This is a genomic window from Mycetohabitans rhizoxinica HKI 454, assembly GCF_000198775.1.
Classification (GTDB): Bacteria; Pseudomonadota; Gammaproteobacteria; order Burkholderiales; family Burkholderiaceae; genus Mycetohabitans; species Mycetohabitans rhizoxinica.
Map to the genome: position 1 here is coordinate 1487311 of NC_014722.1, position 57671 is coordinate 1544981.

The window sequence follows — 57671 nt, forward strand, 5'->3', positions numbered from 1 at the left end:
TCCTTGCCGATAAACTCCGCATAGCGCGATGCTAGCAGTTCCTTGACGAACGATAAGTACTTTTGTTCGACTTCCGGTGGGAATTGCTCACGTTCAATCTGCTGCTCGAGCACGTACATCAGGTGCACCGGGTTGGCGGCAACCTCGGCCGTGTCGAAATTGAACACCCGCGACAGGATCTTGAACGCGAAGCGCGTCGAGATGCCTGTCATGCCTTCGTCAACGCCAGCGTAGTCGCGATACTCTTGGTACGACTTCGCCTTCGGGTCGGTGTCCTTCAGGTTTTCGCCATCATAGACCAGCATTTTCGAAAACAGGCTCGAGTTTTCCGGCTCGTGCAAGCGCGTCAGCACGGCAAACTGCGCCATCATCTTCAGCGTGCCCGGTGCGCAAACGGCAGAACCGAGCGACGAGTTCCGGATCAGCTTGTCGTAAATCTTGATCTCTTCCGAGTAGCGTAGGCAGTATGGCACCTTGATCATGAAAATTCGGTCAAGCAGTGCCTCGTTATTCTTGTTATTCCGAAATGCTTTCCATTCCGATTCGTTCGAGTGCGCAAGAATAATACCGTCAAACGGAATCGCGCCGAAGCCCTCCGTACCCTTGAAGTTACCTTCCTGCGTAGCAGTCAGCAACGGATGCAGCACCTTAATCGGCGCCTTGAACATTTCGACGAACTCGAGCAGGCCCTGGTTTGCCAGACACAGTCCTCCCGAGTAGCTGTACGCGTCGGCGTCGTCCTGCGCATACTGCTCCAGCTTGCGGATGTCAACTTTGCCAACCAGCGACGAGATATCCTGGTTGTTCTCGTCACCCGGCTCGGTTTTGGCAATGCCAATCTGACGCAGCACCGATGGGTAGCGCTTGACCACGCGGAACCGACGGATGTCACCATTGTACTCGTGCAGGCGCTTGACAGCCCATGGGGACAGGATGCTCTTCAGGTAGCGGCGAGGTATTCCATACTGCTCTTCGAGGATCGGGCCATCCTCGTCGTAGTCGAACAAGCCGAGCGGTGATTCGTTGACCGGCGAGCCTTTGATCGCGTAGAACGGCACCCGCTCCATCAACTGCTTCAGACGCTCCGCGATCGACGATTTGCCACCGCCGACCGGCCCGAGCAGGTACAAGATTTGTTTCTTTTCCTCGAGCCCCTGTGCAGAATGGCGGAAATAGGCGACGACCTGCTCGATGACCTCTTCCATGCCATAGAACTCGCGGAATGCCGGATAGATCTTGATGACCTTGTTGGCAAAAATACGCGACAGCCTCGGATCATTGCGGGTGTCCACGTGCTCCGGCTCCCCGATCGCCATCAACATGCGTTCGCCAGCCGTGGCGTACGCGGCAGGATTGTTCTTGCACAGTTCGAGATACTCTTCCAACGAGAACTCTTCTTCTCTCGTCTTTTCGAAGCGGGTCGCGAAACTGTTGTAAATATCCATACCACCTCCTCGCCGATATTCAACGAGGGCTGCCGGTCAACCACCGCGGTGCACACGCCGTGGCACGCGCTCGGGCGAGTCGATCGGCATGCCCTTAGACTCATGCTAATCCTATTTTGGGAGAATTTCACTAACCGCGCGTAGGTGCTTATTGAAACAATTTAACCGCTGGCGCGCCCTACATCGAAACCCTACAATATTGCTCCCGCACCATTCGCTGACCAACGTCGTCATGACATTGGTATCGGCCTGCTTTCAGCCCTGGCTTGCGCCTGTTTCCGGTGGCGCCGTGCGAGCGCCAACTCGCGCCGTGCATCGATGACGCCACGGCGCGACACTGCCTGCAGGTTGCCCAACGCCAGATTGGCCGAGACCGACTGCGTTAGCAGCAGCCCCTCTTCCTTGCGGTCTTCGGTAACCAGCGCGATGCCATGCTGCACCGCATCAAGCTAAGACGCAATCGACACAGCGCGCGGCGGCGTGCCCAGCGCGATCGTGCCGCGCTCGCGCGATCGACGCCGAAAACCAGGCGCAGCAGCACGGTACGGCCGGGCCCAATCAAGCCGCTGATGCCAAAGATCTCGCCTTCGCGCACGTCGAACGACACGTCGCGCACGGCGGTGCCACGCTTCAGGCCTGTCGCGGTTAGCCGGGGCGCACCGATGCGGCGCGGGCCCAAGTCGACCTCGCGCGAGGTTAGCATCGCAGTGGGCTCGTTTAGGATCAGCACACGGCAGTCGCCGATCAGATTGTGCGCGATCTCGATCATTTGCTGGCAGCTGATGCCCAGCGCACCGATCGGCGTATCCGGATCGATGGCATCGAGCCCCACATGCGTCATTGCGGCACGCGCCTGCTCGCGCAGCCGCCCTTTGGCAATCCATCCCACTGGGTTGCGCGGCAGCCGTTTCAGAAACAGGTTTTCGGCCACGCTCAAGCTTGGCAGCCAGGTTGAGTTCCTGCATCACCATGCGCATGCCCTAATCTCGGCGTCACTGCGACTGCTCGGGGCATACGGTCGTCCGAGCAGCCTCAGCGTGCCGGCGCACGGCATGATCAATCCGCCGATTCTCGACAGCTCGCCTTGCTTCTGGTGTCCGGCAAGCGCCTTGAGCGCGACATCGACGCCGAACAAGGATTCATCCCGTCCCCTTTTTACTTTTTGGCGTCAATTGCATCGAGCGGCACGGATCTGCCAGCGTCCAGCGTCGCGGTGAGCCGCATGGCGGGTGCATTGTCCGTGTGCAAGCCCTCGCCTAGTGTCGGAGCCGCGGGCCGATGTGTCAGCGCCGGCGTGTCATTGCCGCCGAAACGCTGTTACGCAATGCGACGTTACTTCGGGCAGTGATGGTATGGAAGGGAGCCGGCGCGTTGCTCGGGCATATTCCTCCTGGCTCGGCTCCGCCGCCGTTCATTGACAACCGGAGTGCTGTGGCGCGTGGGTGGTAAAGTGGCGATCGATCAGCGACAGCAGCGTATCAACGTCCACCGGCTTGACCTGATGGTGGTCAAAACCGGCAGCGCGGCTGCGGGCGATGTCGTCGAACTCGCTCAACCCCGTCAATGCGATGATCAGCGCGTCACGTGTGGACGGATGCCCGCGCAGACGGCGCGCGACGTCGTAGCCGCTCATGCGCGGCATCGCCAAGTCGAGCAGCACGATATGTGGGGCGAAATGCGTGGCGCATTCCACTGCGGTGGGACCATCGAGCGTTGCCTCGACCTGGAACCCCTCGATCTGTAGCAGCAATGCCAGCCCCTCGCAAGCGTCTTCAGCGTCGTCGACTACGAGCACGCGCAAACCACGTCGGGCAAGGGCCCCACCGGCCGCGGCCGTGGCGGATGACACGGAACTGGAGGGCTGGACAGGCTGCGATGCCATTGCGAAATCGGACGTTGGACAAGTGAACAGTAGGGAAGCTGCACCACAGAGTGCCGTGCAGCACGGCGGTCGTTAAGTAAGCAAACCCTGTTCCAACACGAAGGCAATCACCGCAATCTGTGCTGGGGCATACGCCTGCCATTGCGCCACCTGTGCCAACCACACCCTGCGCACCACGCCAGAATGCCGCCGTGGCCGTCGGCCGGGGCGCCCGATAGGACACCTTTACACCGGCTTTGCAGAACTTACCGGTCGGATTTTTGCAATATTGGCCGGCACACCCTGGTATGGACCGGCACACAACCGGTAGGTGCTTGACCGGCACAAACTGGTACGGCGCGTCATTGGCACGCATCAGCATGTCATGCACTGCCAACTCGCCATGCAAGGCCTTCATGAAAGGTTGCCTGAGCGCCAAGCCGGCAGGCTGACGCATGCCGCATCAGGCTCGCATCGCGGTCGATGCGGCCGCTCATGGTGCGGTGCACCGTGTGCAGCGCCGTCGAATTCTCTATGATCGGGATACGGTGGCCTATTCAAGCCGAATGGCCGGCTAATCGCTGTAGACCGCCGCCGTTGTTTCGTGACCGCGCACCCAATGCGCACGGAGGCGCGTGATGGCATGGAAACCGAACCGCTGGATCAGGCGCTGGCTGATCGCCACATTTGCATGGGCAGTGCCCGTCGCGCTGATCACGATTCACGAGATCCAGGTCGAGATGGCCTATAACCGCACCGCTCTGCAACGCGCACTCGACGATTGGAAACTCAGCGCGCCCGAGCGTGCCGTGGACACAGCCGGCCGTTGTGCCGGGACCGCGGAGCAGGCCCGAGCAGCCGGATGCCCGGCCGCGATTGTATCGGCGCATGCACCGGCGTTGCAAGCAGCTCAGGATGAGTATGCGAGACGCCGGCGCACGCTGCTGTCGTACCTGAGCCAAGCCATTTTCGGCTACTGGGTCGTGCCTTCGTCGTTTATCTTCGCTGTCGGCCTGGTTGTCTTATTCGTGCGATTGGCATTGCGACGCCCGTCGCCCAAGCGGCCGACGCGCACAACGACTGCCTCGTCCGCGTCGTCTGGTCCATCGGCGCCCGCCCACCCTACCGTGTCAGAATCGGCCCCCATACCAGGCCCCGTGGAATCGACAGTTAAGGCGCAAGCCCGTTGAGGGTCCCGTATTGCGCTCCGGGTGGTTTTGGGGAACCATTACGCAGTTGGCCCGCTCCATGCTTCAATGTCATGGTAGTCCCCCGAAAGCAACCTAGGAGAATGAGATGGAAAGAAGAAAGTTCATAGTGACGACCTCCGCCCTGCTCGCATCAAGCGGCCTCGCGCTCACCGGTTGCACGACGACCACCCAGACTTCTGCGTCGACGGCAGCCGGCAACGCCAGCAAGCGCCAGAGCATCAATACTTCGGTCAATGAAACGTTGGCGCGCCTCTATACTACCGCCAACGGTTCGCGGGAGCTGGTCGCGAAGGCCCGTGGCGTGCTGGTGTTCCCGTCCGTCGTGTCCGCAGCCTTCATCGTCGGGGGACAGTATGGCGAAGGCGCGCTGCGTATCGGTAGCCAGACGGCTGGCTACTACAGTACCGCAACGGGCTCGTTCGGCTTGCAGGCTGGTGCCCAATCCAAGGCGCTGATTTTCCTGTTCATGACGCAGGACTCGCTGGACAAGTTCCGCAACAGCGAAGGCTGGGCTGTGGGCGCCGATGCAACCGTCGCGGTGCTAAAGGTCGGCGTGAACGGCAACATCGATACCACCACGGCCACCGCGCCGGTGCAGGCGTTCGTGCTGACGAACGCGGGCCTGATGGCTGGCGTATCGCTGGCAGGCACGAAGGTGACGAAACTGAAGCTTTGAGCCGCACGCGCTCATGAGCTTGACCGTGACAGCAGGCCCGGTAGCGGCGCTAAGCGCTGGCATCTTGATCCTGTTGATACCGCGACTGTTGAATATCATTGTCGCGTTGTATCTGATCATCATCGGCCTGCTTGGCTTGTTCGGCGACAAGCTGCATTGACGTGTGGTGGTTCAACGCACGGCCCGTGGCCCAGTCAGGCCGCCCGGCGGGTCGGCGACGGCGACACGTCTTGCTAGGCGGCGCCGCAGCGTTGTTAGCTTGCCGCGTCCGCCGCGTGGTGTTGTTTGGGCGGCGCCGCGCCGCTATCGATGACTTTGAAGCGCGCGCGCCGCTGCGCGCGCGCGACCGCATGGTAGGCTTCTACGTACTGCTGCGCCATGCGGCGCGACGTGAAGCGTCGCTCGAAGCACGCTCGCACGCGTTCACGCGACAACGTGCCAAGGCGGTTGACTGCCGCGACCGCACTGATTTCGTCTTCTACGATAAAGCCAGACTGCGCCTCATCGATCACCTCGGATACCGAACCGCGGTTGAACGCGATGACCGGCGTGCCGCAAGCCATCGCCTCGATCATCACCAGGCCGAACGGCTCGGGCCAGTCGATCGGAAACAGTAGCGCATGTGCACCGGACAGGAAGTGCGCTTTTTGCTCGTCAGCGATCTCGCCAATGAACTCGACGTGCGGCAGCGCCAGCAATGGCCGTATGTCGCGCTCGAAATACTGTTGGTCGGCCGCGTCGACTTTGGCGGCGATGCGAATCTTCATGCCGCAGAGCCCGGCGATCCGGATCGCGATATCAACACGTTTTTCCGGCGATATCCGGCCAAGGAACGCCAGGTACTGCGGTTGCACGGGCTGCGGCGTGTACAGCCTCTCGGGCAGACCATGGTAGACGGTCGTCAGCCACCTCGCCTGCGGCAGCGGCTCGCGCTGCGCGTCCGAAATCGAGACGACCGCCGCGCTCGAAAAGGTGTCAAAGATCGGCTGTTGCTCTGGCAGGTCCAGCCGCCCGTGCAGTGTAGTGATAAAGGGCGTGTCCTGGCGGCCGAACAGCGAGAACGAGTAGTAGTCCATGTGAAAATGCAGCACGTCGAATTCTCTCGCTTGCTGCCGCACCCGTTCCATCAACAGCATATGTGGAGCGATCCGGTCGCGAATGGCAGGATCGAGCCGCAGCGCCCGCGGCCAGACCGGTACGAGCTTGGCCCGGGTATTCGAGTCTGCGCTGGCGAACAGCGTCACATCGTGGCCGAGATCGACCAACGCTTCGGTGATATACGAAACGACACGCTCCGTGCCGCCATACAGCTTGGGCGGCACAGACTCGGTAAGTGGCGCGATCTGGGCAATCCTCATGCTTGTCTCCGATCTGAAAATCCCTGCGGTGATGCGGTTATTGGGCCTGCAACCGAGCGCGCCAGTATGACACACTGCAAGCCACACTTTTGACTGCACGCGCACTTTTGCGCGATGTTTCACCACGCAGCCACCGCAGTACAGGCGCCTGCCGTGCTCGGCCCGGTGTCGTTGACAATCGAGCGCGACGCCCGCCCACGCCGCCGGATATTGCAAATTTTAGCGTTGGATATTGAGACTTCAGATCGCCGTTACACTCGCGAAACATCCGCGCGGTGGCCGGTCAATGCTGCCCCGGCACCGCGCGTGCGTGTCCGCGCAAATCGGCGATGAAGGTGTCGCGCCAGACGCCCAGGTCATTATCGCGCAGGTTCTGCATGTTGGTCTGGTAGCGCTCCTGTCGCTCCACCAGTGGCATCGCCAACGCGTGCTCAAGGGCTTCGGACATGCCGACGATATCGTGCGGGTTGATGATCAGCGCGCCGGGCAACTCCAGCGCTGCGCCAGCAAAGCGCGACAGGACCAGCACGCCAGGATCGTCCGGATTTTGGGCGGCAACATACTCCTTGGCCACCAGATTCATTCCGTCACGCAGTGGCGTGACCAAGCCGATTTGTGACTCGCGAAATAGCGACATCAGCTTCCAACGGTCATAGCGCTGGTTCAAATATCGGATCGGCGTGTAGTCTAAGCCGGAAAACCGGCCGTTGATCCGGCCGGCCTCGTATTCGAGGTTCTGCCTAATTTCTTGATACGACTGGACGTCCGAGCGCGTGGGCGGCGCCACCTGAACGAGTGTAACGTTGCCGCGCCAGTGCGGCGCACGCTCCAGCAGTTGCTCAAATGCCCGGAAACGCTCGACGAGCCCCTTCGAGTAATCGAGCCGGTCCACGCTCATGATCAGCTTGCGCCCTTCCAAACTCTGCTTCAGTTCCAGCACGTGTTGCCGACTCTCGTGGCGACGCGCTTGCTCAGCGATGTCATCGGGGAAAACCCCAATTGGGTAGGCAGCGCCGTGCAATACGCGCCCGTATGCCTCGATTCGACCGTTGTCCCACACTTTGCCATGCGCGTGCCGCTCGACATAATCGGCGAAAGCACGCAGATCGACCGCGGTTTGGAAACCCACCACGTCATAGCTACACAATGCGCGCACCAGTTCGTCGTGCGGCGGGATGTTCAGCATAATCTGCGGCGATGGAAACGGGATATGCAGAAAAAAACCGATCCGGTTCTGCACACCCAGCTGGCGCAGCGCGTCGCCGAATGGGATCAAGTGATAATCGTGGACCCAGATCACATCGTCAGGCCGCAGCAGAGGCAGTAGCTTTTGCGCAAGCCACCGGTTCACGCGCAGGTATCCTGCATAGTCCGTGCGGTCGTAGACGGCCAGGTCATTGCGATAGTGGAAAACCGGCCACAGCGTCGCATTCGAGAAACCGCGATAATACTGGTCATAGTCCTTGCGCGTCAGCCCGACGGTCGCGAACGTGACCTTGCCATCCTCCACGAGCGTGGGCACGGCGTTTGCCCCCGTTTCGCCGACTATGTCGCCACTCCAACCGAACCAGACCCCTCCCGCATCCTTTAGCGCGCCGAACACGCCAACGGCGAGTCCACCAGCGGATCCCTTGCTCTCAGTGGGGGTTGCGACGCGGTTCGACACTACGACCAGCCGGCTCATTCGCTTGTTCTCCGTCAGGTTCTGAATGGGACATGTCGGTTATGACCAACGACGCGCCGCTGCGGTTCACTGAATGCGCGTCAACCGTCGCGACGCATCGCCACCGGGTCAGCCTCCGTATGGGCGACGGTCTTGGACGCCTCCGGTGGCGTGGCCTCGCGCATCGGCTGCGGCTCGGCCTGCAGTGCACGTTCACGCTCAGTGGACAGGTCCGCCCGCATCTTCGGCAGGCATTCCGGATAGTAGCGCTGGATAAACGCAATCAATCCTTCTCGCACGCGACAACGCAAATCCCAATTCAAGCCCGAATCACTCGAGCTGACCAGTACCCGCAATTGCATCGCGTGATCGGTTGCGTCGGTGACTTGCAATACTTGGACGCGCCCATCCCATTCCGGCGCATTGTTGACGATACGTGACAGTTCCTCGCGCAACGGCGGCAATGGCATCTTATAGTCGACAAACAAGAATACCGTGCCGATGATTTGCGAACTGTTGCGAGTCCAGTTTGTGAACGGATTTTCGATCAACCACTGCAGCGGCACGATCAGCCGCCGCTGATCCCAGATTCGAATGGCAACGTAGGTGCCGGTGATCTCCTCGATCCGCCCCCACTCGCCTTGGATCACCACTACGTCGTCGAGCCGAATCGGCTGGGACAGGGCAATCTGCAACCCAGCGATCATATTAGCCAGCACCGGGCGCGCCGCGATACCGGCAACCAGACCGGCGACGCCCGCCGACGCGAGCAGGCTCGTGCCGACCTGCCGGACATTGGGAAACATCATCAGCATCGACGCGATGCCGAGCATCACGATCAACGTCATCACTGACCGGGCGAGCACGCGCGTCTGCGTGTGGATGCGTCGCGCATGCAAGTTGTCGGCCGTGTCCAGCGGGTTCGCGGCGACGATTGCATCGCCCACGCCGGCAACCGAACGTACGGCCAACAGCGTCAGCATGCCGATCAACGTCAGGCCACCAACGTCGCGCGCAACGCGGATCAACGCCAACTCGTCCGGCGCCTCGTGCAGCACCAGTTCAATAGCCAGCATCGCCAGCGCGTAAAGCGATGGCCACTCGATCGCCCCTATCACGACAGCCAGGATCGGATACGGGCGCGTCACGCGGCGCATGATCCGGGCGCCGACCCAGTGCACCGCGCGCACGCACGCCACCGTGATTGCGGCAACGACGATCAGGCCGGTCCACGAATGCAGCGGCGCAGCAGCAATGTTGCTGATCAGTTCAATCCAGTTCACCAACGCTCCATCACTTGTCTGTCGAGCATGGATAGCTCTTGCCCAGCCCCAGTGCGACGACTGTACTGGCGTTGTAGTCCTTTGCGTTTGGCGTATTTGCCAAATACTTGCGTACCGCGTCGGTCAACTCCGCCGCTTTCACGTTGTCGGGTAAGCAAAAGTACTGCCCCACACGCGGCCCTGTCGTGCCGCCGATGGCTTCGATCGTGTTGAACACACCATCCGCCGCACCTTCGATGTAGGCTTCGCACGACACGCGCGATTTCACATCGGTGCGCTGGCACAGACGGTCCAGGTCCGCGCCGGTGAACGCGTAAGCACTCATCGGCACACTGATCGCCAACATTGCGATGGCGCGGAGCAATGTCCTTAGCATGGTGTTCCTTATGTTGTGGTCGACAAGATCCGGCCCGGCACACCGCCGTGCCGGGCCGGGTTATTTTGCACTGCCTGCGCTACCTGCATTGCTGCCGGCCGTGGCAGGCGGGCGTGAATCCTTTTGCCTTTGTTGCGCCTGTATCTTCTCCAGTCGCGCGGCCAGACCATCCGCGATGTCTTTCTGATTGTATTGTTTCGCGAAATCGATCGCGGTCAATCCCAACTGGTTCTTCAGTGTCAGGTCGGCGCCATCGTCGAGCAGCAGCTTCACGGTCGTGATATGGCCGCCGCGCGCGGCCATCATCAGCGGCGTGGTGCCATTCGGCGACGCGGCATCGATGTACGCAAAATGATCAATCAGCAGCTTGACGACCTCATCCTGGCCAGTCGTCGCCGCGTAATGCAGCGGTGTCCAGCCGGATTTGTTGACTTCGGCCCCCTTCTCGATCAGATGCTTGACCAGCCCGGTCTCGCCGTTGAGTGCGGCCAACATCATCGCGTTCTCACCGGCACGATCCAGTTTCTCCAGGTCGGTCTTCGGTTGGTCCGCCAACAGCGCGGCGACCTTTCCGGACTTTTCCCGCGCGGCGAGCACCAACATCGGCATGCCGCCGGCATCGACCAAGTTCGGATCGACTCCGGCGGCGAGCAGCTTGCGCACCGCCTCAACATCGTCGAACTTCACCGCCTTGATCATCGTATCGGCCGGGCCTGCTTGCGCCGTTGACGAGATCGTGGCCCCTATCACCATTGTCAACACGCACGCGAGCCATGCTCCGGCCAGCCGGCGCGATGAACGATAGCGCGATACCCGAGCGGCAGCAAACGACGAGCGAATAACATCGGAGAACCCAGCGAAATTATTCATACATGACACTAGTTTATTTGCTTAATCTGTTGATTATAAATAATTTATACCTCAAGATTCTGCGCCGCGAAACAGACGAAAGAAGTTGGTCGACGTCGCCGCACCAAGTTGCTCTGCGTCGATGCCGCGGAGCTGCGCGATGAAACGTCCGACATGGCTGACGTACGCAGGTTCATTTGGCTTGCCCCGGTACGGCACAGGCGCTAGGTAAGGTGAGTCTGTTTCGATCAGCAAGCGTTCGAGCGGCAGTTTGCGAGCAACTTCCTGGATTTGCGTTGCGTTCTTGAATGTCACAATGCCCGACAGCGAAATGAAAAAATTCTGCTCGAGCGCCGCCTGCGCAATATCCCACGTTTCGGTGAAGCAATGCATCACGCCGCCGACAGCAGCAGCGCCCTCTTCCTGCATGATCCGCAGCGTATCCTGTGCGGCGGCGCGCGTGTGGACGATCAATGGCTTACCGGCAGCGCGCGCGGCCTGGATGTGCGTGCGAAACCGTTGCCGCTGCCATGCCATGTCGTCCAGCGTGCGGCCTTCGAGCCGGTAGTAATCCAACCCGGTTTCGCCAATCGCGACAACCTTCGGATCCTGCGCGAGCGAGACTAATTCGGTAACGTCCGGCTCGCGCGCGTGCTCGTGATCCGGATGCACGCCCACTGACGCGAAGATATGCGGATGCGCATGGGCGATCGCCAGCACGGACGGAAACGTCTCGAGATCGACGCTGACACACAGTGCATGGGTCACCGCATTGACGCGCATCTTTTCAAGCACGTCCGGCAGGCGCTGGGCCATTTCGTCGAAGTTGATGTGGCAATGTGAATCGATAAACATCGGTACCCCGCGTCGCCGCCGCGCGGCGCGCTATTGAAACTGACTGTACGCGCCAGCGGTAAGCCGGCGCCCGACGATGACGCCGTCGCGCTCCAAGACCCACAGCGGGCGCCAGTCCGAAGCATGTACGTCGAACCAGTCGTGCCGGCTGTCGATACTGACGGGCTCTAGGTCAGCAGTCACCTGCCTAAATGAAATCGCCGAATTATAAATCGCGACGATCGCCGGCAGATCGGCGCGTGTCGCGACGTGATAGGGCGCTTGCGTCATGAGTTGCTCCCGAACAGGCTTCGATAATGGATAAACAGCTCCTCGAAAACCAATCGGCCATTCAGCGGATGCTGCTCTACGGCCCGTTGTTGCGTAATCCGCTTCAGACACTGGGCGACCTGCAAAGGCGTGGCACCTCGTGCCACATGCTCGAGCGCGTTACGGTGCGCTGGGAAGTAGCGTGGCTCGCCGCTCGTTTGCATGGTCAGCACGTCATAGAGCCAGCGTTGCAGCCAGCCGAGCACTGACGGCACCGGCACCTTTTGCAGGGCTTCGCCGCAGGCGAATGCGTCGCACGCCGGGCCGGCCGCAAGTTGCTCGAGCGTGAAGCGCTTGAGCGGTGCATGCTCGTCGCGGGCAACGGCCAGCGCGGCCAATGGTGCGCCGCCGGCTTCCGCGAGCGCCCCCACCGGATCGTCAATGGACTGGCCACGGAGCCAGTCCGAGGCACTCGCCGCGTCGGGCGTCGCCAGCGGCCATTGCCTGCAGCGGCTCACGATGGTCGGCAGTAAACGCTCCACGTTCGCGCTCACAAGCAGGAACACCACGCCGGACGGCGGCTCCTCCAGCGTCTTGAGCAGTGCGTTGGCTGCCGCCACGTTCAGTGCCTCGGCTGGGAACAGTACCACCACGCGCCGGCCACCGCGGTGTGAGCCAATACTGCAGAAATCGAGTAGCGCCCTGACCTGCTCGATCCTAATCTCCTTGCTTGGCGCCTTAGATTTCTTGCCGCTCGCGCTTGCGCCACCGTCGTCGCCTGTGCGCTCACCGTTGGCATTCTTGCCGGTATCGCTGTCCGCTTGCAGCGGCGTGGCCTCGGCGGCGAGAGCCTCGGGGCAGACGAGCCTGAAATCCGGGTGGTTGCGTTGCAGGAACCAGGTGCATGCGGCGCACTGCCCGCACGCGCTGGCGTCATCACGAGGCTGTTCGCACAATAAGCTCTGCGCGAGTTCTCGAGCGAAGTCCACCTTGCCGATGCCGGCCTGCCCGTACAGCAATAGCGCGTGAGGCCAATGTTCGCGCAGGGCCTGGATCCGCGTCCAGTCGTCGTATTGCCATGGATACGGCATTTTTTATCGATTAAAGGGTGAGGAGAATGGCTTCGAGCTGTTCGCGCACTTCGGCGATCGAGCATGTTGCATCGACGATCGCAAATCGCGCCGGGGCCTGCGCGGTGCGGCGCAGGTATTCGGCACGGGTGCGCGCGAAGAACGCGTCTGACTCGCTCTCGAACTTATCAGGTGCGCGAGCCCCGCCACGCCTTGCACTGGCAGTTTCGGTCGGCACGTCGAACAGCACGGTGCGATCCGGTTGCAGCCCTGCCTGCACCCATTGCTCGAGTACCTGCAATTTGTCGATCGACAAGCCGCGCCCGCCGCCCTGGTAGGCGAATGTCGCATCCGTGAAGCGATCAGACAGCACCCAGTCGCCGCGGGCAAGCGTCGGCTCGATCACCGCGGCGATATGCTCGCGACGCGCCGCGAACATCAGCAATGCCTCCGTTTCCAGATGCATCGGCTGGCGCAGCAGGATGTCCCGCAGCGCCTCGCCCAGCGGCGTGCCACCCGGCTCGCGCGTGACGATGACACTGGCGCCCTGCCGTGCGGCACGCTCGGACAGCCGGTCGCAAAACCACGTCAGGTGAGTTGTCTTGCCAGCGCCGTCGATCCCTTCGAACGTGATGAACTTGCCGCGCGGCCGGGGCCCGTTTTGGCGACTGGTTGTAATATCCATCATGTCACTGGCCCCTGATGTACTTGTCGACGGCCTTGTTGTGATCGCCGAGATTGTCGGAAAAATGACTACTGCCGTCGCCGCGCGCGACGAAGTACAACGCGCTGCTGACAGCCGGGTGCAGCGCGGCTTCCAGCGACGCGTTGCCAGGCAGCGCGATTGGCGTGGGCGGAAGCCCGCCGCGCATATAGGTATTGTACGGGGTGTCAGTCTGCAAGTCCTGCTTGCGCAACCGGCCAGCGTACGATGTGCCAAGCCCGTAGATCACGGTCGGATCGGTTTGCAATGGCATCGACAGACGCAACCGGTTGACAAATACCGCAGCCACCAGCGGCCGGTCTTGTGCGAGGCCAGTCTCCTTCTCGACGATCGAGGCCATTTTCAGCGCATCGTAGGGTGTCGCATAGGGCAGCCCTAGCGCGCGCCCCTCCCATGCCTGCTGCACCCGTAGATGCATCAACCGGTATGCGCGGCGGTAAATGTCCAGGTCGCTGGTGTTCTTGTCGAACAGGTACGTATCTGGGAAGAACAGGCCCTCAGGCTCTTGCGCAGGCGCACCTTGCAGCGCCGGCATGTGGCGAGCGGGCGGCGATGCTGGCGGCGTGCCCGCCGCGTGTGGGTCGGTGGGTGCGACGTCGGCCAAGATCGCGCGCATCAATTGCGCGTCGCTGAGCGCAGCGGAATCATGGCGCAACGCCGGGTGCGCGTTAATCTCGTCGCGCATGCGGCGAAACGTCCAGCCCTCGATGATCGTGACGACGTACTGGTTCACGTCGCCGCGCGCCACCTTCTGCAATACGCCGTATGGCGTGACCCCGGCCGAAAACGCGTAATTGCCGGACTTCAATTGTGAGGACAGGCCCAGCACACGGGCCATCAGCACGAACAAGCGCGGCTCGATGGGCACGCCATCGCGGCGTAATTGGACGGCGACGCTGCGCAGGCTGCTGCGCGGCTTGATCGTGACATCGAGCGGCGAAGGCGTGATCTGAAGAGGTGTGCGAGCCCAATACCAAACGGCGCCACACGCCGCGACGACGGCGACTGTCGCGGCGGCCGCCGTGGCGAACAACACTTTCTTAAACAGGGACATGTGAAACAGGGCTGAACAAGACTCAATATAACACAATGAAGCTATTAAGCCGTATCCCGCGACGGTAGGTGGATTCGGCGGCTATGTTTGTGTTTGTACCTTTGGCGCGCCTACTATGAACACGTAAACTATGGATTGGTACACGGCAGTCCCTCATCTATGGCACAGGGTTTCAACGACGCACCAGTCGCTCCTTCCACTTCATCGATTTTACCGCCTTAAGTCCAGTACGAATTACCAAGATCGATTGAGTGCCTTATCGCAGGAAAGCACACAGTCTATACCATGCATTTTGCATAAATTCCATAATCTGCGAATCCCAACAATCTGCAGATCTGCTAGACATACAAGCATTGGCCAGGCGGCATGAGGCGAAGACTCACAGGTCAGCCCTCAGTGTATGCACTGTTCATAGTGGCTTTACGGACCGCAATTTTGTCCCAGAAGTCGATTAAACCCAATGTTTCGCCACATCAAAGTCATTAAATATAGAATACTCGTTCCGACAGTTTCAGCGAAAAGCGCTGGTCTCGTAGTCCTCGACAAAGGACAACAGAATTTCTAACTGTTTACCTTCTAGGGTGTTGGATGCAGAATCAACTTACCAGCGCGGCAATAGCTTTCAGCACTTCACTGTAATCTTGTTCAGTGTGAATCGGACGAATTTCTATCTTGTTAATCCAATTCCACCGTTGCGACAAAAAATGCGACGCGCTGACGATCATAGACCGTCATACATGCTCGCAGTGCGCGAAACACTACATCGCTTCGCGCCTGGAGACAGCATATAACGATTTCTACATTATAAAAATTCGCTACAGATCAACGTTTACCATGAACAACGGACCAGCAAGTGAGCCATGCGCAAAATCGAATCTCAGGAAAGCAACATACAGGACCTATCTGCCACTCGTGACAATACCAGCGTACCTTCGTCTCCAAAGGCTGTCGCGAAGCCGCATTCGCCGGTAGCGCAAGACTTAATTCAAGAAGCATTAATCCGCCATCCAAGCGTTCGCCTCGAACAAACAGCGTGCTATCACAGCGCAACGTCGCAACAACACAAGCGGTAGACAACACTGCACGGGGAAGCCGAGCAATCACGATAAGTGAACCGTTAGCTACAACAGGGCGAGTTTTAAATAGCAGATACTCCGCGCTTCTTGCTACGGGTAACCAAGGCATACCGGCCTCCGACCTATGCAGACGATCCAGCTTGGACCATGCAATCCGCTCCGCAGCCCAAGCTGAACAAGCCGCCTTTATTGTCAATACTATTGTTTCCTACGATCAGTTGGCCGACCTGCCAGCCGTGGTCCGCGCCATGGTAGACGGGCTTGAAAAAAATGATAACAAGAGAATTGCGCTTGTCGTGGGTGTCAATGCGCCTGAAAAAGATCAACAGGCCATGGAGCGTGCCATCGAAAAAGTATCCCAGTTAGTTGACAAGTATCCATTTTCTATCGCGTTGTTGCCAAATACATTTAGGAACAGAAAAAATGAAAAATTTCCTTACGGCAAGATGCGTAATGACGTCCTCCATTCCGCCGAAACAAAGGCATTAACCCAATATTTCATGGGCCAAAACCTGCATCCATATATCTCAGTGCAAGACTTCGATAGTAGTTCCCGACGGGTCGGTAATGATAATGGAAAACACGTCTTTCACACGATTGATAAGATGCTGAGCTTCGAACTAGAAGAAGGGATAGAGACGAAACCGGGCAAACAAGCTGCGGAAGCGTCCACACCAGCCCAAAAAACACGCGAGCAAGGCATGAACTTAGAGCACTCAGATGTTGGCCCCTCAAGTACGCAGAAAAAGGGGAAAGGCGGTTTGGCTTTTTTGCCGCTCATGATCGCCGGTGGCTACCGAGCAAACCGAGAGGGTTTGATTGCTCGTACCAGAGCAAGGCTGGATGCGGGCAATGTCGATGAGCGTCATTTAGAGAATCATGTGTCAACCAAAGTTTTGCCAAAGATTGAAGCAGATATGGCAGCTCGGCACGCTTATTCGCAGCTCGATCCACTGCTGCCCTATGCGCCCGAGCCAAATCTTTTTTTAGACGCTACCGCGGCTCTTGGCACGAGTCCTACTGGTCGTACGCTTCGATTTGGGGAGGGACGGTCTGAATTTACCGAAATGGCAAAAAATGTCAGTCGGTTTGCCGCCGACGAATTACAAACTCTTTTTTCAGCACGCCTTCTTTCAGGAGCAGCCGCGTTGGCTGCGGGAGGTAAAATGGAGACTGACCCAAGCATGCCGAGCACACCCAGGATGTTCGGACAAAATTGTCAATCGATTCGCAAAACAATCGGCATCCCTTTCGCGGCGTTAATATTTTAGTTGACTATGCCAAACTGAACGTCGAAACCGATCTTTCCAGGCTTGCTGCTACCACGTTTCAAGGAAAAAAATTTCCCCAAAATCACACCGGACTGACAACGGTCGTCGATCGTTTTTACAACACCAAACCCGACAAGCACGGCAGCAAAGCAAGTGATGCACAGAAGGATTTTGCTTCAATCCTTCCCCGAATCAATCTAGCCGCCCCTAAGCTTGACATTAAAGTCAAAATTGGAAAAAAATGAGTGAAGCGCTATCGGTGCCTTACGACAAGCCTTTTTCTGGGATGCACTATGGCATTCAAGAGGAAAAACACCGATCGTTCTTGTATCAAGTCGCCATCGAAGAGACGCGTAGAACGTTTGTTGATAAATCGACTATCGCAGGTCTGAAATGTATAGATTCTACCAAAGTCCTCGACAGGTTAGAAAAAATACTTTTCAGCGGTAGAATATGGAAGAAGTTTGGTCATGACTTATTAGAGCATGTTATGCGCTTTTCTCAATGGGTACAGCATAAGTGCGTTCGACAGTGAATTGTCCATGCGATGGCCGTTGAAGTTAAATTTAACTCGCCTAGACCAACTCAGACATCATGGGCCCACTAGCATTCGGCAAGTGCGACAAAAAGCGTTTAAAAGTGCTTAAATGCCGCTAGAACAACTTAAGTAGAAAAAATAATAAGCATACCTTAAAATATTTACAGCAGATCTGAGCGCAATTTGTCATTTTAAATATAAAAAATATGGAAAATAGCAAAATTGTATTAATATAGATAAATTTTCATCGATGGCAAAATTTCAATGAACCGTGAACGTGCCTGCTCAGAGAATCGATTGCGCTTTATAAATGACATAATGCTGTCCACGGCAATTCTCCAATTATCCTCTCTTAATGAAGATGTCACGCCCATCGCTTTAATTTCGTTAAGAAATTCAAATAATTTCGCCTCTTCAGTGCCATCCAGCAAACCTAACGCTCGCTGCCACACTCGCTTTGCGAGCATGTCATCCATATGAAAGACACGATCGAGCAGCCCGCTCGCCGCTTGCACGCGCTGCGCAAGTGGCACACGCTCAAGACCAAACTCCAACAGCTGAAATTCTTCAGCATAGCGATCTAATGGCAACACAGTAAATCCAGCCGGCAAGCGGTATAGCGCAATCCCCCATTGTTCATCCGGCAGTGACATCGCCAAGTTGCGCATCTCCGCATAGCGGATAGATTGCTCTGTTTCTGGCAGCGCCAATACAGCAGCCGCCATCGCACCAACCGGTGCGCCTTGATGAGACGGAGACAGCTGTAGCACTCGTTCTCGTAATATCGCATACAGCTCGGAGGTTTTTGTGCTTGGATAGCCGTTAGCCTCATCGAAATCGCACAGCATCGTCGATAACACTGTAATTATCTCAGCTTGCCGAGCGTCGCCCAAATAGGGAAGCTGGGCTAGAAGTGCCTCGTAGCCTTCAAGGTATTCAGGTGCACCACCCGGGAAACAGGTAAGCTGATCTGCAAGCTCTGGCCAAACGTTTTCGTCATCCGGCCTACGTTTTTGTGCCATTGCCATAACAAAGTCGAATAATTCGAATTGTTCGTCGTCGGGAAAGCTGCTCAGCATGGCAGTCATTGCCTTTTGTATCTGCACCCCTTCTTTCGGGATGCGATCCGCAGCCATGAACAATCGCTTAAAGGCCTCAGCTTGGTCGGCTTCCGGCAGCGCTTGCAGACGCTGGCGCAACGCTTCAATTGGTTCAATGTGCTGCGCCGGCTCGCTGAGCGTGCCGTCCATCTCCTCGAGCAGCTTTTCGACTGACGCGAGGCTCACGGCCTGGCTCGCCCGTTGCCAATAGCTGTAGATTCGCCGCCGGCTTTGCATTGCATGATAAGTACGACGATCAACTGTTGAAAAATTTTTCACATCTTGAACGGGCACGTTGTCACCGATTCGCGCAATCAATTCGAGCGGCAGCTCGTAGTACGTCGTGGGCCGCTTGACCGGTAGGTCAACTAAAATGCCGCTTGGCGGTTTCAGTGGCGCGGTGGGTTGCGGGTAGGCTTTCGACGCACAGATAAAGGCGCGGGAGTCGTTTAAAGCGGCATTCAAATCGAAGTCCATCGGTCAGCTCAGTAATATATAGACGCAATGGGAAGCGATGCAGTGCAGCAGGTTAACCGAAAGCAGGCAGATTAGCAGATTAATACGCAGCGATTTCTACGCTTTTGGCGGATAACGTGATGTCAATGCGCAATCGTTGGCCGCTGTGCAACGGGATCCACAATGAAGTCGAGGCTCCACGTATCATTGGCCGCAGTCGCTTTTACTTGCAGCCTGATTTGTCTGGGCGCGTCGCGTGTGGTTCGGCTTGTATCGAAGCGGTAACCCTTGCCCGCGGCACAGTCTGTACACCACCTTCCTGCTGACCGGGTCCTCTCTCGCTGCAGAAGCACGTGAATTTTGCAGTAGCCGTAACGCACACGGCTCATCGCGGTCTCTCGTATGCGCTGGCGCATAGCCGTGTACGAGAATGTTCACACGCCTAATGTGACATGTTATTGGCAAGCATTGTCGATATGACTAGGTAGATTGCCATACAATCGGTAAATTCAGTTGTTTCTCGCCACAGTAGGCGGGCTCAGCCGTCATGCCTGTATCTTTGATGTGGCCAGGGCTTGGTCCCTTTTCTCCACCCCATCGTTTTCACCGCCCAAGTATCCTCAAATACGCGTACTGATCCACCTGTGTGTACTCTAAATGTGAGCAACCGATGCCAACAATGGGAAGCGCTGTTGCGTCAGTGGCAACCGACTGTCTCTGGCCGTACTGCACATACGTAGCGCTGAAGCGCGTGCAGCTTGTCTATCCCACTGTTCGTCGGCTGCGACGCCACCGCCCGCGTCGCTAATTGCGACATTGGCATTGTGTATGTTACTGCCTGGGTGTGATGCGTTTAGAAAAACCAGTGTTTGAGGTACCTGTATGTGCCCGTCCATTAGCGTGAAAGCGCCATGTGATGCTGCCGCCTTGTGGACCTATACTGGACGTGCTCATAAGCCTAGGGTCATCCACCTACTTAATTGCATAAATAACTTTTTCTGGCTTCCGTTGTGAGCTTGCAATTGTAACATCAATTAATTTTACTTTGGAAAAACCTACACTGGCGACCCGTGCTGCAATATCATTAAGCGAATGATGCCAAAAAGCAGGTGCCGATTTTGCTCCACCTATCCGGCTATCATGATACTCAGGCTCACCAATAAAAACGATACTCTTGCCATTTGAATAAGCAATTTGTTGAGTATTTTTTATGTCGTATAGAGGAACGCTAAAAATTAAGGCCCCACCTTTGCGCAAAACACGTAAACATTCTTTGTATCCCTTTATATCATTTGGCACATGCTCAAATACTTGATTGGACGTAACGAGATCAATACTATTATCATCAAAAGTTAAATTTTGCACATCTTGATTCAAGTATCCATTAACCATCTCACCCAATTTATGATCAGGAAAAAATTCACTGGAAATTACTGTATCAAAGTTTTTTTCTAGCCAATGAAGCGTGCTACCGTAAATAGATAACTCATAGGCGATACGGCCTGAATATTCACCACCGCAGTGAGATTTGACGACTGGAATAAGAGATAAATTGGTGATGTTTGCCATGCATTTTAAGCATCTTGTCATAAAAGGACTTGGCTTTATAGAAACAAATATGCTTCGCCCGCATAGAGGGCAGTCACCAAGGGAGAATTTCCACTTATAAGGCGCATCCGCCCAACCCAAATAACGGATTATTGAAGTTAGTCGTTTTGGCAGAATTTCTGAAATTTTTCTTGGCATCATTCTCGTTTCCTTGGTTTTCTCTAAATTATGCAAACTAAATTTTTTCACGCCATTCATTGCAATCAATATTTTACATAAAATTACTATTATTCAAGATGGATTTGTATTCATCGGTTGCATATGCTCGGCTCAAATCTTAATACACACTAAAAGCGCAACGCTGATTGGCCGGGCTTTCTCACCACTGTCGCCATTTACTACGATCGTGTGAGAATGATTTCCAGCGTCGCCAATGCCAACGTTGTGGGTGTGATTGTTGGCATCAATGATGCCATATTCCACAGGGCCGGGTAGGCGGTACGAGACACACCTGATTTGTAGTCAACTTGTCCACGTACGCCTGATGCGGGAAGCCAGGCAAAGGCATAGCTCGCCACGATCATCGTACAGCCTCTGCAAATGCACCTGTTTTCTAGACAAAGGGGCTTGCGCATCGCCCAACCTTGCACGATACTTGTATCATCCTGTCCAAAGAGCATAGCGCCATGGCCCTTTCAATTCGACTGCCCGGCGATGTGGAAGCCCGGCTGAAGAACCTGGCCGAACTGACCGGGCGTACCAAGAGCTTTTACATCACCGAGGCGATCTGCGAACATCTCGACGACCTCGAAGATTTGTACCTGGCTGAGCATGAGCTTGAAGCGATACGTGCGGGAAAATCCGAAACCGCACCGCTCGAAGAAGTGATGAAACACTATGGCATGGAAGGTTGAGCTATCAAGTCTGGCACGCAAAAACCTTAAGGAACTTAACCCGCAACATGCTCGCCGTATTCTGGCCTTCCTACATGAGCGTGTGTCCGTACTGGACGACCCTCGCAGCATTGGCGAAGCCCTCAAAGGTTCGCGCTTGAGGGCTTTCTGGAAATACCGTGTCGGGGATTGCAGAATTATTGCTAATATCGAGGACAGCGCTTTGCGCATTCTCGTTGTTCGAATCGGAAACCGCCGCGAGGTGTACCGATGAGCAGCAAAGCGAATCAAAGTTTCAGACCTGCTCCCGATCCCGCACCAAGCGATGTGAGGCCGCATACGCACTCTCCCGCACCCGGCGCACGGCTTTAAAAAACCCATGCGCGAGTAGAACGGATTTATCGCCGCAAACCTGAGCGCGTCAGACCGCTGCGATAATCAATCTATGGCGCATGGCCCATTCTATGGCACAAGGCATCTAGTCCGGGATGGCTGAAAGCCTTGCTGGACGTGCCATTGGCGAGCATCGCCAATATAGCCATAAAGCATATAATACCTGCTTGCCTAAGCCAAAGTCAGAATGGACAACGCAGCTTGAACATGAACACATCCTCTAAGGTTACCGGGCCAGGTGATGGCGATGCCGGTCGTGACGCCAACGCGCTGGCGCGCGTGGACACCGACGCGTTCACCGCGCTTCACGCTGAACGAGGCGCTTATATGGTGCTCGACCAGTTCAGCGTGATAGACGTGCACGGTGACGACGCAGCCAGCTTCCTGCACGGCCAACTGACCAACGATATTCAAACGCTGGAAGCAGGCAGTGTGCGGCTGGCCGGCTTCTGCTCGCCCAAGGGGCGGCTGCTCGCCACGCTACTGGTTTGGCGTGCTGGCGACGCGGTGCGCATGCTGGTTTCCGCGGACCTGGCTGCGCCGCTTCAGAAGCGATTGTCGATGTTCGTGCTGCGCGCCAAGGCGCGGCTGACCAACACCACCGACGACCTTGCCGTGGTCGGCTTTGCCGGCGACGTGCGGGCCGCGCTATCGCAGTGCTTCGAGGCATTGCCCGACGGTGTACACGTCAAGATTGACACGGCCTGCGGGGAATTGATCCGCGTGCCGGATGCGAACGGCGTGCCACGTTTCTTGTGGGTCGGGCCGAGGGCCGCAGTCGATGCGAAGCTTGCCGCACTGAATGCGACGCATCGCGCGCGACGGGCCGTCCCCGCACTGTGGGACTGGCTTGATATCCGCGCGGGCGAGCCGCGTGTGAATGCCGCGACGAGCGAGCAGTTCGTGCCGCAAATGATTAAATTTCGAACTCGTCGGTGGCATCAACTTTCGCAAGGGCTGCTATCCTGGGCAGGAAGTGGTCGCCCGTTCTCAGTATCGCGGCACGATCAAGCGCCGCACGGTGCTGGCGCACACCGCGCAGGCGCACGCCGGCGTCGAGGTGTTTCATTCGGAGGACCCTAACCAACCGTGCGGGATGGTCGTCAATGCCGCCGCGGCCCCCGAGGGCGGTGTCGATTGCCTGGTCCAGCTCAAGCTTGGCGCACTCGATACCGGTTCAGTCCACGTCGGGTCCCCCCACGGCCCGACGCTGGCGTTCCTCCCCCTGCCGTACCCGTTGCCGGCGCAAACGCCTTGAGCGGCCCGTCGCAGCGGCAAACGGACTGCGGTCCATGTCGGGCGCCGTCGCGATGTGTCTGATCGTATTCGACTGGCGCCCCGATGTCCACGCAGACGGCGCGGCGCTGCTCACGTTGGCCGCGCATCGAAGCCGAGCGTCTCAACGACGTAGCGGCACTTGTCCGCGCCTCCCGCGATGCCGATTGCGCGTGCGCCGCTCAGCTTGGCCAACTGGCCGACGACACTGCCGACTGCGCCGCTGGCCGCGCTGACCACCACTGTGCTGCCCGGTTGGGGCGCAATGATCCGGTTCAGCCCGTACCAGGCGGTGACGCCCGGCATGCCGACCGGGCCGAGATAGGCGGACAATGGCACGCGCGTGTCGTCGATCTTTTCCATGCCAGTGCCATCCGACGTGCCATATTCCTGCCAGCCGAACTTCGCCAGCACCTTGTCACCGACGTGCCATTGCGGATGGGTCGATTCCACGACCTCGCCGACCGTGCCGCCGAGCATGACCTGGTCCAGCGGCTGCGGCAGCGCGTACGATTTCGCGTCGCTCATGCGGCCGCGCATGTACGGATCGAGAGACAGGTAGTGATTGCGCACGCGAACTTGGCCAGGCGCGAGAAATTCCAGCGGGGTTTGCACGAGCCGGAAATTCTCGTGCGACGGCTCTGCGGCCGGACGCGACACCAGCCAAATCTGGCGATTCACTGCTGCTGGATTTGATGCACTCGTGATCTTTGTCCTGGATGGGTGAAAGTCAGTCGTGCGCCGGCGCCGGGTCGGCGTCCGGCACAGCCGGTTGCGGCACCACCCGCTGGTGGGTGATCTCACGACCCACGGCCAATGCGCTCAGGTACTTGAACGTGCCCAGCGCCTTGGCAACGAAGCGTCCGTCGCTATCGTGCACCTCACCCTCACAATAAGCCATCGTCGCGGAGCGGTGCAGCACCCGCGCCCGGGCCCGAAGTTCGCCACGTCCAGGTTGCATGAAGTTGGTCTTCATCTCGACGGTGACCACGCCCGCGCCGCTGCTCAACGAGCGCGCGGCCAGTGCTAGGCCCGCGTCGAGCAGCGTCATTATCACGCCGCCGTGCGCGACGTCCCATGTATTCAAATGCAACGCTGTGAGCGGCAGTACCATCTCGCTGCGCCCGTGCGCCGCATGGACGAGCCGCACGCCCAGATGGTCTGCGAATGGACTGCTCAGCGCTTGCACCGCGGCCGGCGGTGTGTCGTTCGCTACGGGCACGGCATCAGGCTGTATATCAAGCTTCATAGTCAATGCACTGCCGCGCGTCGCGCACACTCGCCACAAACGCCTTGATTTTCTCGTGCTCGGGATGCACTGCGTAGGCTTCAAGCGCGGCCTTGTTATCGAACTCGGACACGAGTACCACATCATAGGTCGCCTCGAGCCCCGGCGTCGCGACGCCGACCTCGAAGCGGCGAATGCCGGGCACGATGTTCCGACAGCCTTCGAGCAGCGCTTTCAGCCGGACTGCGTTCGTTGCGCGGTCCGCACCTTCGGCTTGCTCCTTCAATTTCCACATGACAATATGTTTCAGCACATCTGCCTCCTTGAACGCTGATCCGACAATTGAACCCGTATTGCATCACGACGCGGTGATCATCGCGTCGCGGGGGCGGACCAGCAAGCCCGCCATTTTGCCTCTGATCGGCGTTTCTGTCGCATGCCGCCGCGCGGCGGCCGCGTGACCGTCATCGTGCATTGGTGGCCCGTCGATGCGCTAGGACACGATTTTGACATCGCCGACATGCCGCGCTATATGCGCGATCAACGACGAGATCCACAACGAACTATCCGCCACCTAAACGCACTATCTGTCATCTGGCACAGCAACGGTGCGCATCGGGCGTTTCCTGATGTGTTTCGATTCATCAGTACAAACGTGGGCGACGGCATTGTCGTGCCCACAGCTCGCCAGGGATCGGCAAGCGGGCGAGGGACGATCTACAATAGAGGCTAATACGACACCGGAGCGCTCATGGCGTTTTCCCAAAGCGGCACCGTTGTTCACGAACAGCCGGCATTTGCGGGCGCAATCGATCTGAATCGGCCCGGCGCGTTCTCCCAACTCGGCACGCAGTTCCTCACGCGGCAAAGCGCCACGCCGTTGCCTGATCCGTATGTGGTCGCTGTTTCCACCGACCTCGCGCACGAACTCGGCTTGGGCGCCACGGCACTGACCGATCCCGCGTTCGCTGACTACTTCTGCGGTAATCTGACGCAATACCTGGAGCACGCGGCGTTGCCCTTCGCCAGCGTGTATTCTGGCCACCAGTTCGGCGTCTGGGCCGGCCAACTCGGCGACGGACGCGCGTTGACGCTCGGCGAGACCGAGCATCGCGGACAGCGCCAGGAAATACAGATCAAGGGCGGTGGTCGGACCCCCTACTCACGCACGGGCGATGGCCGGGCGGTGCTGCGCTCGTCGATCCGCGAATTCCTGTGCTCGGAGGCGATGCACTGTCTCGGCATTCCGACCACGCGCGCGTTGTGTGTGATCGGCTCGGACACACCAGTCTACCGCGAGACGGTAGAAACGGCGGCGGTCACGACGCGTGTCGCGCCGACATTCATTCGGTTTGGCCATTTCGAGCACTTTTATTCGACTGGACAAGTGGAGGCGTTGCGTCGGCTCGCAGACCATGTGATCGAGCGTGAATTCCCGTCTTGCCGCGACGCGCAGGATCCCTATCTCGCATTGCTGACGGCCGTCTGCGAGCGCACGGCTGCGTTGATAGCGCATTGGCAGGCGGTGGGTTTCTGCCATGGCGTAATGAATACGGACAACATGTCGATCATTGGACTGACGATCGACTATGGGCCGTTCGGCTTCATCGACGGCTTCGACGCAAACCATATCTGCAACCACTCTGACACGTCCGGGCGATATGCGTACCAGCAACAGCCGCACGTGGGCCGCTGGAATCTGATTTGTCTGGCGCAGGCGCTCGTGCCACTGATCGGCGCACACCGGGGCACGGCCGGGGATGAGCGTGCGATCGCGGATGCACGCGATGCACTGCAAGGGTACCAGGCTCACTTCGGCCCGGCACTGGAGGCGCGCTTCCGTGCCAAGCTGGGACTGGCCACGGCCGAGCCGGACGATGTCGCGTTAATTAATCGTCTGTTGGCGCTCATGCACGCGAACCACGCGGATTTCACATTGACCTTCCGGCGCATGGCCGGTGTGTGTCAGCACGATGCTTCCGGTGACGCACCCGTGCGTGACTTGTTCGTCGATCGCGCGGCGTTCGATGCATGGGCGGCCACTTATCGACAGCGCCTGAAAACCGAGCCCGCAGACGACGCGACGCGTCGCGCAGCAATGAACCGCGTCAATCCGAAATACGTGCTACGCAACCATCTGGCTGAGCAGGCGGTCCGTGCAGCGAACGGAAAGGACTTCACCGAAATTGCACGGCTATTGCAGGTCTTGTCGCGCCCGTTCGACGAGCAACCCGAGTATGAGGCATACGCGGCTTTGCCGCCGGATTGGGCCGCCTCGCTTTCGGTGAGCTGTTCATCCTGAGCGGCTGCCGCGTCATGCGCGCAACTGCAGCTGCGGCAGCCGCACCGGTAACAGCGCCACGATCCGCGTGGTCGTCACTGGCAAGCGTGTCCACGCTCATTTATTAGCAGGAAGCTTCCATCATGGCTGATATCCCTCACCCTTCCCGTCCAACAGACCCAGCACACCCGGCCACGTCTGACACGGCAGGCGAGCCGCTCGCCGCGGCGGCGCCGCAGCATACGGTGCATAAGTCCGAGGCCGAGTGGCGCGAGCAACTCGCGCCGATAGCTTACGAAGTCACCCGCCGCGCGGCAACCGAGCGTCCGTTCACCGGCGAGTACTGGGATCACTGGGAACGCGGCGTCTATCATTGTGTTTGCTGCGGCACACCGCTGTTCGAATCATCAACGAAATTCGATGCAGGCTGCGGGTGGCCCAGCTACTTCAAGCCGATCCATGGCGAAGTCATGACTGAGAAGACGGACCGCTCGCATGGCATGCTGCGCGTCGAGGTGCGTTGCAAGGTGTGCGACGCGCACCTCGGGCACGTGTTCAACGACGGCCCCGCGCCCACCGGGCTGCGCTATTGCATCAACTCGGCTGCGTTACAATTCGACCCCAGCTAAACCGATGCCCGTTTGCCACAACCGCCACCATGAAACTCCTGTTTGACCTGCTACCGATCGCGCTTTTTTTCATTGCCTTTAAAGTATGGAACATCTATGTCGCGACCGGCGTGGCGATTGCCGCCGTGCTGGTGCAGGTGGCGTGGTCGGCGTTTCGCCATCGGCGCGTCGACCCGATGCTATGGGTGAGCCTGGCCATCGTCGTCGTATTTGGTGGTGCGACCCTGGTGCTGCATAACGACACGTTTATCAAGTGGAAGCCGACCGTGCTGTACTGGGCATTCTCGCTGGCGATGCTGTTTTCGCAATTTGTGCTGCGCAAGAACCTGATCCAGAAGGCCATGAGCGCGCAAATCAAGCTGCCCTCACCGGTCTGGGACCAGCTCAACGTTGCCTGGGCGCTGTTCTTCGCGGCGCTGGGTATCGCCAACCTGTTCGTCGCGTACCGGTTCTCGACCGATACCTGGGTCGACTTTAAGCTGTTCGGCACGACTGGCGCGATGCTTGTGTTCATCGTCGCGCAGAGCCTATGGCTCGCCCGGCACATGAAGGAAGAATAAGCCAATGACCGATGCATTCCTGACCACCTCGGCCGAGCAGCGCATCGCGCTGATCCGCGAGCGCCTGGGCGCCGCCCTGTCGCCGCTTGCGCTGGAGGTCCGCGACGACAGCGCACAGCATGCCGGACATGCCGGTGCGGCCGCCGGCGGCCACTATACGGTGACCATCGTTGCGGCCGCATTCGACAGCCGTACCCGGGTGGCCCGGCACCGGCTGGTGTATGATGCGCTCTCTGATGCGATGCAGCGCGGCATCCATGCGCTGTCGATCCATGCATACACGCCAGAAGAATTCCATTCGTCTCCCCGTTAGGATGTTCTGATGATCTTGAGAAAAGCCCGCTTGTGGGCCGCGCTCGCAGGTTGCGTGGCGGCACCCGCATTTGCCCAAAACATTGCCGTGGTTAATGGCACACCGATACCGAAAGCACGTGCCGACGCGCTGGTCAAGGAGCTGACGCGCCAAGGGCAACAGGACTCGCCGCAGCTGCAGGTGATGGTTCGCGAGGAGCTGGTCAATCGCGAGTTGCTGATGGAGGAAGCGCTGCGGCGTGGCATCGCAAACCGGCCCGACGTGAAAGCGCAGATTGCGCTGGCCGACCAGAGCGTTGTGATCCGCGCGCTGATCGACGATTTCCTGAAGAACAACAAGCCCAGCGACGACGAAATCAAGGCGCGCTATGAGCAGTTGATCAAGCAGGCCGGTGGCGGTAATGAGCTACACTTGCATCACATTCTGGTGCCGGACGAGCAGCAGGCGAAGGAGCTGATCGCCAAGATCAAGGCGGGTGCGAGCTTCGAGGACCTCGCGAAGCAACATTCGAAGGATCCGGGCTCGGCCAAGAACGGCGGAGACCTGGACTGGGCGAACCCGCAAAGCTATGTCCCCGAGTTCGCGGACGCAGCGGGCAAGCTGAAAAAGGGCGAGGTGACGTCAACGCCCGTTCATACGCAGTTCGGCTGGCATATCATCCGGCTCGACGACTCGCGCGCGATCCAGCCGCCGCCGCTGGACCAGGTCAAGGCGCAGGTTGCGCAACAGCTGACGCAGGAAAAGCTGCAGCAATTCAACGCCGAATTGCACAAGAACGCAAAGATTCAGTAATACGCGGTCCAGTAATACACAAAAGGCGCCGCCATGCCCGCGGCAGCGCATCCCAGCCTGCAAATGGCCGCCTAGTAGGCGGCCATTTGTCTATTCAACACCCCGTAACAAAGCGGCCGGCGCGCCGCGCGCGCGGCCAAGCGTGGTCAACCGACCCAGCGCCGCGCGTTGCGGTACAGTCGCAGCCACGGACTTGCCTCGCCCCACTCTTGCGGATGCCAGCTCATTTGCACGGTCCGATGTACGCGCTCGGTATGCGGCATCAGGACGGTGAAGCGTCCGTCCGGGGTGGTCACCGACGTAATGCCCTGCGGCGAGCCGTTCGGATTGAATGGGTAGCGCTCGGTTACCACACCGTGATGGTCGATATAGCGCATCGCGACCTGTACGCTCGACAGATCTCCTTGTTGCGAAAAGTCCGCATAGCCTTCGCCGTGCGCCACAGCAACAGGCAGTCGAGAGCCCTCGAGCCCGGCAAAGAAAATCGATGGCGATTTTTCAATCTGCACAAATGAAAAACGTGCCTCGAACTTCTCGGAGCGGTTGCGCACGAAGCGCGGCCATGCTTGCGCACCGGGAATCATCGACGCGAGGCTGCTCATCATCTGGCAGCCATTGCAGATGCCGAGCGCAAACGTATCGGGCCGCGCAAAGAACGTGGCAAACATATCCGTCAAGCGTGCATTGAAGCGAATCGTCTTCGCCCAGCCCTCGCCGGCGCCCAGCACGTCGCCGTACGAGAACCCGCCGCACGCTACCGCACCGGCAAATTGTGAGAGATCGGCGCGACCCTCGATGAGGTCGCTCATATGCACGTCGTGCGCGTCAAAGCCAGCGCGGTCGAACGCGTAAGCGGTTTCCAGATGCGAGTTCACACCTTGTTCGCGCAGAACGGCCACGCGTGGCCGCTTGCCGCTCGAGATGAACGGCGCCGTTACGTCCTCTTGCGGATCGAACGTCAGGTGCGGCACGATGCCCGGGTCTGACGCATCGCTCAACGCCTCATACTCGGCGTCCGCGCACGCGGGGTTGTCGCGCAGCCGCGAAATGCGCCAGCTGACTTCGCTCCAGACCCGGTGCAGCTCGGCGCGGGGTGCCTCGTAGATCTTCTTCGCGTCGCGATAGATCTCGATCACATCGCGCTCGTTCAGCTTGCCAATCACGTGGCTCGCGCCCGATAGACCGAATTCGCGCAGCGTCGCCAGCACGCGATCGCGCTCGACGGCGCGCACCTGCAGCACCGCGCCGAGCTCTTCACAGAACAACGCACGCAGCGTCAAGTCGTCACGGCGTCCAGCCGTCTGGCGCGCCCAGTCCTTCGCGTCACCATAGTCGAACTCGTGCCCCTGCTCGAGCGTGAGCATATCCACGTTCAGTGACACGCCGACGTGACCGGCAAAGGCCATCTCCGCTACCGTCGCAAACAGGCCGCCATCGGAGCGGTCATGATACGCGAGCAGCTGGCCGTCTCGGTTGAGCGACTGAATCGCGTTGAAGAAGCGCTTCAGGTCTTGTGCATCGTCCACGTCCGGCACGCTGTCGCCGACCTGTTGCGTAACCTGTGCGAGGATGCTGCCGCCGAGACGGTTGCGGCCGCGGCCCAGATCGACCAGGATCAGCACCGAGTCGCCGACGTCGGCTACGCTGCGCAACTGCGGCGTCAGATGGCCGCGCACGTCTTCCACGGGCGCAAATGCGGAAACGATCAACGACACCGGCGCGACGACCTCTTTGTCAACGCCGTCCTCGCGCCACTGCGTGCGCATCGACAACGAGTCCTTGCCAACTGGAATGTCAATGCCCAACGCCGGACACAACTCCATGCCAATCGCCTTGACGGTGTCGAACAATGCCGCGTCCTCGCCGACACTGCCGCATGCGGCCATCCAGTTCGCCGACAGTTTCAGGCGATCCAGCGACGCGATTGGCGCAGCAGCGAGGTTCGTAATCGCTTCGCCAACAGCCATCCGTCCCGAGGCCGGCGCATCGATCACCGCGAGCGGCGTGCGTTCGGCCATCGTCATCGCTTCGCCACGGAAACCGGCATAGTCCATCGCGGTAATCGCGCAGTCGGCCACCGGCACCTGCCAAGGGCCGACCATCTGGTCGCGTACGGACAGACCGCCGACCGTGCGGTCGCCGATCGTAATCAGGAAGGACTTGCTTGCGACAGTCGGGTGCCTCAGTACCTGCGCGGCCACTTCCGACAGGTTCAAGCCAGTGACCTCTACCGGTGCGAACGAGCGATGCTCGCGCGTGACGTCGCGATGCATCCGCGGCGCGTTGCCGAGCAGCACGTCCATTGGCATGTTGACCGGCATGCGTGCTGGGTCGGCGGTGTCGGCCACGGCATCGTCGATCAACTGCAACTGGCGTTCGTCGGTCGCGACGCCGACCACCGCCATCGGGCAGCGTTCACGCCGGCAAATCGCCTCGAACGCGGGCAGGTCATTGGCCGCGATTGCAAGCACGTACCGTTCCTGCGCCTCGTTCGACCAGATCTCGCGCGGCGACAACCCACTCTCCTCGAGCGGCACGCGCCGCAATTCAAAGCGTGCCCCCTTGCCAGCGCCGTCAACGATCTCCGGAAACGCGTTGGACAAGCCGCCCGCGCCGACGTCGTGGATCGACAAGATTGGATTGTCGTCCCCGCGTTGCCAGCACGCGTTGATGACTTCCTGCGCACGGCGCTGGATCTCCGGGTTGCCTCGCTGCACCGAATCGAAATCGAGCTCGGCGGTGTTGGCTCCGGTGGCCATCGAACTGGCGGCGCCGCCGCCCATGCCAATGCGCATGCCGGGGCCGCCGATTTGCACCAGCAGCGCGCCGGCCGGCACATCGTGCTTGTGCGTATGCGCGTGCGAGATATTACCGATGCCGCCGGCGATCATGATCGGCTTGTGGTAGCCGCGCACGCGCCCGCCGACGTTCTGCTCGTAGACGCGGAAATAGCCGCCCAGATTGGGCCGGCCGAACTCGTTGTTGAACGCGGCGCCGCCGATCGGCCCGTCGATCATAATCTGCAGCGGCGACGCAATGCGCTCGGGCCGGCCATAGCGGCCGGCGGCGTCATCGGGACGGCGCTCGGCAAGCGGCTGTGTGGCGTCGCGCGCGTTTTCCCACGCTTCAATTGCGTCTGGCAACTCCAGATTGGACACCGAGAAGCCGGTCAGCCCGGCCTTGGGCCGCGCGCCGCGTCCGGTTGCACCCTCGTCGCGGATCTCGCCGCCGGCGCCCGTCGCCGCCCCCGGGAATGGCGAAATCGCCGTCGGGTGATTGTGTGTCTCAACCTTCATCAGCGTGTGCGTCAGCGCCTGCACCGGCGCATAGCGCTGCGTGTCGCCGCTGGCAAACCAGCACTGCGCGAGGCCGCCCTCCATCACCGCGGCATTATCCGAATACGCGACGATCGTGCGTTGGCCGCTGAGCCGGTGCGTGTTCTTGATCATCTGAAACAGCGACAGGTCCTGGGGCTGGCCGTCGATCGTCCACTGCGCGTTGAAGATCTTGTGCCGGCAATGCTCGCTGTTGGCCTGCGCGAACATCATCAGCTCCACGTCCGTCGGATTACGCGTAAGCTTCGTGAACGCCTCGACCAGATAATCGATCTCGTCGTCGGCAAGCGCGAGTCCGAGCGCGGCGTTTGCCGCCACCAGCGCGGCCCGTCCCTGCCCGATCACGTCCACCGACTGCAGCGGCTTGCCGGGTAGCGTGTCGAACAGCTGGCGCGCCTCGTCAACGGTGGCTACCACGCTTTCGGTCATCCGGTCGTGCAGCACTGCCGCGATCTGAGCCCGGGCCGCGCTGTTCAACGTCTTTTTCGTGCCGAGCAGCCCGGACAGGCCGCTCTTGAGCATCACCGCGTACTCAATGCCGCGCTCGATACGGTGCACGTTGTCCAGTCCGCAGTGCCGGGCAATATCGGTGGCCTTCGACGCCCATGGCGAAATCGTGCCGAGCCGCGGAATCACCAGGAAAGTTTCGCCGCCGTCATCGGTCGGCGCCGGCTCACCGTACTCGAGCAACGCGGTGAGCCGCGCCGTGTCGGCATCGTCAAGCCCAGCATGCGCATGAACGAAATGGACGTAGCGTGCACGCACGCCGGCCACGGCCGGTTCGATGGCCTGCAGGGTTTGCAAGAGGCGGTTCTGACGGAAATCGGACAGTGCCGAAGCGCCGGGGAAGCACGAGAAGTGAGCCATGGGGCGTTGCATCGAAGGTTGCTGATCGTCTTGTCGACCAAAGCACGCTGCGCGGTATGCCGGGCGGCATGGCGCCACGCGCCGGGGAAACCACAATTATACCGCGCTGCGCCCGCCGGCCACGACAGCGATCGCGGCCGGCGGTACCAATGCTATGTGCGCCGGTCCGCACTCTGTTGGCATTGGTGGGTCCCAGACGCCGCGCATTTGCGCAGCGCTAAACTGGAGCGACATGGTGCTGCTGTCGCCCGACAGGCTGCCGCTGGTCGGCGCGATAGCCCACCCGCGGGTGTTCGTCAATTGCGCGTACGGCCCTGTCGCCTGGGCGCTGTCGCATAGCTCTGCTACAGTGATAGCAGACCTCGTGTCGGGGAAACCGCCGGCTTTGTCGGCTGCGCCGCTAGCGGCGCTCTCGCCTGGACGATTCGCCGGCTAGCGGCGCTGACGGCCAGTTCGGGCGCTCGCGCGGCAACACCTGCCCCCGTTGCTCATTAAAGGCCTTGCATGACCGACCCTGTTCTGTCCGCCGCCGGACGCAGCGCACGCACTGCACCGCCAATCGATGCGCGCGATCGTGCGGTGCCACTGTACGACGTGGCTTCGCTGCGCCAGATCGAAGCGCAGGCCACCCGCTCCCTGCCCGCTCGCACGTTAATGGCGCGTGCCGGCCGTGCGGCCGCAGCCGTGCTGCTCGACAATGAGGTGCCGGTGCACGCCGCGTGGATCGCAGTGGGGCCTGGCAATAACGGTGGCGATGCATTGGTTGCCGCGTGTGAGTTGCGTCGCGCCGGCGTACGCGTGCATGCGTGCATGCCACGCGAAGTGGTCCCGGACGACGCGCGCTGGGCGTTGCAACTCGCGCGCGAAGCCGGCGTGCCGATCGGCACGACGATTCCGGACACGCTACAGGGATTCGACTGGGCACTCGACGGGTTGTTCGGCATTGGCCTGGGCCGGCCGCTGGACGGCGAGTTCGCGCGCATCGCCGCGCTGTTGTCCGAGCATGCGCGCCAGGGCGCGCGCGTGCTGGCGCTCGATGTGCCGAGCGGGCTGGACAGCGATACCGGCAATGTGGCCCATGATGGTGCCGCGGTGCGTGCCACCGATACCATCACGTTCATTGGCGCGAAACCAGGCTTATATATGGCGCATGGGCCGGACCTGGCGGGACGCGTGTGTATTGCGCCACTCGAGCTGACCGCCGCGCTCACAACGCCTGCCGGCCTGCCGCCATTCGACGTGCCGAGGCTGAACGCACCGACGCTGTTCGCGTCGCGGTTGCCCGAGCGCGCGTTGGCCTCGCACAAGGGCACGTTCGGCACGCTGGCCGTGCTCGGCGGCGCGACAGGCATGGGCGGCGCCCCCCTCCTGGCCGCGCGGGCTGCACTGTACTGCGGTGCCGGCAAAATCCACGTCGGCTTGCTCGATGACGGCGTGCCGCCTTATGATCCCGTCCATCCGGAATTGATGCTTAGCTCGATCCACACGCTGGCCCTGGACGCAACGAGCGCACTGGCCATTGGGCCAGGGATGGGGCGGGACGAGCGCGCGGCACGCGTGCTCGCTGACGTCCTGTCGTTGAACGTGCCGATCGTCGTGGACGCCGACGCGCTGAATCTGCTCGCCCACGACGCCAGCCTGGCGGCCCGGCTCGCGGGTCGGCAGGCGGCGACGATCATCACACCGCATCCGCTGGAAGCAGCACGGCTGCTCGGCGTGGACGCGGCGAGCGTGCAGCGTGACCGGCTCGGCGCCGCCCGGCGCCTGGCCGAGCGGCTAAACGCGGTGGTGGTTCTTAAGGGGAACGGTACCGTAATCGCCGGGGCGCGCGACCCGAGCCATCGGCCGCTGACGATTAACCCGACCGGCAACGCGGCCTTAGCAACCGGCGGCACCGGCGACGTACTGTGCGGGATGATCGGCGCGTTTGCCGCGCAGCGCATGCCGCCGTACGAAGCCGCCCTCACCGCAGTTTACTTGCACGGTGCGGCGGCCGAATCGCTGTGCGCGGACGGCGACGGGCCGGCCGGATGCACCGCCGGCGAGCTTGCGCCGCGGGTACGACGGCTGCTTAATACCCGCTTCTACACGCGTTGATCGCGGCCGAACGGACGACTCGAAGATGTCGCCGTGCATCGTTATACTGGATGCCAACGCGTCACGATTCGCAATCGCCCGCGCCGGCACGCGCAAAGACGCGGACCGGCGGCGGCTTTTCTTTCGTCACAGAGACAAGCAACGTCCATGAGTTTGAATTCGCTTCCCGCCTGGTCTGCCCTTGCCGCCCACTATGAATCGATTCGCGATGCTCATATGCGCGACTGGTTCGCCCCCGCGAATGATCCGGCGCCCACGCGGGCGGAGCGCTTTACCGTCAGCGGCGGCGGGCTAACACTGGATTTTTCGAAGAACCGCGTGACCGACGAGACGATCGCGTTGTTTGTTCAGCTTGCTCGCGAAACTGGTGTGCAAACGCGACGCGACGCGATGTTCGCTGGCGAAATCGTGAATCCGACCGAGCGCCGCGCCGCATTACACACGGCTTTGCGGGCCTCGGACGCGAATGCGCCGTACGCCGCGCAAGTCAACGCAGAGCGCACGAAAATGGCGGCCTTTGCTGAACGGGTGCGCAACGGCCAATGGGTGGGACACACTGGCAAACCGATCCGGCACGTCGTCAATATTGGCATCGGAGGCTCGGATTTGGGACCGAAGATGGTTACGCACGCATTGCATCACCTCGCGACACCGAAGATCCGCACCCACTACGTGTCCAATGTCGACGGTGCTGACCTGCAACGCGTGCTAGAACAGATCGATCCCGAACAGACATTGGCGATTGTTGTATCGAAGACGTTCACGACATTGGAGACGATGACCAACGCGCGCTCACTGCGCGACTGGTTCCTGCGCAGCGGCTGTGCGCCGGACCAGTTGGCCCGGCATTTTGTCGGCGTGTCGGCAAACCCGCAGGAAGTGGTGCGTTTTGGCATTGCACCCGACAATGTGTTCGAAATGTGGGACTGGGTCGGCGGACGCTATTCGCTGTGGTCGGCGGTCGGATTGTCGGTGATGATCGCAATCGGTCCCGAACACTTCGATCGATTGCTCGCGGGCGCCCATCTAATGGATGAGCATTTTCGCCATGCGCCATTGGAACGCAACCTGCCGGTGCTGCTCGGGCTGCTCGGCGTCTGGTACCGCAATTTCTTCGGTTCACAAAGCTACGTTGTCGCGCCCTATTCGGAGGCGCTGCACTTCCTGCCAGCGTACCTGCAGCAGCTGGAGATGGAGAGCAACGGCAAGTCCGCGACGCTGGATGGGCACTTCGTCGATTATCCGACTTCGGCGGTGACCTGGGGCGAGCCCGGCACGAACGGCCAGCACGCGTTCTTCCAAATGCTGCACCAGGGGCCAACGATCGTGCCCATCGACTTCATTGTGTCGCTCACGCCCGAGCATCCCTTACCCGGTCATCACGAAAAACTGCTAGCGAATTGTTTTGCTCAAGGCGAAGCGCTGATGCTAGGACGCACCCAGGCAGAAGCGGAACGCATCGCCGGGCCTGAACAGACGGCACTCGTGCCGCACATCGTTTTCCCGGGTAATCGGCCGACGAACACGATCCTGCTCGACGAGTTGAATCCCCAATCGCTCGGGGCCCTGATCGCGCTGTACGAGCACAAGACATTCGTGCAAGCCACCGTGTGGAACATCAATCCGTTCGACCAATGGGGCGTCGAACTGGGCAAGATACTCGGCAAGGTCGTCGAGGCGGACCTGATCTCGACGTCGTCGGTCGATCCGCACAAGCACGACTCGTCTACCAGCGCGTTGATTGCCCGCGCGCGCGCGAAGCTCCGATCCTGAAAGTAAGACTAGGCAAGCCGACCTGCTTCCAGTGTCAAGATCGCGTCACAGCGCTGAGCAAGCTCCGTATCGTGTGTCACGAGCACCAGCGTTGCGCCGCTCGCGCGGTTCAGCTCGAACATCAGGTCGGCCACCACGAGCCCCATTAGCTACGTCAAAGCTACCGGTGGGCTCGTCGGCGAACAAGATGTGGTTCGATCACGAACGCGCGCGCCAGCGCAACGCGCTGCTGCTCGCCGCCCGACAAGTGCTTCGGATAAGGGTGAATCCGCACCGCCAGGCCAACACGCTCAAGCAGCGAATGCGCGCGTCGAGCCGCATCACGCGGTTGCGCGGTGCCCGTCAACTCCAGCGGCAACATCACGTTCTCCAACGCGAAGTGGATCATCGGCGAAGCGCGTTGGCGCGGCGCCCTCGCCCGCGAGTTGCGTGTGCCGCTGGTGCCGTTCCTGCTGGCCGGCACTGAAAGCGATCCGACGTTGTTCCAATCAGCCCGCCGCACTCGCGGCCGATCGAGTCACGAGCGCGGTGCATCAACGCGTCAACACTGCCGGCCATTCCCCACCACTGCACCAATAAATCGACTGTTAGCCTGTGCGGGCACGCGGATTGCAACAGCACCGCGGGGCGGCGACTTCATGCCGGCTGGGAAGCGCGGCTCATCGATCGAACGGGATTACTGCTCAGCCGTTCAATCCGATGCCGCCGCCCTCGAATGGTCCGACGCTGAGCGCTTTTATAAGGAGTTAACATGAAATACTTGCCGATTCTCGCCGTGTCGGTCGCCGTTGCCGCTTGTGCGGCTCAACCACCGGCGGGCGTGCAGCCGGTTGGCAAGAGCGCACGCTCGCCTCAACAAGTCGCGCAATGCGTGTCGCAGAAATGGGCTGACAAGTCGCAGCAGCCCGTTACGCTACAGAACAGACTCGCGAACGATCAGGCGTTCGACGTGCTGCTGCCGGGGGAACGCCCCGGGGGTGCCGCGCTGGTCATCCAACCCGATCCGTCCGGCAAGGGGTCGTGGGTCGGCATCCGCGGCAGCGGCTATCGGGACGCGACGGCTGACGTGAATAGCTGCCTGTAGCGGCGCGCCGTGCAGCGGCCGGCCGCTGCGCGGCGTCACTGGCTCGCCGCGGCCGGCGTACCGTACAGCTTCACCCGCGAGCGGGCGCGCAATGCATCGACATAGCTGGCCCATTCAGCGTCGCCGAGCACTTGGCCGATTTGCAGTTGCGCGCCGCTTAAGCGTTGCGCGTCGATGCTCGACGGCATATCCACCGCGTTCACACGGTAGATCGCATAGCCGGCATCACCCAGATCAACGCCGACGTAAGCAGGTAGCTTTTGCGGATCGACTTTGAATATCGCGGCAACCGCTTGCGGCGGCACCCCTCGCGTATCGGCCCGCGTCACTTTGGTGACGGCCGAAAATCCAGCCGTGGACTCCGATTTCTGGACTTCAGCTAGTTTCGCTTCGCCTTGCTGACGAGCTTTATCCGCCGACAGCTGCGCGACTACCTTTTGCCGCACTTGCGCTGCGACCGTGTCGTACGGTTGAACGGAGGCCGGCTTGTAGTCCACCACGCGCGCCGATACGAGCGTATTGTTGCCGACATCGATCGCCGGTGTGTTGTGCTTGCTCTTGACGGAGTCGTCAGCAAACACGGCGGCAAGCAGCTTCGGATTGTTTAGTGGGCGCGTCAGTGGCAATGCTGGATTGCCTTCCCGCATCAATGTCGCGGTCTGGATTGTCAACTTGAACTTGTCTGCGGCCGGCTTCAAGCTATCGGACTGCTCGTAGACCATGTTCGTGAACGCCTCGGCTTGTTCCACATAGGCCTTGGTGGCCTGCTCGGCCTTCAACTCGGTCGCGATCGTCGCCTTGACCTCGTCAAACGGCTTGGTCTGTTCCGGCTTGATATCCGTCACCTTGATGATGTGATAGCCGAAATCGCTTTGCACGATGCTGCTGATCTGGTCCTTTTTCAGCTTGAAGGCGGCGTCGGAGAACGGCTTGACCATCATGCCCGGCCCAAAGAAGCCGAGGTCGCCGCCCTTGTTCTTGGAACCGGGGTCGTCCGAATTCTGTTGCGCCAGCTTGGCAAACTGCTCCGGATGCGCGGTGACCTGAGCGAGAATCGACTCGGCCTTCTGCCGAGCCTTGTCGCGCTCCGCCTGGCTCGCGCTGGCGGCAACCGCGATCAGGATGTGGCTGGCGCGCACTTCGCCGGGCGTCTTGAACTTTGCTGCGTGGTCGTCGTAGTACTTCTTCAGTTCCGCCTCGCTCGGCTGCGCGCGCTGCGCGAGTGCATCGGCCGACAGCATCAGGTACTCAACGCTCGCGCGCTCCGGCATCGCGAACGCGTCATGGTGCGCATCGTAGTATTGCTTAAGCTGTACATCGCTCGGTTGTACCTTGTCCGCATAGTCGGTCGCACGCAGCATCAGGCCCTGCACTTCACGGCTCTGTTCCGACAGGCTCGCCAGCTGCTGCGCGAGGGACTTGGGCGCAAACGCGCTTGCTTGGATGCCGTCCGGCAACTGGCGGCTCGCCAATTGGTAGCGTACACGCTCGTCGAACAATTCCGGCGTCATGCCTTGCATCGCCAACAATTGCTTGTATTGGTCCACGTCATACGTGCCGTCGGGCTTGCGCAACGCGGCGATCGCCGGGATGCTTTGCTCCGCACGCAGCACTGCTTGGTCAGACGCGCTCAGATGCAGGTCCTCGGTTGCCTTGGCCAGCACACGCTGCTGCACCAGGCTATCGAGGATCGCACGACGCATTTCTGGCGTATCAATTGCCTTTGCATCGAAGTTTGCGCCCAACACCTGGCGCGCGCGATCGAGCTGCTCGCGCATTGCACCCTCGTATTCGGCCCGGGTGATCTTGCGGCCGGCGACACTCGCGACGTCCGCGCTGTCATCAAAGAAGTTGCGAAAGCCCTGAACGCCGACGAAGCCGAGCCCTGGTGCGATGAGAATCACCAACAGGAACATCATCAGGCGCTTGTGGTTACGAAAGAAGTCGAGCATGAGATCGATTGGGTACGTTACGCAGCCGGCAAGGCCGACAATCAACAAACGCTCGATATTACCTTACCACGACGAGCGGGCAAATCGCGTGGGCGGCAAAGTAACTGACTGCGTCCGCTGAAACGGACGCGGCAGTACGGCGCAGCATCGTGCCGTGCCTGTGCAGTGGCGGTCACAGAGCCGGGTTTGGTACGTTGACGTCCGCCGTCATGAGGGCCATCGCCCTGCAGAAAAAACCGCGGTGTTGTTCAAACCAGCGTGCCGCGCCTACTCGCCGCCGTAAAACCAGCCAGCACAAGCGCTGCCAGTGCGAGTGGGACAAACGACAGCCAGAGTACCGTGTGCCATCCGTAGGCCGTCAGCAGGCCGCCTGACAAGAAGGACCCGAAGGCCATCGTTCCGAACACGATAAAGTCATTAAGCGACTGCACTCGCACCTTCTCTTCCGGCCGATGGCATTCGAGCACGAGGGCTGATGCGCCCACAAAGCCGAAGTTCCACCCGACGCCGAGCAGAATAAGCGTGAGCCAGAAATGCGCCACCTCAACACCGAGCAAGCCTGTCGCGGCTGAAAGCGCGATGAGCGCCAGCCCCGCCGTGACGACCCGCCCTGCACCGAACCGCACAATCAGGGTGCCCGTGAAGAAGCCTGGTGCGTACATCGCGATCACATGCCATTGAACACCAAGATTGGACGACGCCTGTGATAGGCCGCACATTTGCATCGCCAAAGGAGCGGCTGTCATGAGAAAGTTCATTAACAAATAGGAGACGACCGCACAGATCACCGCGGTAACGAACTGGGGCTGGCGCACGATGGTGGTGATCGGGCGGCCGCCGGCAACCTCTGTCATGGTCGGCCTCGGAAGACGGACCCCTTGCAGGAGGAATGCAGACAACACGCCCACCCCCGCTTGCGCCAGAAAGGTCGCCGCGAATGGATACGGTGTCCACAGGCTCATGGTCCCGGTAACGAGCTGAGGACCGATGACCCCGGCAAAAACCCCACCTGCCATGACGAACGATAGTGCACGTGAGCGCTGATCGTGCGGCACGCAATCTGCGGCGGCGAAGCGGAAGGAAAGCACCACGGCCGCATAAGCGCCGCCGAAAAACGTCGCGACGCAAAATAGCCAGAATGAGCCCAACATGACAGCCCAAGCCGCAAGCAGGCCAGCAAGTACGCCGCATCCGGCGCCAATCATGAAAGCGGCACGGCGGCCCCAGCGCTGGGCGATCGCCCCGGCTGGCAACGATGATGCGGCCATCCCGACGACAAAGACCGAGATCGGCAGGGTCGCCAGAGCATGACTGGGCGCGAGCGTGTTTCCGACGATCGCCCCCGTCGCATATATGACGGTCGAGTTCGCGCCGGCGAGTGCTTGCGCGATGGTGAGCCTGGCGACATTGCCCTTTGCGCGCGCGTAAAGAGCCGACGAGGACGCGTCAATCGTGGTGCCGGCACTGACTTCTGACATAGGATTCCCCCTGATAATCGCGGCCTCGCCGCGGTCAAGCACAGCCTTGCCGATCTGGGTCATTCGAGAAACCGTGTCCCCGGTCCGGTAAAGCAACAATCACGCGTCGACAAACGAGATAACTCGCGAAGTCGCGCGCGCCGACAACGTGGCCACTACCGGTGATGCCAAGCAGGCACCAAGTGGCAGCCAAACTTCATTGCTTGCGATGCTTTTTTCTTCGACAACACGAAACAAAAAACCCGCATTGCCAATAGCCATGCGGGTTTCCAGTACGGCAGCAGTCTTCTTCAGACCGCGCGGGACAGCTTCGCAAAACGGGATGGTGGGTGCTGAGGGGTTCGAACCCCCGACCTACGCCTTGTAAGGGCGCCGCTCTACCAACTGAGCTAAGCACCCGTTCGCCGTCGCGTCCAACAGAGCTGATTAGTTTAGCGCACCTTTGATCGCTTTACCAGCAATTTAATAGCAAAAAATTGTACAGTTGGGGACGCCGCCACGCCGGCATCACAGACGGTACGCTCCAAACAATCAAACACGGTAGCATTTCGAAAGCTAAAGGGTTACTCGCAATTAGCGACGTCGGGCAAGGCTAAATTCACAATGGCGTTCCGGCGCTATTGGGTCGAGAATTATCTACATACCGGCCCGAGGATTTAAGCGTACTACGGATGCACGGCGATTCTATGTACCCTGCGCTGCACGACGATGACAATATCCTTATCAATCAATCGTTTACTTCTTCAAGTACGGCATCTATGTTATTCAAGTGAATGGTCAGATACTTGTGAAGCGGCTGCAACGCTTGCACGGCCCTTATCTTCGGGCCATCTACGCGCACGCACACTACCCACCCTATGAGGTGCCGATAGAAGACGCGAATGATCAGCAAAGATTCGCTTTAATCGAGCGCGTGCTGTGGTACGGGCGGCAATTGTAAGGCCGCCCGCCGCATGAGCGTGCGTTGGCGTAGTTGCATCCTGCGCGCACCCATCCATTACAGTTAATCAGGGTAGAACGACACGGACAGCACCTGATCCATCGACCACGGGCAGGCGTCGGGGAACACATCCAAGCCGGTCTCCTCAACGGCCTTGGAAACTGCATCAGCCCAAGTCCGGGCAATCCAGTTCTGATTGGACAAAGAGTTTTTAAGGCTAGGCGTATCGTTTAGCGCGGCGTCCAATGCCCGCCGTTGCTCCTTGATCGTGCGTTGCCAGCTTGAACCCCGTCGGCCCGACTGGTACTGCCACTTGAGCAGGTGAGCCAGAAGCACAGCCATCCGGTTCGCCAATTCACGTTGTTCGCTCTTGCCCACGTCCTCGATCTCCTCCGCGATGTGCTCGATGTCCAGAGCCGAGAACTGACCGGCGCGCAGCAGTGCGGCCTGTTCGTTGGCCCACGCCACCACGTCCTGTTCGTACTTGGTTCCCATTTACGTGCTCCACTAAGCTCAAAGCGTGTGAGGTTTTCATTATCACACACAGAGAGAGAGACCCACACTACCATTTGGCTCCCAAAAACAGCAGCGGATGTGACGTGTCCGCTGCACAAGCAACCATGAACAATATAATAACTAGTTCGTCCTGAACAATTAACTCTGCTCTGCGGTAAGTTCATGCCGCCGGCGCCATGTAAGCCTCGCGATTGAGCAGAGCAACCCGGATCAGGGCGTAAAAAAGCCGCAGCTTCCTGAAAATCATCCGCAGGTTGTGGCCGGCGCCGCACAGCACTGCATGGATGGCATTGCCTAGCGCCCCTTTAAGCCAGTTGCGATCGAGCTTGCCGTCTGCTTCATATGGCCAATGACCGGCTCGATTGCACTGCGCCGCCGGATCATTGCCCGCAATATAATCTCGCTGACGGCTTCCTACACCATTGTTTAGTTTGACTATTTTATTAGGCAGAAAACGCCCACACCTGCTTCCGGCCGTCTGTCCATACCATTTTCTAAGTTCTGGGGACAATACAGCAGGCCCCTACATGGGAATTCAAGTGCGAGCGCGGCGGCACGGGGCTCGCGGATTAGCAAAGCAGAGTTGGAGCCAACGCTCATTGGATCCCTTGCGTGGGAAGAAAAATCAAGGTGCAATTACAAGACACTGAGATAAGAATACAGTATTTGGATTAATGCATAATCTATTGATTTAATTATTTTTTATTAGTTACGCCTTATAGGAGTGCTGTTCTATTAACTGCGCTAAGCACCCGTTCGACGTCCTGTCCAATAAAGCCTATTAATTTAATGCATCTTTCAACGCTTTACCAGCACGAAACTTCGGCACTTTAGCCGCCTCAATCTTGATTGCCGCGCCAGTGCGGGGATTGCGCCCGGTGCGTGCGGTGCGCGTACCCAGTGCAAACGTGCCGAAGCCAACGAGTGTCACGCTGCCACCCTTCTTTAACGTCTCCTTGACGCCATCAATTAAGGCGTCCAGTGCGCGTCCCGCAGCGGCCTTCGAAATATCCGCTTGTTCTGCAATGTGATCGATCAGCTCCGTCTTGTTCATTCTCCACCCCTCGCGTTAGTCGGGTATGAGTTGTGGGCACATTCGTTGTGCGCCCGGGGTGATGCGCCGGCCGCGCGGAGCCATTAAAAGCAACTGAAACCGTCGTGTCAAGGCGATTCGCAGGCGTCTTCTGGAGATCTCCCTGAGCCCAAAAGAAAGCACCCCGCAGCTCACGCATGCAGGGTGTTTGAGCACATGATTGGGCCGCAGCAACCGGGTCGCCGTCGCCTCTTCACGCCACGTCACAGCACAACGCATCCAACGCATACGCGGCGTGGATGCGCCACGCCGATTTCAGTGCTTGACGACTTCGCTGCCCGCCTCCTTCGTCTGGCCATCCGCGACCGGTGCAGGCTTGGCGTCGTCTTCCGGCAGCGCATCCGGCATCCGTTCGAGCGCCAGTTCCAGCACCTTGTCGATCCAACGTACCGGCACGATCTCGATGCTGTTCTTCACCGCGTCCGGAATCTCGGCGAGATCCTTTACATTCTCTTCTGGAATCAGCACGAGCTTGATGCCGCCGCGGTGCGCAGCCAACAACTTTTCCTTCAATCCACCGATCGGCAGTACTTCGCCACGCAGCGTGATTTCACCGGTCATCGCCACGTCGGCACGCACCGGGATGCCAGTCAGCCCCGACACCAGCGCAGTCGTCATCGCTATGCCCGCGGACGGACCGTCCTTCGGCGTCGCGCCTTCCGGCACGTGAATGTGGATGTCCTTCTTCTCGAACGCCGCATCCGTGATGCCCAGCCGACGCGAGCGCGAACGCACGACCGAACGGGCAGCCTCGACGGATTCCTTCATCACGTCGCCGAGCGAGCCGGTACGAATCACGTTGCCCTTGCCGGGCATCAGCGCCGCCTCGATCGTCAGCAAGTCGCCGCCAACTTCCGTCCATGCCAGGCCCGTGACCTGGCCAATCTGGTTTTCCTTTGCCGCCAGCCCGAAGTCGAACTTGCGCACGCCCAGGAACGTATCCAGGTTACCGCCATCGACCGTGATCGCGCCGTCCGCCTTCTTCAGCAGCAGCATCTTCACGACCTTGCGGCAGATCTTCGACACTTCGCGCTCGAGCGAGCGCACACCCGCCTCGCGCGTGTAGTAACGGATAATGTCGCGAATCGCCGCTTCGGTCACATCGATCTCGCCTTCCTTCAGCCCATTGTTGCGCTTTTGCTTAGGCAGCAGATAGCGCTGTGCGATGTTGACCTTTTCCTCCTCGGTGTAGCCCGACAGCCGGATCACTTCCATCCGATCCAGCAGCGGCGCCGGAATATTCAGCGAATTCGACGTCGCGACGAACATCACATCCGACAGATCGAAATCGACCTCGACGTAGTGATCCGCGAATGTGTGGTTCTGCTCCGGATCCAGCACCTCGAGCAACGCGGACGACGGGTCGCCGCGGTAGTCCATCCCCATCTTGTCGACTTCATCAAGCAGGAACAGCGGATTGCGTACACCCACCTTCGTCAGGCTCTGCAGGATCTTGCCCGGCATCGATCCGATGTAAGTGCGACGGTGGCCGCGGATCTCACTCTCGTCATGCACGCCGCCAAGCGCCATGCGCACGAACTTGCGATTCGTTGCGCGCGCAATTGACTGCCCAAGCGAGGTCTTGCCCACGCCGGGAGGCCCGACCAAACACAGGATCGGCGCCTTCACCTTGTCCACGCGTTGCTGGACTGCCAGATACTCAAGGATGCGCTCTTTCACCTTTTCGAGACCGAAATGGTCCTCGTCCAGCACGCGTTCGGCATTCGCCAGGTCGTTGCTGACCTTGCTCTTCTTGCGCCACGGCAGCCCGATCAACGTCTCGATGTAGTTGCGCACGACTGTGGCTTCGGCGGACATCGGCGACATCAGCTTCAGCTTCTTAAGCTCGGCATCCGCCTTTTTCTTTGCCTCCTTCGGCATACGCGCAGCCGTGATCCGCTTCTCGAGTTCCTCGATGTCAGCGCCATCCTCGCCCTCGCCAAGCTCCTTCTGGATCGCCTTGACCTGCTCGTTCAGGTAATACTCGCGCTGGCTCTTTTCCATCTGGCGCTTCACGCGCCCACGGATGCGCTTCTCGACCTGCAGGATGTCGATTTCGGCCTCGAGTTGCGCAAGCAAGTGCTCTAGGCGCTCAATGACAGGGAACATCTCTAGGATGTTCTGCTTCTGGTCCAGCTTCAGCGGCAGATGCGCAGCGATCGTATCGGCCAGGCGCCCCGCCTCGTCAATCCCGGACAGCGACGTCAAGATCTCAGGGGGAATCTTCTTGTTGAGTTTCACATACTGGTCAAACTGCGACACGATTGCGCGTCGCAGCGCCTCGGTCTCCGCGCTGTCGGCGCGGTCTGGCTCCAGCGGCATCAACTCGCACGAGAACATTGTCTCCTGCTCTTCAATCGACAACGTCTTCGCGCGCTGCAGCCCCTCGACCAGCACCTTCACCGTGCCGTCCGGCAGCTTCAGCATTTGCAGGATATTGGCGACACATCCGACCTCGTAAAGGTCCTTTTCGGTCGGTTCGTCCTTCGCAGCGGCCTTTTGCGCGACCAGCATAATGTGCTTGCCGCCTTCCATTGCCGCTTCGAGGGCCTTAATCGATTTCGGGCGGCCAACAAATAGCGGTATCACCATATGCGGGAACACGACCACATCCCGCAGCGGAAGCAGCGGCAAAGTGGTGCGTTCAGTCGGGAGAAGTTGGCTTCCTGACATTTCTATCCCCAGTGTGGAATCAATTCGTTCGAAAGTTGAGGCAATAACGCCGTATTGCAAGCTTCGGGGCGCGGACAGATGCAGAAACTTCCAATCCGAGTCGCAGGATGCGCAAAAGTTTTGGATCGCTCCACTTTAAACGAAACAAGCCGTCCACGTCGCCATGAACGGCCCCCGCCACGCAGGCGCGTCGCCGATCAATTGCTCCCAGCCACCTTTGGCGTGTCTTCATAGATCAGCAATGGTTTGCCATCACCGTCGATAACGTTCTCATCGATGATATCTTGCTGATCCCTTTAAGCGTCGGCAGCTCGTACATCACATCTAGCAATGCCTGTTCCAGGATCGAGCGCAAGCCACGCGCGCCGGTCTTGCGGCGAATCGCCTTTTTCGCGACCGCCTGTAGCGCCGTGGGCCGAATCTCAAGCTCCACCCGCTCCATGTTGAACAGCTTATGATACTGCTTGACCAACGCGTTCTTCGGCTCGACTAGGATTTTCATCAGCGCGGCCTCGTCGAGCTTGCCCAGCGTCGCGACAACCGGCAAGCGGCCAATGAGTTCGGGAATCAAGCCGAATTTGATCAAATCCTCCGGCTCGACATCCCGCAGCACCTCACCTGCATCGCGATCCTGCTTGCTCTTCACACTGGCCCCAAAACCAATGCCGGTCTTCTCGGTACGATCCGTGATCACTTTTTCGAGGCCATCAAACGCTCCCCCGCAAATGAACAGGATGTTGGTCGTATCGACCTGGATAAAGTCCTGGTTCGGATGCTTGCGGCCACCTTGCGGTGGCACCGAGGCCATCGTGCCCTCGACCAGCTTGAGCAGCGCCTGCTGCACACCTTCGCCCGATACGTCACGGGTAATCGACGGGTTGTCCGATTTGCGGCTGATCTTGTCGATCTCGTCGATGTAGACGATGCCGCGCTGGGCCTTCTCGACCTCGTAGTTACAATTTTGCAGCAGCTTCTGAATAATGTTTTCGACATCCTCGCCGACGTAGCCCGCCTCCGTCAACGTAGTCGCGTCCGCGATCACGAACGGCACGTTCAGCAGTCTTGCAAGCGTTTGCGCGAGCAGCGTCTTGCCTGACCCAGTCGGCCCGATCAACAGAATGTTGCTCTTGGACAACTCGACGTCGTCTTTCTTGTCGAGATGCTTCAGACGCTTGTAGTGGTTGTACACCGCCACCGCGAGAATCTTCTTCGCGCGCTCCTGCCCGATCACGTACTGATCGAGAATCTGTCGTATTTCCAGCGGGCTGGGCAGGTCCGACCGGGTGATACCCACGTCGCCGGACGCGCCGGCTGCCTCGTCACGGATGATTTCATTGCACAGGTCAATGCATTCGTCGCAAATGAAGACCGACGGTCCCGCAATGAGCTTTTTGACCTCGTGCTGACTCTTTCCGCAAAACGAGCAGTACAGCAGCTTCTCGCTATTCGAACCTTTCTTGTCCGCCATAAATATATAAGCCTCYKRAMACTTCTTTCACATCATACGCCGATTGACCACCCCCGGCAGTGCGGAACCGGTCATCAGTCCATTGTCGGCGGTTTTCTGGCGGCACCTATCGGTGAAATCCCGCCCAACCCAACAGCGGGTCCCTTTAACGAGTGCCGCATCACGGACGCTTATGCAGCACCTGGTCGATCAACCCATAGGCCTGCGCGTCCTCAGCTGACATGAAATTGTCGCGATCGGTATCCCGTTGGATCTGCTCAACCGGTTGCCCCGTATGCTGCGCGAGTAGGTTGTTCAGGCGCTCCTTCAGGAACAGGATTTCGCGCGCCTGAATTTCGATATCGGACGCCTGGCCGCGCGCGCCGCCCAGCGGCTGGTGAATCATCACGCGCGCATTAGGTAGCGCAATGCGCTTGCCTTTCGCGCCAGCGGCGAGCAGGAACGCGCCCATGCTGGCCGCCAGGCCCATACACAGCGTGGTCACATCCGGCTTGATAAACTGCATCGTATCGTAGATCGCCATGCCGGCCGACACTGAGCCGCCGGGGCTGTTAATGTACAGGCTGATGTCCTTGTCTGGATTTTCGCTCTCAAGGAACAGCAATTGAGCGACGACCAAATTCGCGGCCTGGTCGTTCACCTCGCCCACCAGAAAGACCAGCCGCTCCTTGAGCAGGCGCGAGTAGATATCGTAGGCACGCTCACCCCGGCCGCTCGTCTCGACGACCATCGGCACAAGGCCCAGGGCCTGGGCCTCAAAATCCCGGGGCGCGTGCGTGGCGAGTTGATTCAGCAAATCTGCGCGGAACGTCATGCGTCTGTCCTTCTGTATGGAGTTGTTCGATGCTTCGGTGATGCAACGATAACCGGAATGCAAAAACTGCGCACAAATGATAAACGGCGTTCGAAACCGTCTATCCGACCGTTTCGCCCGCCGCCCTATTGCGCTGCCGTTACGCCTGAGCCGCCTGCGAGGCGTTCGCCAGTTCCTCGAAGCCGACTTCCTTATCGGTCACCTTCGCCTTGCCCAGCACGAAGTCGACGACGTTGCTCTCGACTACGTACGCTTCCATCTCGGCAAGGCGCTGCTGGTTCGAATAATACCAGCGCACGACTTCCTTTGGGTCCTCATAGCTCTTCGCGAATTCGTCCACCTCGGCCCGGATCTGCTCGGGTTTCGCCTCCAGCTTATGCTCCTTGACCAACTCGGCCAGGATCAACCCAAGCTTCACGCGACGCTCGGCCTGCTCCTTGAACATCTCGGCCGGAATCGGGGCTTTCGCCGCATCGGGCACGCCGCGTTGCGCCAAATCCTGACGGGCCATTTCGACCAGACGCTGCTGGTCCTGCTCGATCAGCGCAGTCGGCGCATCCAACTCAGCGAGTTTTAACAGCGCATCCATGACCTGATTCTTCAGGATGGCCTGCGTGCGGCGCTTCGCCTCACGTTCCAGATTATCTTTGATCTCCGCCCGCATCTTCGCCAAGTCGCCATCCGCGATACCGAGCGACTTCGCAAATTCCGTGTCGATTTCGGGCTGATGCGGCCATTCGACCTTTTTGGCGGTGATCGTAAAACGCGCGGTCTTGCCAGCCACTTCCTTACCCTGATAATCATCGGGGAACTTCAAATCAAATTCTCGCGACTCGCCCGCCTTCAAGCCCAGCGCCGCCTGCTCGAACTCCGGCAGCATCCGGCCTTCGCCGAGCACGAACGCGAAGTCCTGCGCACTGCCGCCGGCAAACGCCTCGCCGTCGATCTTGCCCACAAAGTCGACTGTCACGCGATCGCCGCTCTGCGCGCTGACATCGTCGCCGCCTGTGCCATGCTCGCCCGCCTCGCCACGGGGGTGGAAATGCACCCGCTGCTTACGCAGGATTTCGAGGGTACGGTCGATCTCTGCGTCGCTGATCGTCGTCGTGGTCCGCTCGATTTCCGCGCTCGAGATGTCGCCGAGCTTCACTTCCGGATAGACCTCGAACGTCGCATCGAACGCATACGCATCGCCCTGCGCCGGCTCCTGCTTCGCCGCGAAGCTCGGTTGCCCCGCCACGCGTAGGTTCTCCGCGCGGCTGACGTCGAAGAACGCCTTGCCAATCTTGTCGCTGAGCACTTCCGCCTCAACCTGGCCGGCGTACTGCTGCGTGACCATCTTCAGCGGCACTTTGCCGGGACGGAAACCAGGCATGCGGACATTCTTTGCCAGCTTGCGGATACGCGCGTCGATTTCCTTTTGAACGACCTCCTTCGGCAGCGAAATCGTCACGCGCCGTTCGAGTTTGCCGAGGTTTTCTACAACGTTAGCCATGAATTCAATCCGTCCTAAAGTGTTCGAGCGTCTGGTTCTCCGTGCGCCAGGCGACCGGCGGCCCGATACCGGGGAACGCGCGCGGTGGCACAGCCAGTCGGGTCTGGAAAGCCAGGTAGTTTAGCAAACTATTGACGCGTGACATCGGAAATCGCGGTTTTATCCCGTTTGGCGCACGATTTTACCCGCGCGCCGTCGCGCCTGCCCTACGGCTGGCAGCGCGCGTCGCGTTTGATAAGCTCTCGGTTCACCCCGTTGCTGACCGGCCAACCCCAAGACGCTAGGAGACTGGTTGTTTCAATGCCTGCTTCTTTATCTAATCGTACCGACGCCCGCCCACCGGCCGCCACGGCTATGCAGCCATCCCATGTCGGGGCCCGTACCCAGCACGGCGCGTCGGTGATTGTCGTGGCACCGGTTCACCTTTCTACGCTAGACGCTTTAACAGGAGCAACATGACTTCTGCCGATCAATCCGGCCTGGCCCAATTCCTCACCTACCGCATACACGTGCTCAACAAGTTGTCCGAGCGCGGCATCAGCGAACTTTACCAGCGTAAAATCGGCATATCGATCGCTGAGGCGCGCGTGATCGCAGCCGTCGGCGCATTCGGGCCGTTCTCGGTCATCGAGCTGGCCCGGCACGCCAATCTCGACAAGAGCCAGGCAAGCCGCGCCGCGGAAGCGTTGATGCGGCGTGCGCTACTGCAACGCCAGGCAAGCCGCGACGATGGACGTATCGTCGTCGTGTCACTGACCCCGGCCGGGCGCGCGCTGTATCGCAAAATCATGCCGATCGCGCGGCGCTGGAACGACAATATGTTCGCCGTGCTTGGCGAGCGTGAGCATGCCCAATTGAGCCGGCTACTCGACAAAGTGATTGCCGCAGCACGCAACGCGGAGGCATCGACGGCACAGAAAACGACCAAGCCGCGCGCCAAACGCACGAGTGCGTCGCCACGCTAGCCGCGCTCGCGGCCTGCGCCGCGTGCATCGGGCGCAAGCCGGGCGGCCGCCTTGACGCCGGCGTCGAGCGCATACTCGGCGGCGGCATTCTGGTTGTCGAATACTGCGTCGATCGCCTGCCGCATGACCCACCCCTCGCGCAGCTTCGCGTCAAGCCGGGAAATGAAGTAAGTGGACGTCCATTCGCCCGGCCGCGTCGAACTCTGCATTGTGCGAACGATAAAATTGCCGACGATCCTTTCGGCCATCTGATTATCCTGCAAAGGGGTAGCGGGTTGCCAATGATCGCGGCACGATCGGCACGGCTGGCACGCAAGCGCAGCGCGGCCCGCTGCTCGCGCACGGCCCTCGCTGGCGCCCTAATGGCGGCCGCGAGATACGTCGACGGTGGATCTGTGGTGCGAGGAAGGGGACTCGAACCCCTACACCCTTGCGGGCGTCAGGACCTAAACCTGGTGCGTCTACCAATTTCGCCATCCTCGCATCCAGGGGCGCATTGCACGCCGCCCGGTTGTCGTGTTCTGCCGCGCCAAAAGGTCGGTCAGCCCGACTTAGACGCTGCAAGCGCAAGATTCTAACCGATTTGCCGCGCGTTGTCTGCACCGCGTGTACGGCCAATGCTAAACTTTGATGCTTTGCGCACGGTACACGCCGCGCGCGCTTTTGCATGTTTCGCTTCGCGTGAATATCGACGATTATTGCCAGCAAAAGGCGGCCCCGGCCGGATCCAGCACGTACTATGCGCTGCGGCAGGCGCCGTTGACCGCGCAGCCGTTGTTGACCGCGCTGTACGCATTGCATCGGGAATTGGCCGAAAGCGTCAGCGAAGTCAGTGATCCAGCCGTCGGGCGCGCCAAGCTCGCCTGGTGGCAACGCGAGTTCGGCGCCCTCGCACAGGACGCGCCAACCCATCCGGTGACGCAAGCCATCGCTCGCTATTACGCCAGCACGGCGCCGATCGAAGCGTTCATGACGTGGCTATCCGGTTACCAGATGGACCTGGATCAGGCACGCTATCTCGATTTCGCAGGGCTGCGCCGTTACGTGGAGCAGGTGGGCGCCGCATTGGCGAGTACCGTAGCCGGAGTGACCGCGCGCGAGCCGACCAGCCTGGCGTCATGGGCCCCGGCGCTCGGGCGGGCGTTGCTACTTGCCGATATCGTCGAGCGCACCGGCGAGGACGCACGGCGCGGCCGCATCTACATCCCGATCGACGAAATGCAGCGATTCGGCGTGACAGCCGCCGACATCCTGCATCGTCGCTACGGCGAAGGCTTCACGCAGTTAATGTCGTTTCAGGTCGAGCGTGCGCGTCGCGCGCTCACCGATGCGCTCGGCGCGATACCGGCCGTCGAGCGCCGGACGCAGCGTGTGCTCCGCGCACAAGCCGCCATGTCGTTGGCACTGCTGCGCGAACTCGAGGCGGAAGACTATCGCGTGCTGCATCAGCGCATCGCACTAACGCCGCTGCGCAAGTTGTGGATTGCCTGGCGCACGCACTGACGCACTGGCGCCCGCAACGGCACCCATCCCTGGGCGCCCGTCGTCTCTGGGCGCTTGCTCAGCGTAACACCCCCGGCAACGTATCGAACCGTGCACCAAGCACGGAGGCCGCCTCGATACCCCACCCTTGCTGCAACACCGTCGCATAGAGCGAGCGGAAATCGATACCGAAGGGCAGATGGCCGTCACCATCGAGCTGGTTCAGTTGCGGCGCGACACCATGGAATCCGCCTTGCGCGCGATCCCGATCGTCGGCCTCAGCTGCCGATAACGCGGATCCTCATACGGAATAACCGTGTTCAACGCATCATTGCCACCATTGAGCTCGATCAGGATCAACGTCATCCGATAGACCGGCACCTCGGGGCCCGCCATGCGTGCGGCAACCGTCGCATGGCGGGCCCACGCCGTAAGCAACGGCGAGCCGAGTGCGCCCAGCGCGGCGCCACTGATAAGAAATTGTCTCCGGTGCACGATCTAGCAAGGTTGGCTGGCGTTCAAAACCCTTGATGGAGATCCGTCAGCGCCGCGGCGTCAATGATCGCGCGGCAGCCAAGCTTATCGCTTGTACAGTTCGCGCACGGCATCTTCGATATGCTGGCGCAGCAGTTGCCGCTCCTCCGGTGTCATGCGCCCATCGCGTCTGCGCTGCTGGTCGAACTCGGCAGGCACGGCGGAGCGATTCGCCGCCTCGCTGGCGGGCGGCTGGGCCGGCTTGGGCGGCGTGTACCGGTGTCGCCCCTTGGGGGATGAAGGCCGCTCGCGGTTATCTTGCGCAAACGCCGGGCTCGTGTAGACGATCGTGCCGGTGACGGCGCCGCCCAGGGCAAGCCCGAGCGCACCTGCCCTCACGTATCGCACCCACCTCGTCATGTCGTTCCCTTCGTTGCTTGCGACAATATTTTGCTCTTCGTTGCGACCATAAGACCCTTGCTTATAACGAAGTCTACGCGTGGCCGGTTTACCACATACGCCGGCATGGGTAAATTCTGTAACCTTATGTAACCCTATAATGAAGCCCAACTCATGTCCGGCCCTAACGCGCTAAGATTCCGCCATGGAAACCAAAAGCCCATCTAAAATCCTCGTGGTCGATGACGATCCCCGTTTGCGCGACCTGTTGCGTCGCTATCTAGGCGAACAGGGTTTCAATGTATACGTGGCGGAAAACGCACCTTCAATGAACAAGCTGTGGGTGCGCGAGCGCTTCGACCTGCTCGTGCTCGACCTAATGCTGCCTGGCGAGGACGGCCTATCGATCTGCCGCCGCTTGCGCGGCAGCAACGACCGCACGCCGATCATCATGCTCACGGCAAAGGGAGAGGATGTGGATCGCATCGTTGGCCTCGAGATGGGTGCAGACGATTATCTCCCGAAACCGTTCAACCCTCGCGAGCTTGTTGCGCGCATTCATGCAGTATTGCGTCGCCAAGCGCCATCGGAGTTGCCCGGCGCGCCATCGGAGACGGCGGAAGTGTTCGAGTTCGGCGAGTTCGCGTTGAACCTGGCCACCCGCACGTTGACCAAGAACGGCCAGGAGATCCCGCTGACCACCGGCGAGTTTTCGGTGCTGAAGGTGTTTGCGCGCCAGCCTCGCCAGCCGCTGTCGCGAGAAAAGCTGATGGAGCTAGCGCGCGGGCGTGAATACGAGGTGTTCGACCGCAGCCTCGATGTGCAGATCTCGCGGCTGCGTAAGCTGATCGAGCCCGATCCGGGCAGCCCGCGCTTCATCCAGACCGTGTGGGGCCTAGGCTACGTGTTTATTCCCGATGGCGCCGCCTAAGCACGCACCGCGCGATACACGCGCCGGCTTGATAGATTGCTTCACTAACGCTCTCCTACGATGCGCATCGACCGCCGGTTACTGACGCTCGCGTTCGGCGGCTTATTCTGGCGCACCTTCTTGCTGATTGCCCTGTTGATCGCAGTGAGCCTGGCCGCATGGTTCCAGAGCTTCCGGGTGATCGAGCGCGAACCGCGTGCCGAGCGCGTCGCGATGCAACTGGTGGCGATCGTTAAGCTCACGCGCACTGCGCTGCTGTACTCCGACCCGGATCTGCGTCGTGCGCTGCTGCAGGACCTGGAAAGCAACGAGGGCGTGCGGGTTTACCCGCGTGAGGCCACCGACAAGTACACGCTGCAGCCGGACGAATCATTGACGCGGCTGATCGAGAAGAATATTCGCGCACGGCTCGGCGAGGACACCATCATCGCCCAGTCGGTCAATGACATACCGGGCGTGTGGATCAGCTTCAAAATCGATGACGACGACTACTGGGTCGCGCTGGATCGGGAACAGCTCGACAACGTCACCGGTCTACAATGGTTCGGCTGGGGCACGTTTGCGCTGGCACTATCGCTGTTCGGGGCGGCATTCATCACAAGCCTAGTAAATCGGCCGTTCTCGCGCCTGGCGATGGCGGCGAGCCGGGTCGGCCAGGGGCAGACGCCGGAGCCGCTGCCCGAGCGTGGGCTCGGTGTCGCAGCAGAGACAAACCGCAGCTTTAACCAGATGGTTCGCGATTTGCAGCAACTCGAGGCAGACCGCGCGCTGATGCTTGCCGGCATCTCGCACGATTTGCGCACGCCGCTGGCCCGCCTGCGGCTCGAAACCGAAATGAGCCCGTCAGACGATACGACGAAAGTCGCGATGATTGATGATATCGAGCAGATGGACAGAATCATCGGTCGTTTCCTCGACTATGCGCGTCCGGTGCAGCGTGCACCAGAGCGCGTCGATCTATCCGTGATCGCCAGCGAAGCGGTCGCGCGCATGGCGTCGGAAGACGGCGTACGCATCACCACGCGGCTATCGCAAGGCGCGATGGTCGATGCGGACGCGACGGATCTGCGCCGCGTAGTCGGCAACTTGATCGAAAACGCACGCAAGTACGGGCGCAGTGCGAATGATGACATCCCGCACATCACGATAGAGACGCAGCTTGTGCATGCCCGCGTCGAGTTGTCGGTGTTGGACGAGGGCCCGGGCATCCCAGATGACCAACTCAGTCTGGTGACCCGTCCGTTCTACCGCGTCGACACGGCCCGCAGCCAGGCAGATGGCACCGGGCTGGGCATGGCAATCGTGCAGCGACTCGTCAGCCGCTACCGTGGTTCACTGCGGCTGCGCAACCGCGTGCCCGGTCCGGGGCTAGAGGTCACGATCGATTTTCCGCTCAGCCGCAATGGCCGTCCGGAACCGGTCTGATACGCGCCTCGGCGCATGAGGGCCGCCCTCGGCGCAGCGCCGAGGCATAGCCCCATTGCACCTGCGGGCGAATGCCGGCGCGCGGCAGCGCCCGACGCCGCGCTGCTGCCGCAGCCGCGGCGCCTCAATGGCTGGCGAGTAGCACCACGGCCTGTGCCTCAATGGCCTCGCCGCGGCCAAGATAGCCCAGCTTTTCGTTGGTCTTCGCCTTGACGTTGACCGCGTTGCCATCCAGGCCAAGATCCGCCGCAATGTTCTCGCACATCGCCGGAATGTGTTTGCCCAGCTTGGGTTGCTGCGCGATCACCGTGCTGTCCACGTTGACGATGCGATAGCCCGCCTGCGCCACTCGCCGCGCCGCCTCGCGCAGCAGCACGCGGCTGTCGGCGCCGGCAAAGTGCGCATCGGTATCGGGGAAATGACGGCCGATATCGCCCAGCGCCGCAGCGCCGAGCAGCGCATCGGTGATCGCGTGCAGCAGCGCATCGGCGTCCGAATGGCCGAGCAGCCCGCGTTCATAGGGCACCATCACGCCACCGAGCACCAGCGGCCGCCCCGGCACGAGCGCATGCACGTCGTAGCCCTGGCCAATTCGTAAATTCATTCGTCATTCTCCTGCTGGGTTGAGTGGACTGAGCGCTGCGGCAAGCGGAGCGCGGGGCGCGCAGGCGTGGCAGTGCTCAGCGCGCCGCATCCTGCATGAGGAACGCTTCGGCCAACGCAAAATCGTCCGGATACGTCACCTTGAAGTTGCGCAAGCTGCCCTGCACGACCCGGGGCGCGTAGCCGAGCGATTCGAGCGCGGAAGCCTCGTCGGTCACCGCATGGCCACGCGCCTGTGCCTGCACGAGCGCCTCGCGCAGCGGGCCGATACGAAACATTTGCGGCGTTTGCGCCTGCCACAGGTTGTCGCGCGGCTCGGTCGCGCCGATACGCGGCGTTGCCGGGCCGTTGCTGCCCGCAGGACACTGCGACGGATTGACCCGCTTGAGCGTGTCAGCCACCGGCATCGCCATGATGCCGCCCACCGGGTCGTCCCGCACGGCGGCCACCAGCGCGCGGATCAACTCCGGCGTGATGCCCGGTCGCGCTGCGTCATGAACCAGAACCCAGTCATCGTCGCGCGCGCCGAATTCGGCCAGCGCGAGCAGCCCGTTGTACACCGATGCATGCCGGCTTTCGCCGCCGCAGCGCTTGACCGCGTAGCGCAACGCGCCCAAGCGCCGTGGATCGAAATAGCCGTCGTCGGGTGCGAGCACCACTAGGGTTTGGGTAAACTCCGAGCATGCATCGAAAGCCGCCAACGAGTAGTACAACAGGTTGCGGCCGGCAATCGTCCGGTACTGCTTCGGGATTGGCGAGCCCGCGCGCGAGCCGGTGCCG

48 protein-coding genes, 2 tRNA genes and 7 pseudogenes (2 of these 57 only partly in view) are annotated in these 57671 nt (G+C 60.2%); 21 read left to right on the forward strand and 36 right to left on the reverse strand.

Annotated elements, in window-relative coordinates; all coding sequences use genetic code 11:
• From RBRH_RS06925 to RBRH_RS06935, 3 genes and pseudogenes are all read right to left on the reverse strand, one after another.
• Positions 1 to 1445 carry the 5' portion of a PrkA family serine protein kinase gene (locus RBRH_RS06925; protein WP_013435372.1) on the reverse strand. It extends 478 nt beyond the left edge of the window, so only the first 1445 of its 1923 coding nucleotides appear in the window; its start codon is at positions 1443 to 1445; its stop codon lies off the left edge, out of view.
• 236 nt (positions 1446 to 1681) lie between these two features.
• Positions 1682 to 2580, reverse strand: a pseudogene (locus tag RBRH_RS06930) (ATP-binding cassette domain-containing protein); the annotation flags it as partial.
• A gap of 276 nt (positions 2581 to 2856) precedes the next feature.
• Positions 2857 to 3327: a response regulator gene (locus RBRH_RS06935; RefSeq protein WP_013435377.1), complete on the reverse strand. Its 471-nt coding sequence runs from the start codon at positions 3325 to 3327 to the stop codon at positions 2857 to 2859.
• A 617-nt stretch (positions 3328 to 3944) separates the two neighbouring features.
• Between RBRH_RS06935 and RBRH_RS06940 the strand changes: the two genes are divergently transcribed.
• From RBRH_RS06940 to RBRH_RS17165, 3 genes are all read left to right on the forward strand, one after another.
• Positions 3945 to 4496: a hypothetical protein gene (locus RBRH_RS06940; protein WP_041753550.1), complete on the forward strand. Its 552-nt coding sequence runs from the start codon at positions 3945 to 3947 to the stop codon at positions 4494 to 4496.
• A gap of 106 nt (positions 4497 to 4602) precedes the next feature.
• Positions 4603 to 5193: a BPSL1445 family SYLF domain-containing lipoprotein gene (locus RBRH_RS06945; RefSeq protein WP_013435383.1), complete on the forward strand. Its 591-nt coding sequence runs from the start codon at positions 4603 to 4605 to the stop codon at positions 5191 to 5193.
• Positions 5194 to 5206: 13 nt separating this feature from the next.
• Entirely contained in the window at positions 5207 to 5353 is a 147-nt protein-coding gene (locus RBRH_RS17165; RefSeq protein WP_013435384.1) for a DUF3096 domain-containing protein, read from the forward strand.
• Between the two features lie 94 nt (positions 5354 to 5447).
• On the opposite strand, the gene RBRH_RS06950 is transcribed toward RBRH_RS17165, so the two are convergent.
• The 10 genes and pseudogenes from RBRH_RS06950 to mltG form a co-directional block, all read right to left on the reverse strand.
• Entirely contained in the window at positions 5448 to 6551 is a 1104-nt protein-coding gene (locus tag RBRH_RS06950) for a glycosyltransferase family 4 protein (protein WP_049786459.1), read from the reverse strand.
• Positions 6552 to 6834: 283 nt separating this feature from the next.
• The gene (gene otsA, locus RBRH_RS06955; RefSeq protein ID WP_013435386.1) at positions 6835 to 8235 is read right to left on the reverse strand and encodes an alpha,alpha-trehalose-phosphate synthase (UDP-forming); all 1401 of its coding nucleotides are present in this window, start codon (positions 8233 to 8235) and stop codon (positions 6835 to 6837) included.
• A gap of 80 nt (positions 8236 to 8315) precedes the next feature.
• A complete protein-coding gene (locus RBRH_RS06960) occupies positions 8316 to 9497 on the reverse strand; it encodes a mechanosensitive ion channel family protein (protein ID WP_157864374.1) in 1182 nt (393 codons plus the stop codon).
• A gap of 10 nt (positions 9498 to 9507) precedes the next feature.
• Positions 9508 to 9861: a Rap1a/Tai family immunity protein gene (locus RBRH_RS06965; protein ID WP_041754284.1), complete on the reverse strand. Its 354-nt coding sequence runs from the start codon at positions 9859 to 9861 to the stop codon at positions 9508 to 9510.
• A gap of 72 nt (positions 9862 to 9933) precedes the next feature.
• On the reverse strand, positions 9934 to 10743 hold the full coding sequence (locus RBRH_RS06970; RefSeq protein ID WP_041753552.1) for an ankyrin repeat domain-containing protein: 810 nt from the start codon (positions 10741 to 10743) through the stop codon (positions 9934 to 9936).
• Between the two features lie 51 nt (positions 10744 to 10794).
• Positions 10795 to 11577 (reverse strand): TatD family hydrolase, encoded by a 783-nt coding sequence (locus RBRH_RS06975; protein WP_013435390.1) that lies wholly within the window; start codon positions 11575 to 11577, stop codon positions 10795 to 10797.
• A 72-nt stretch (positions 11578 to 11649) separates the two neighbouring features.
• A pseudogene (locus RBRH_RS06980) lies at positions 11650 to 11847 on the reverse strand (N-acetyltransferase family protein); the annotation flags it as partial.
• Positions 11844 to 12917: a DNA polymerase III subunit delta' gene (locus RBRH_RS06985; RefSeq protein ID WP_013435392.1), complete on the reverse strand. Its 1074-nt coding sequence runs from the start codon at positions 12915 to 12917 to the stop codon at positions 11844 to 11846. The gene RBRH_RS06985 and the pseudogene RBRH_RS06980, both read right to left, overlap by 4 nt.
• A 10-nt stretch (positions 12918 to 12927) precedes the next feature.
• Positions 12928 to 13584 (reverse strand): dTMP kinase, encoded by a 657-nt coding sequence (gene tmk, locus RBRH_RS06990; protein WP_013435393.1) that lies wholly within the window; start codon positions 13582 to 13584, stop codon positions 12928 to 12930.
• A 1-nt stretch (position 13585) separates the two neighbouring features.
• On the reverse strand, positions 13586 to 14674 hold the full coding sequence (gene mltG / locus RBRH_RS06995; protein ID WP_041753554.1) for an endolytic transglycosylase MltG: 1089 nt from the start codon (positions 14672 to 14674) through the stop codon (positions 13586 to 13588).
• A 1216-nt stretch (positions 14675 to 15890) separates the two neighbouring features.
• Here mltG and RBRH_RS07000 point away from each other — a divergent pair.
• From RBRH_RS07000 to RBRH_RS18825, 3 genes are read left to right on the forward strand one after another with little or no spacing between them, the layout of a single operon-like run.
• Positions 15891 to 17021, forward strand: a complete 1131-nt coding sequence (locus RBRH_RS07000; protein WP_041753556.1) for a hypothetical protein — start codon at positions 15891 to 15893, stop codon at positions 17019 to 17021.
• Positions 16967 to 17266: a hypothetical protein gene (locus RBRH_RS18820; protein ID WP_013435397.1), complete on the forward strand. Its 300-nt coding sequence runs from the start codon at positions 16967 to 16969 to the stop codon at positions 17264 to 17266. The genes RBRH_RS07000 and RBRH_RS18820 overlap by 55 nt, the downstream gene beginning before the upstream one ends.
• The gene (locus tag RBRH_RS18825) at positions 17263 to 17556 is read left to right on the forward strand and encodes a hypothetical protein (protein WP_013435398.1); all 294 of its coding nucleotides are present in this window, start codon (positions 17263 to 17265) and stop codon (positions 17554 to 17556) included. Before RBRH_RS18820 ends, RBRH_RS18825 begins: the two co-directional genes overlap by 4 nt.
• A gap of 230 nt (positions 17557 to 17786) precedes the next feature.
• Here the strand turns inward: RBRH_RS18825 and RBRH_RS07005 are convergent, their stop codons facing one another.
• Positions 17787 to 19136 carry a hypothetical protein gene (locus RBRH_RS07005; RefSeq protein WP_013435400.1) on the reverse strand — a complete coding sequence of 450 codons (1350 nt, stop codon included), beginning with the start codon at positions 19134 to 19136 and terminating at the stop codon, positions 17787 to 17789.
• A 951-nt stretch (positions 19137 to 20087) separates the two neighbouring features.
• Positions 20088 to 20921 carry a class I SAM-dependent methyltransferase gene (locus RBRH_RS17170; RefSeq protein WP_083813446.1) on the reverse strand — a complete coding sequence of 278 codons (834 nt, stop codon included), beginning with the start codon at positions 20919 to 20921 and terminating at the stop codon, positions 20088 to 20090.
• Positions 20922 to 21349: 428 nt separating this feature from the next.
• Here RBRH_RS17170 and relB point away from each other — a divergent pair, with 428 nt between their 5' ends.
• The 3 genes and pseudogenes from relB to ygfZ all read left to right on the forward strand — a co-directional run bounded on the left by relB (position 21350) and on the right by ygfZ (position 23207).
• Positions 21350 to 21577, forward strand: a complete 228-nt coding sequence (gene relB / locus RBRH_RS07010) for a type II toxin-antitoxin system RelB family antitoxin (protein ID WP_041753558.1) — start codon at positions 21350 to 21352, stop codon at positions 21575 to 21577.
• A complete protein-coding gene (locus RBRH_RS17175) occupies positions 21561 to 21830 on the forward strand; it encodes a type II toxin-antitoxin system RelE family toxin (protein ID WP_013435405.1) in 270 nt (89 codons plus the stop codon). Before relB ends, RBRH_RS17175 begins: the two co-directional genes overlap by 17 nt.
• 360 nt (positions 21831 to 22190) lie before the next feature.
• Positions 22191 to 23207: pseudogene (ygfZ, locus tag RBRH_RS07015) on the forward strand (CAF17-like 4Fe-4S cluster assembly/insertion protein YgfZ).
• Between the two features lie 122 nt (positions 23208 to 23329).
• Here the strand turns inward: ygfZ and RBRH_RS07020 are convergent.
• The 3 genes and pseudogenes from RBRH_RS07020 to RBRH_RS07030 form a co-directional block, all read right to left on the reverse strand.
• Positions 23330 to 23932, reverse strand: a pseudogene (locus RBRH_RS07020) (NADP-dependent oxidoreductase); the annotation flags it as partial.
• 22 nt (positions 23933 to 23954) lie between these two features.
• Entirely contained in the window at positions 23955 to 24473 is a 519-nt protein-coding gene (locus RBRH_RS07025) for a PaaI family thioesterase (protein ID WP_083813447.1), read from the reverse strand.
• Positions 24463 to 24765 carry a Dabb family protein gene (locus tag RBRH_RS07030; RefSeq protein WP_013435410.1) on the reverse strand — a complete coding sequence of 101 codons (303 nt, stop codon included), beginning with the start codon at positions 24763 to 24765 and terminating at the stop codon, positions 24463 to 24465. Before RBRH_RS07030 ends, RBRH_RS07025 begins: the two co-directional genes overlap by 11 nt.
• Before the next feature lie 438 nt (positions 24766 to 25203).
• Between RBRH_RS07030 and RBRH_RS07040 the strand changes: the two genes are divergently transcribed.
• From RBRH_RS07040 to RBRH_RS07060, 5 genes are all read left to right on the forward strand, one after another.
• Positions 25204 to 26754 (forward strand): protein adenylyltransferase SelO, encoded by a 1551-nt coding sequence (locus tag RBRH_RS07040; protein ID WP_013435412.1) that lies wholly within the window; start codon positions 25204 to 25206, stop codon positions 26752 to 26754.
• A gap of 122 nt (positions 26755 to 26876) precedes the next feature.
• Positions 26877 to 27362, forward strand: a complete 486-nt coding sequence (gene msrB / locus RBRH_RS07045; protein ID WP_013435414.1) for a peptide-methionine (R)-S-oxide reductase MsrB — start codon at positions 26877 to 26879, stop codon at positions 27360 to 27362.
• Between the two features lie 29 nt (positions 27363 to 27391).
• Positions 27392 to 27922 carry a septation protein A gene (locus RBRH_RS07050; RefSeq protein ID WP_041753560.1) on the forward strand — a complete coding sequence of 177 codons (531 nt, stop codon included), beginning with the start codon at positions 27392 to 27394 and terminating at the stop codon, positions 27920 to 27922.
• A 4-nt stretch (positions 27923 to 27926) separates the two neighbouring features.
• On the forward strand, positions 27927 to 28235 hold the full coding sequence (locus RBRH_RS07055; RefSeq protein ID WP_013435416.1) for a BolA family protein: 309 nt from the start codon (positions 27927 to 27929) through the stop codon (positions 28233 to 28235).
• A 9-nt stretch (positions 28236 to 28244) separates the two neighbouring features.
• Positions 28245 to 29027, forward strand: a complete 783-nt coding sequence (locus tag RBRH_RS07060; protein ID WP_013435417.1) for a peptidylprolyl isomerase — start codon at positions 28245 to 28247, stop codon at positions 29025 to 29027.
• Positions 29028 to 29173: 146 nt separating this feature from the next.
• On the opposite strand, the gene purL is transcribed toward RBRH_RS07060, so the two are convergent.
• Entirely contained in the window at positions 29174 to 33229 is a 4056-nt protein-coding gene (gene purL / locus RBRH_RS07065; RefSeq protein WP_041753562.1) for a phosphoribosylformylglycinamidine synthase, read from the reverse strand.
• 504 nt (positions 33230 to 33733) lie between these two features.
• Here purL and RBRH_RS07075 point away from each other — a divergent pair.
• The gene (locus RBRH_RS07075) at positions 33734 to 35326 is read left to right on the forward strand and encodes an NAD(P)H-hydrate dehydratase (RefSeq protein ID WP_013435420.1); all 1593 of its coding nucleotides are present in this window, start codon (positions 33734 to 33736) and stop codon (positions 35324 to 35326) included.
• A gap of 147 nt (positions 35327 to 35473) precedes the next feature.
• Complete coding sequence (pgi, locus tag RBRH_RS07080; protein ID WP_041753567.1) at positions 35474 to 37099, forward strand: glucose-6-phosphate isomerase; 1626 nt, start codon at positions 35474 to 35476, stop codon at positions 37097 to 37099.
• 8 nt (positions 37100 to 37107) lie between these two features.
• Here the strand turns inward: pgi and RBRH_RS07085 are convergent.
• Positions 37108 to 37475 (reverse strand): annotated as a pseudogene (locus RBRH_RS07085) (ABC transporter ATP-binding protein); the annotation flags it as partial.
• A 375-nt stretch (positions 37476 to 37850) separates the two neighbouring features.
• Between RBRH_RS07085 and RBRH_RS07095 the strand changes: the two are divergent.
• On the forward strand, positions 37851 to 38183 hold the full coding sequence (locus RBRH_RS07095) for a hypothetical protein (RefSeq protein WP_013435425.1): 333 nt from the start codon (positions 37851 to 37853) through the stop codon (positions 38181 to 38183).
• Between the two features lie 35 nt (positions 38184 to 38218).
• Here the strand turns inward: RBRH_RS07095 and RBRH_RS07100 are convergent, their stop codons facing one another.
• The 10 genes and pseudogenes from RBRH_RS07100 to tig form a co-directional block, all read right to left on the reverse strand.
• Entirely contained in the window at positions 38219 to 40135 is a 1917-nt protein-coding gene (locus tag RBRH_RS07100) for a SurA N-terminal domain-containing protein (protein WP_013435426.1), read from the reverse strand.
• Between the two features lie 248 nt (positions 40136 to 40383).
• Positions 40384 to 41613: an MFS transporter gene (locus tag RBRH_RS07105; protein ID WP_041754291.1), complete on the reverse strand. Its 1230-nt coding sequence runs from the start codon at positions 41611 to 41613 to the stop codon at positions 40384 to 40386.
• 323 nt (positions 41614 to 41936) lie between these two features.
• Positions 41937 to 42012: transfer RNA gene (locus RBRH_RS07115), tRNA-Val, on the reverse strand.
• A 604-nt stretch (positions 42013 to 42616) separates the two neighbouring features.
• Positions 42617 to 43048 (reverse strand): DUF29 domain-containing protein, encoded by a 432-nt coding sequence (locus RBRH_RS07125; protein WP_013435432.1) that lies wholly within the window; start codon positions 43046 to 43048, stop codon positions 42617 to 42619.
• A 181-nt stretch (positions 43049 to 43229) separates the two neighbouring features.
• Positions 43230 to 43462: pseudogene (locus RBRH_RS18830) on the reverse strand (IS5/IS1182 family transposase); the annotation flags it as partial.
• 388 nt (positions 43463 to 43850) lie between these two features.
• The gene (locus RBRH_RS07135) at positions 43851 to 44123 is read right to left on the reverse strand and encodes an HU family DNA-binding protein (protein ID WP_013435434.1); all 273 of its coding nucleotides are present in this window, start codon (positions 44121 to 44123) and stop codon (positions 43851 to 43853) included.
• A gap of 294 nt (positions 44124 to 44417) precedes the next feature.
• Positions 44418 to 46835, reverse strand: a complete 2418-nt coding sequence (lon, locus tag RBRH_RS07140) for an endopeptidase La (RefSeq protein WP_041753573.1) — start codon at positions 46833 to 46835, stop codon at positions 44418 to 44420.
• Positions 46836 to 47032: 197 nt separating this feature from the next.
• Positions 47033 to 48303: pseudogene (gene clpX / locus RBRH_RS07145) on the reverse strand (ATP-dependent Clp protease ATP-binding subunit ClpX).
• 160 nt (positions 48304 to 48463) lie between these two features.
• Positions 48464 to 49117 (reverse strand): ATP-dependent Clp endopeptidase proteolytic subunit ClpP, encoded by a 654-nt coding sequence (gene clpP, locus RBRH_RS07150; protein ID WP_041753575.1) that lies wholly within the window; start codon positions 49115 to 49117, stop codon positions 48464 to 48466.
• Between the two features lie 139 nt (positions 49118 to 49256).
• Positions 49257 to 50612, reverse strand: a complete 1356-nt coding sequence (tig, locus tag RBRH_RS07155) for a trigger factor (RefSeq protein ID WP_013435438.1) — start codon at positions 50610 to 50612, stop codon at positions 49257 to 49259.
• Positions 50613 to 51067: 455 nt separating this feature from the next.
• Between tig and RBRH_RS07160 the strand changes: the two genes are divergently transcribed.
• The gene (locus tag RBRH_RS07160) at positions 51068 to 51577 is read left to right on the forward strand and encodes a MarR family winged helix-turn-helix transcriptional regulator (protein WP_013435440.1); all 510 of its coding nucleotides are present in this window, start codon (positions 51068 to 51070) and stop codon (positions 51575 to 51577) included.
• On the opposite strand, the gene RBRH_RS07165 is transcribed toward RBRH_RS07160, so the two are convergent.
• Together RBRH_RS07165 and RBRH_RS07170 are read right to left on the reverse strand one after the other, a co-directional pair.
• Positions 51574 to 51786, reverse strand: a complete 213-nt coding sequence (locus RBRH_RS07165) for a hypothetical protein (protein ID WP_162145550.1) — start codon at positions 51784 to 51786, stop codon at positions 51574 to 51576. The genes RBRH_RS07160 and RBRH_RS07165 overlap by 4 nt on opposite strands.
• Before the next feature lie 187 nt (positions 51787 to 51973).
• A tRNA-Leu gene (locus RBRH_RS07170) sits at positions 51974 to 52060 on the reverse strand.
• Positions 52061 to 52258: 198 nt separating this feature from the next.
• On the opposite strand from RBRH_RS07170, the gene RBRH_RS07175 reads away from it, so the two are divergent.
• Entirely contained in the window at positions 52259 to 53080 is an 822-nt protein-coding gene (locus RBRH_RS07175) for a squalene/phytoene synthase family protein (RefSeq protein WP_041754293.1), read from the forward strand.
• 201 nt (positions 53081 to 53281) lie between these two features.
• Here the strand turns inward: RBRH_RS07175 and RBRH_RS07180 are convergent, their stop codons facing one another.
• Both RBRH_RS07180 and RBRH_RS07185 read right to left on the reverse strand, forming a co-directional pair.
• Positions 53282 to 53554, reverse strand: a complete 273-nt coding sequence (locus RBRH_RS07180) for a hypothetical protein (RefSeq protein WP_013435443.1) — start codon at positions 53552 to 53554, stop codon at positions 53282 to 53284.
• 84 nt (positions 53555 to 53638) lie between these two features.
• Positions 53639 to 53953 (reverse strand): hypothetical protein, encoded by a 315-nt coding sequence (locus tag RBRH_RS07185; RefSeq protein ID WP_041753580.1) that lies wholly within the window; start codon positions 53951 to 53953, stop codon positions 53639 to 53641.
• A 184-nt stretch (positions 53954 to 54137) separates the two neighbouring features.
• Here RBRH_RS07185 and ompR point away from each other — a divergent pair, with 184 nt between their 5' ends.
• Both ompR and RBRH_RS07195 read left to right on the forward strand, forming a co-directional pair.
• On the forward strand, positions 54138 to 54863 hold the full coding sequence (ompR, locus tag RBRH_RS07190) for an osmolarity response regulator transcription factor OmpR (protein WP_013435445.1): 726 nt from the start codon (positions 54138 to 54140) through the stop codon (positions 54861 to 54863).
• Between the two features lie 60 nt (positions 54864 to 54923).
• Positions 54924 to 56288 (forward strand): ATP-binding protein, encoded by a 1365-nt coding sequence (locus tag RBRH_RS07195; protein WP_013435446.1) that lies wholly within the window; start codon positions 54924 to 54926, stop codon positions 56286 to 56288.
• Between the two features lie 124 nt (positions 56289 to 56412).
• Here RBRH_RS07195 and ispF read toward each other — a convergent pair whose 3' ends face one another.
• Together ispF and ispD are read right to left on the reverse strand one after the other, a co-directional pair.
• Entirely contained in the window at positions 56413 to 56892 is a 480-nt protein-coding gene (gene ispF / locus RBRH_RS07200) for a 2-C-methyl-D-erythritol 2,4-cyclodiphosphate synthase (RefSeq protein ID WP_013435447.1), read from the reverse strand.
• A gap of 76 nt (positions 56893 to 56968) precedes the next feature.
• Positions 56969 to 57671 carry the 3' portion of a 2-C-methyl-D-erythritol 4-phosphate cytidylyltransferase gene (ispD, locus tag RBRH_RS07205; protein ID WP_013435448.1) on the reverse strand. The gene runs 35 nt beyond the window's last position, so 703 of the gene's 738 nt are visible here — the last part of the coding sequence; the start codon falls outside the window, past its right edge; the stop codon is at positions 56969 to 56971.

Coding starts and splice junctions, on each gene's coding strand:
- RBRH_RS06935 (WP_013435377.1), bottom strand. CDS start 3,327: ATGGCATCGCAGCCTGTCCAGCCCTCCAGTTCCGTGTCATCCGCCACG.
- RBRH_RS17165 (WP_013435384.1), top strand. CDS start 5,207: ATGAGCTTGACCGTGACAGCAGGCCCGGTAGCGGCGCTAAGCGCTGGC.
- RBRH_RS17175 (WP_013435405.1), top strand. CDS start 21,561: ATGGCATGGAAGGTTGAGCTATCAAGTCTGGCACGCAAAAACCTTAAG.
- RBRH_RS07165 (WP_162145550.1), bottom strand. CDS start 51,786: ATGCAGAGTTCGACGCGGCCGGGCGAATGGACGTCCACTTACTTCATT.
- pgi (WP_041753567.1), top strand. CDS start 35,474: ATGAGTTTGAATTCGCTTCCCGCCTGGTCTGCCCTTGCCGCCCACTAT.
- RBRH_RS07075 (WP_013435420.1), top strand. CDS start 33,734: ATGACCGACCCTGTTCTGTCCGCCGCCGGACGCAGCGCACGCACTGCA.
- clpP (WP_041753575.1), bottom strand. CDS start 49,117: ATGACGTTCCGCGCAGATTTGCTGAATCAACTCGCCACGCACGCGCCC.
- RBRH_RS07060 (WP_013435417.1), top strand. CDS start 28,245: ATGATCTTGAGAAAAGCCCGCTTGTGGGCCGCGCTCGCAGGTTGCGTG.
- RBRH_RS18825 (WP_013435398.1), top strand. CDS start 17,263: ATGAGTGAAGCGCTATCGGTGCCTTACGACAAGCCTTTTTCTGGGATG.
- RBRH_RS07135 (WP_013435434.1), bottom strand. CDS start 44,123: ATGAACAAGACGGAGCTGATCGATCACATTGCAGAACAAGCGGATATT.
- RBRH_RS07050 (WP_041753560.1), top strand. CDS start 27,392: ATGAAACTCCTGTTTGACCTGCTACCGATCGCGCTTTTTTTCATTGCC.
- RBRH_RS07040 (WP_013435412.1), top strand. CDS start 25,204: ATGGCGTTTTCCCAAAGCGGCACCGTTGTTCACGAACAGCCGGCATTT.
- RBRH_RS06940 (WP_041753550.1), top strand. CDS start 3,945: ATGGCATGGAAACCGAACCGCTGGATCAGGCGCTGGCTGATCGCCACA.
- RBRH_RS07095 (WP_013435425.1), top strand. CDS start 37,851: ATGAAATACTTGCCGATTCTCGCCGTGTCGGTCGCCGTTGCCGCTTGT.
- relB (WP_041753558.1), top strand. CDS start 21,350: ATGGCCCTTTCAATTCGACTGCCCGGCGATGTGGAAGCCCGGCTGAAG.
- lon (WP_041753573.1), bottom strand. CDS start 46,835: ATGTCAGGAAGCCAACTTCTCCCGACTGAACGCACCACTTTGCCGCTG.
- RBRH_RS07195 (WP_013435446.1), top strand. CDS start 54,924: ATGCGCATCGACCGCCGGTTACTGACGCTCGCGTTCGGCGGCTTATTC.
- RBRH_RS07055 (WP_013435416.1), top strand. CDS start 27,927: ATGACCGATGCATTCCTGACCACCTCGGCCGAGCAGCGCATCGCGCTG.
- RBRH_RS07005 (WP_013435400.1), bottom strand. CDS start 19,136: ATGGACTTCGATTTGAATGCCGCTTTAAACGACTCCCGCGCCTTTATC.
- purL (WP_041753562.1), bottom strand. CDS start 33,229: ATGGCTCACTTCTCGTGCTTCCCCGGCGCTTCGGCACTGTCCGATTTC.
- msrB (WP_013435414.1), top strand. CDS start 26,877: ATGGCTGATATCCCTCACCCTTCCCGTCCAACAGACCCAGCACACCCG.
- otsA (WP_013435386.1), bottom strand. CDS start 8,235: ATGAGCCGGCTGGTCGTAGTGTCGAACCGCGTCGCAACCCCCACTGAG.
- RBRH_RS07185 (WP_041753580.1), bottom strand. CDS start 53,953: ATGACGAGGTGGGTGCGATACGTGAGGGCAGGTGCGCTCGGGCTTGCC.
- tmk (WP_013435393.1), bottom strand. CDS start 13,584: ATGATGGATATTACAACCAGTCGCCAAAACGGGCCCCGGCCGCGCGGC.
- tig (WP_013435438.1), bottom strand. CDS start 50,612: ATGGCTAACGTTGTAGAAAACCTCGGCAAACTCGAACGGCGCGTGACG.
- RBRH_RS17170 (WP_083813446.1), bottom strand. CDS start 20,921: ATGAATGGCGTGAAAAAATTTAGTTTGCATAATTTAGAGAAAACCAAG.
- ompR (WP_013435445.1), top strand. CDS start 54,138: ATGGAAACCAAAAGCCCATCTAAAATCCTCGTGGTCGATGACGATCCC.
- RBRH_RS07025 (WP_083813447.1), bottom strand. CDS start 24,473: ATGAAGCTTGATATACAGCCTGATGCCGTGCCCGTAGCGAACGACACA.
- RBRH_RS06945 (WP_013435383.1), top strand. CDS start 4,603: ATGGAAAGAAGAAAGTTCATAGTGACGACCTCCGCCCTGCTCGCATCA.
- RBRH_RS06985 (WP_013435392.1), bottom strand. CDS start 12,917: ATGCCGTATCCATGGCAATACGACGACTGGACGCGGATCCAGGCCCTG.
- mltG (WP_041753554.1), bottom strand. CDS start 14,674: ATGTCCCTGTTTAAGAAAGTGTTGTTCGCCACGGCGGCCGCCGCGACA.
- RBRH_RS07160 (WP_013435440.1), top strand. CDS start 51,068: ATGACTTCTGCCGATCAATCCGGCCTGGCCCAATTCCTCACCTACCGC.
- RBRH_RS06970 (WP_041753552.1), bottom strand. CDS start 10,743: ATGAATAATTTCGCTGGGTTCTCCGATGTTATTCGCTCGTCGTTTGCT.
- RBRH_RS06950 (WP_049786459.1), bottom strand. CDS start 6,551: ATGAGGATTGCCCAGATCGCGCCACTTACCGAGTCTGTGCCGCCCAAG.
- RBRH_RS07105 (WP_041754291.1), bottom strand. CDS start 41,613: ATGTCAGAAGTCAGTGCCGGCACCACGATTGACGCGTCCTCGTCGGCT.
- RBRH_RS06975 (WP_013435390.1), bottom strand. CDS start 11,577: ATGTTTATCGATTCACATTGCCACATCAACTTCGACGAAATGGCCCAG.
- ispF (WP_013435447.1), bottom strand. CDS start 56,892: ATGAATTTACGAATTGGCCAGGGCTACGACGTGCATGCGCTCGTGCCG.
- RBRH_RS07125 (WP_013435432.1), bottom strand. CDS start 43,048: ATGGGAACCAAGTACGAACAGGACGTGGTGGCGTGGGCCAACGAACAG.
- RBRH_RS07100 (WP_013435426.1), bottom strand. CDS start 40,135: ATGCTCGACTTCTTTCGTAACCACAAGCGCCTGATGATGTTCCTGTTG.